At 50.7% G+C, this 57671-nt stretch carries 56 protein-coding genes and 1 other annotated feature (1 of these 57 running past the window's edge); of the genes, 43 read left to right on the top strand and 13 right to left on the bottom strand.

Going from position 1 to position 57671, the window contains the following annotated elements:
• Positions 1-1244, top strand: partial view of a DNA phosphorothioation-dependent restriction protein DptH gene (dptH, locus tag EVJ32_RS06020; protein WP_236639488.1) — the final stretch only. It extends 2794 nt beyond the left edge of the window; the window shows 1244 of its 4038 coding nt (coding positions 2795-4038); its start codon lies beyond the left edge, outside the window; it ends in the stop codon at positions 1242-1244.
• A 55-nt stretch (positions 1245-1299) separates the two neighbouring features.
• Here the strand turns inward: dptH and EVJ32_RS06015 are convergent, their stop codons facing one another.
• The 7 genes from EVJ32_RS06015 to dndD (EVJ32_RS05985) form a co-directional block, all read right to left on the bottom strand.
• Positions 1300-2418: a cysteine desulfurase family protein gene (locus EVJ32_RS06015; RefSeq protein WP_131457468.1), complete on the bottom strand. Its 1119-nt coding sequence runs from the start codon at positions 2416-2418 to the stop codon at positions 1300-1302.
• A 1-nt stretch (position 2419) separates the two neighbouring features.
• Complete coding sequence (locus EVJ32_RS06010; protein WP_131457466.1) at positions 2420-2800, bottom strand: DndE family protein; 381 nt, start codon at positions 2798-2800, stop codon at positions 2420-2422.
• Positions 2784-4808: a DNA sulfur modification protein DndD gene (gene dndD, locus EVJ32_RS06005; protein ID WP_131457464.1), complete on the bottom strand. Its 2025-nt coding sequence runs from the start codon at positions 4806-4808 to the stop codon at positions 2784-2786. The genes EVJ32_RS06010 and dndD (EVJ32_RS06005) overlap by 17 nt, the downstream gene beginning before the upstream one ends.
• Positions 4798-6453: a DNA phosphorothioation system sulfurtransferase DndC gene (dndC, locus tag EVJ32_RS06000; protein WP_131457462.1), complete on the bottom strand. Its 1656-nt coding sequence runs from the start codon at positions 6451-6453 to the stop codon at positions 4798-4800. The genes dndD (EVJ32_RS06005) and dndC overlap by 11 nt, the downstream gene beginning before the upstream one ends.
• Before the next feature lie 28 nt (positions 6454-6481).
• Positions 6482-7582: a DNA sulfur modification protein DndB gene (gene dndB / locus EVJ32_RS05995; RefSeq protein ID WP_131457460.1), complete on the bottom strand. Its 1101-nt coding sequence runs from the start codon at positions 7580-7582 to the stop codon at positions 6482-6484.
• A 156-nt stretch (positions 7583-7738) separates the two neighbouring features.
• Entirely contained in the window at positions 7739-8134 is a 396-nt protein-coding gene (locus tag EVJ32_RS05990) for a hypothetical protein (RefSeq protein ID WP_131457458.1), read from the bottom strand.
• A gap of 4 nt (positions 8135-8138) precedes the next feature.
• On the bottom strand, positions 8139-10385 hold the full coding sequence (gene dndD / locus EVJ32_RS05985; protein ID WP_131457456.1) for a DNA sulfur modification protein DndD: 2247 nt from the start codon (positions 10383-10385) through the stop codon (positions 8139-8141).
• A gap of 141 nt (positions 10386-10526) precedes the next feature.
• Here dndD (EVJ32_RS05985) and EVJ32_RS05980 point away from each other — a divergent pair, with 141 nt between their 5' ends.
• Both EVJ32_RS05980 and EVJ32_RS05975 read left to right on the top strand, forming a co-directional pair.
• A complete protein-coding gene (locus EVJ32_RS05980; protein WP_131457454.1) occupies positions 10527-10784 on the top strand; it encodes a hypothetical protein in 258 nt (85 codons plus the stop codon).
• Positions 10785-10911: 127 nt separating this feature from the next.
• Entirely contained in the window at positions 10912-12450 is a 1539-nt protein-coding gene (locus EVJ32_RS05975; protein WP_131457452.1) for a hypothetical protein, read from the top strand.
• Between the two features lie 130 nt (positions 12451-12580).
• On the opposite strand, the gene EVJ32_RS05970 is transcribed toward EVJ32_RS05975, so the two are convergent.
• The 4 genes from EVJ32_RS05970 to EVJ32_RS05955 all read right to left on the bottom strand — a co-directional run bounded on the left by EVJ32_RS05970 (position 12581) and on the right by EVJ32_RS05955 (position 14808).
• A complete protein-coding gene (locus EVJ32_RS05970) occupies positions 12581-12865 on the bottom strand; it encodes a putative quinol monooxygenase (RefSeq protein WP_070327752.1) in 285 nt (94 codons plus the stop codon).
• 15 nt (positions 12866-12880) lie between these two features.
• Entirely contained in the window at positions 12881-13519 is a 639-nt protein-coding gene (locus EVJ32_RS05965; RefSeq protein WP_070327751.1) for a nitroreductase family protein, read from the bottom strand.
• 22 nt (positions 13520-13541) lie between these two features.
• On the bottom strand, positions 13542-13952 hold the full coding sequence (locus EVJ32_RS05960; RefSeq protein ID WP_131457450.1) for a MarR family winged helix-turn-helix transcriptional regulator: 411 nt from the start codon (positions 13950-13952) through the stop codon (positions 13542-13544).
• A 106-nt stretch (positions 13953-14058) separates the two neighbouring features.
• Positions 14059-14808: a hypothetical protein gene (locus EVJ32_RS05955; protein ID WP_131457448.1), complete on the bottom strand. Its 750-nt coding sequence runs from the start codon at positions 14806-14808 to the stop codon at positions 14059-14061.
• A gap of 179 nt (positions 14809-14987) precedes the next feature.
• On the opposite strand from EVJ32_RS05955, the gene EVJ32_RS05950 reads away from it, so the two are divergent.
• From EVJ32_RS05950 to mnhG, 16 genes are all read left to right on the top strand, one after another.
• Positions 14988-15389, top strand: a complete 402-nt coding sequence (locus EVJ32_RS05950; protein ID WP_016510027.1) for a GntR family transcriptional regulator — start codon at positions 14988-14990, stop codon at positions 15387-15389.
• Positions 15364-16245, top strand: a complete 882-nt coding sequence (locus EVJ32_RS05945; RefSeq protein ID WP_070327748.1) for an ABC transporter ATP-binding protein — start codon at positions 15364-15366, stop codon at positions 16243-16245. The genes EVJ32_RS05950 and EVJ32_RS05945 overlap by 26 nt, the downstream gene beginning before the upstream one ends.
• Positions 16235-17362 (top strand): ABC transporter permease subunit, encoded by a 1128-nt coding sequence (locus tag EVJ32_RS05940; RefSeq protein WP_131457446.1) that lies wholly within the window; start codon positions 16235-16237, stop codon positions 17360-17362. The genes EVJ32_RS05945 and EVJ32_RS05940 overlap by 11 nt, the downstream gene beginning before the upstream one ends.
• Before the next feature lie 12 nt (positions 17363-17374).
• On the top strand, positions 17375-17851 hold the full coding sequence (locus tag EVJ32_RS05935; protein ID WP_131457444.1) for a DUF4825 domain-containing protein: 477 nt from the start codon (positions 17375-17377) through the stop codon (positions 17849-17851).
• Positions 17852-17987: 136 nt separating this feature from the next.
• Complete coding sequence (locus tag EVJ32_RS05930) at positions 17988-19661, top strand: AMP-binding protein (RefSeq protein ID WP_131457442.1); 1674 nt, start codon at positions 17988-17990, stop codon at positions 19659-19661.
• Positions 19662-19741: 80 nt separating this feature from the next.
• Positions 19742-20320, top strand: a complete 579-nt coding sequence (locus tag EVJ32_RS05925) for a fatty acid metabolism transcriptional regulator FadR (RefSeq protein ID WP_131457440.1) — start codon at positions 19742-19744, stop codon at positions 20318-20320.
• Between the two features lie 79 nt (positions 20321-20399).
• A complete protein-coding gene (locus tag EVJ32_RS05920) occupies positions 20400-21173 on the top strand; it encodes an electron transfer flavoprotein subunit beta/FixA family protein (RefSeq protein ID WP_070327743.1) in 774 nt (257 codons plus the stop codon).
• A 14-nt stretch (positions 21174-21187) separates the two neighbouring features.
• Complete coding sequence (locus tag EVJ32_RS05915) at positions 21188-22153, top strand: electron transfer flavoprotein subunit alpha/FixB family protein (RefSeq protein ID WP_131457438.1); 966 nt, start codon at positions 21188-21190, stop codon at positions 22151-22153.
• Positions 22154-22260: 107 nt separating this feature from the next.
• On the top strand, positions 22261-22575 hold the full coding sequence (gene trxA, locus EVJ32_RS05910; protein WP_070327741.1) for a thioredoxin: 315 nt from the start codon (positions 22261-22263) through the stop codon (positions 22573-22575).
• Positions 22576-22950: 375 nt separating this feature from the next.
• Positions 22951-25380: a Na+/H+ antiporter subunit A gene (locus EVJ32_RS05905; protein ID WP_131457436.1), complete on the top strand. Its 2430-nt coding sequence runs from the start codon at positions 22951-22953 to the stop codon at positions 25378-25380.
• Positions 25364-25801, top strand: coding sequence for a Na(+)/H(+) antiporter subunit B (locus EVJ32_RS05900; RefSeq protein WP_131457434.1), 438 nt, complete (start codon positions 25364-25366; stop codon positions 25799-25801). Before EVJ32_RS05905 ends, EVJ32_RS05900 begins: the two co-directional genes overlap by 17 nt.
• Positions 25801-26142: a Na(+)/H(+) antiporter subunit C gene (locus tag EVJ32_RS05895; protein ID WP_071399343.1), complete on the top strand. Its 342-nt coding sequence runs from the start codon at positions 25801-25803 to the stop codon at positions 26140-26142. Before EVJ32_RS05900 ends, EVJ32_RS05895 begins: the two co-directional genes overlap by 1 nt.
• A complete protein-coding gene (locus tag EVJ32_RS05890) occupies positions 26135-27616 on the top strand; it encodes a Na+/H+ antiporter subunit D (RefSeq protein WP_131457432.1) in 1482 nt (493 codons plus the stop codon). The genes EVJ32_RS05895 and EVJ32_RS05890 overlap by 8 nt, the downstream gene beginning before the upstream one ends.
• Positions 27617-27623: 7 nt before the next feature.
• Positions 27624-28109 (top strand): Na+/H+ antiporter subunit E, encoded by a 486-nt coding sequence (locus EVJ32_RS05885; RefSeq protein ID WP_131457429.1) that lies wholly within the window; start codon positions 27624-27626, stop codon positions 28107-28109.
• Positions 28106-28402 carry a Na(+)/H(+) antiporter subunit F1 gene (locus EVJ32_RS05880; protein WP_201738315.1) on the top strand — a complete coding sequence of 99 codons (297 nt, stop codon included), beginning with the start codon at positions 28106-28108 and terminating at the stop codon, positions 28400-28402. The genes EVJ32_RS05885 and EVJ32_RS05880 overlap by 4 nt, the downstream gene beginning before the upstream one ends.
• A complete protein-coding gene (gene mnhG, locus EVJ32_RS05875; RefSeq protein WP_016510023.1) occupies positions 28380-28739 on the top strand; it encodes a monovalent cation/H(+) antiporter subunit G in 360 nt (119 codons plus the stop codon). The genes EVJ32_RS05880 and mnhG overlap by 23 nt, the downstream gene beginning before the upstream one ends.
• Positions 28740-28777: 38 nt before the next feature.
• Here mnhG and EVJ32_RS05870 read toward each other — a convergent pair whose 3' ends face one another.
• Positions 28778-30091, bottom strand: coding sequence for a dihydrolipoyl dehydrogenase family protein (locus EVJ32_RS05870; protein ID WP_131457427.1), 1314 nt, complete (start codon positions 30089-30091; stop codon positions 28778-28780).
• Between the two features lie 71 nt (positions 30092-30162).
• On the opposite strand from EVJ32_RS05870, the gene uvrC reads away from it, so the two are divergent.
• Positions 30163-31947: an excinuclease ABC subunit UvrC gene (gene uvrC / locus EVJ32_RS05865; protein WP_131457425.1), complete on the top strand. Its 1785-nt coding sequence runs from the start codon at positions 30163-30165 to the stop codon at positions 31945-31947.
• Complete coding sequence (locus EVJ32_RS05860; RefSeq protein WP_131457422.1) at positions 31944-32729, top strand: aminoglycoside adenylyltransferase domain-containing protein; 786 nt, start codon at positions 31944-31946, stop codon at positions 32727-32729. The genes uvrC and EVJ32_RS05860 overlap by 4 nt, the downstream gene beginning before the upstream one ends.
• 31 nt (positions 32730-32760) lie before the next feature.
• Here EVJ32_RS05860 and EVJ32_RS05855 read toward each other — a convergent pair whose 3' ends face one another.
• On the bottom strand, positions 32761-33153 hold the full coding sequence (locus EVJ32_RS05855) for a YslB family protein (RefSeq protein ID WP_236635484.1): 393 nt from the start codon (positions 33151-33153) through the stop codon (positions 32761-32763).
• A 224-nt stretch (positions 33154-33377) separates the two neighbouring features.
• On the opposite strand from EVJ32_RS05855, the gene EVJ32_RS05850 reads away from it, so the two are divergent.
• The 22 genes from EVJ32_RS05850 (at position 33378) to EVJ32_RS05745 (ending at position 57443) form a co-directional block, all read left to right on the top strand.
• Positions 33378-33995 carry a succinate dehydrogenase cytochrome b558 subunit gene (locus EVJ32_RS05850; RefSeq protein ID WP_070327733.1) on the top strand — a complete coding sequence of 206 codons (618 nt, stop codon included), beginning with the start codon at positions 33378-33380 and terminating at the stop codon, positions 33993-33995.
• A 15-nt stretch (positions 33996-34010) separates the two neighbouring features.
• Positions 34011-35768 carry a succinate dehydrogenase flavoprotein subunit gene (sdhA, locus tag EVJ32_RS05845; protein ID WP_131457418.1) on the top strand — a complete coding sequence of 586 codons (1758 nt, stop codon included), beginning with the start codon at positions 34011-34013 and terminating at the stop codon, positions 35766-35768.
• Positions 35769-35776: 8 nt separating this feature from the next.
• Positions 35777-36565, top strand: a complete 789-nt coding sequence (gene sdhB, locus EVJ32_RS05840; RefSeq protein WP_201739228.1) for a succinate dehydrogenase iron-sulfur subunit — start codon at positions 35777-35779, stop codon at positions 36563-36565.
• Positions 36566-36574: 9 nt separating this feature from the next.
• On the top strand, positions 36575-37015 hold the full coding sequence (locus tag EVJ32_RS05835; protein WP_131457414.1) for an acyl-CoA thioesterase: 441 nt from the start codon (positions 36575-36577) through the stop codon (positions 37013-37015).
• 72 nt (positions 37016-37087) lie between these two features.
• Positions 37088-37351 (top strand): phosphocarrier protein HPr, encoded by a 264-nt coding sequence (locus EVJ32_RS05830; protein WP_021066838.1) that lies wholly within the window; start codon positions 37088-37090, stop codon positions 37349-37351.
• 118 nt (positions 37352-37469) lie between these two features.
• On the top strand, positions 37470-38276 hold the full coding sequence (gene racE / locus EVJ32_RS05825) for a glutamate racemase (protein ID WP_131457412.1): 807 nt from the start codon (positions 37470-37472) through the stop codon (positions 38274-38276).
• Complete coding sequence (gene rph / locus EVJ32_RS05820) at positions 38269-39018, top strand: ribonuclease PH (RefSeq protein ID WP_131457410.1); 750 nt, start codon at positions 38269-38271, stop codon at positions 39016-39018. Before racE ends, rph begins: the two co-directional genes overlap by 8 nt.
• On the top strand, positions 39015-39605 hold the full coding sequence (locus tag EVJ32_RS05815) for an XTP/dITP diphosphatase (protein WP_131457408.1): 591 nt from the start codon (positions 39015-39017) through the stop codon (positions 39603-39605). The genes rph and EVJ32_RS05815 overlap by 4 nt, the downstream gene beginning before the upstream one ends.
• Positions 39606-39610: 5 nt before the next feature.
• Positions 39611-40123 (top strand): metallophosphoesterase family protein, encoded by a 513-nt coding sequence (locus EVJ32_RS05810; protein WP_131457406.1) that lies wholly within the window; start codon positions 39611-39613, stop codon positions 40121-40123.
• 231 nt (positions 40124-40354) lie between these two features.
• Positions 40355-40768, top strand: a complete 414-nt coding sequence (locus EVJ32_RS05805) for a group I intron-associated PD-(D/E)XK endonuclease (protein WP_131457404.1) — start codon at positions 40355-40357, stop codon at positions 40766-40768.
• A 249-nt stretch (positions 40769-41017) separates the two neighbouring features.
• Entirely contained in the window at positions 41018-41923 is a 906-nt protein-coding gene (locus EVJ32_RS05800; RefSeq protein WP_131457402.1) for a hypothetical protein, read from the top strand.
• Positions 41924-42021: 98 nt separating this feature from the next.
• Positions 42022-43314 (top strand): trigger factor, encoded by a 1293-nt coding sequence (tig, locus tag EVJ32_RS05795; protein ID WP_070327725.1) that lies wholly within the window; start codon positions 42022-42024, stop codon positions 43312-43314.
• 210 nt (positions 43315-43524) lie between these two features.
• Positions 43525-44793, top strand: coding sequence for an ATP-dependent protease ATP-binding subunit ClpX (gene clpX, locus EVJ32_RS05790; RefSeq protein WP_016508522.1), 1269 nt, complete (start codon positions 43525-43527; stop codon positions 44791-44793).
• 72 nt (positions 44794-44865) lie between these two features.
• Positions 44866-47169: an endopeptidase La gene (gene lon, locus EVJ32_RS05785; RefSeq protein ID WP_131457400.1), complete on the top strand. Its 2304-nt coding sequence runs from the start codon at positions 44866-44868 to the stop codon at positions 47167-47169.
• Positions 47166-47762 carry a ribosome biogenesis GTP-binding protein YihA/YsxC gene (yihA, locus tag EVJ32_RS05780; protein WP_071399358.1) on the top strand — a complete coding sequence of 199 codons (597 nt, stop codon included), beginning with the start codon at positions 47166-47168 and terminating at the stop codon, positions 47760-47762. Before lon ends, yihA begins: the two co-directional genes overlap by 4 nt.
• Positions 47763-47857: 95 nt before the next feature.
• Positions 47858-49030 (top strand): AI-2E family transporter, encoded by a 1173-nt coding sequence (locus tag EVJ32_RS05775; protein ID WP_236634131.1) that lies wholly within the window; start codon positions 47858-47860, stop codon positions 49028-49030.
• Between the two features lie 182 nt (positions 49031-49212).
• Positions 49213-50556, top strand: a complete 1344-nt coding sequence (gene hemA / locus EVJ32_RS05770; RefSeq protein WP_131457398.1) for a glutamyl-tRNA reductase — start codon at positions 49213-49215, stop codon at positions 50554-50556.
• Positions 50557-50614: 58 nt separating this feature from the next.
• Positions 50615-51532, top strand: coding sequence for a hydroxymethylbilane synthase (gene hemC / locus EVJ32_RS05765; RefSeq protein ID WP_131440976.1), 918 nt, complete (start codon positions 50615-50617; stop codon positions 51530-51532).
• Entirely contained in the window at positions 51525-52190 is a 666-nt protein-coding gene (locus tag EVJ32_RS05760; protein ID WP_131457396.1) for a uroporphyrinogen-III synthase, read from the top strand. Before hemC ends, EVJ32_RS05760 begins: the two co-directional genes overlap by 8 nt.
• Positions 52187-53167 (top strand): porphobilinogen synthase, encoded by a 981-nt coding sequence (gene hemB / locus EVJ32_RS05755; RefSeq protein WP_131440973.1) that lies wholly within the window; start codon positions 52187-52189, stop codon positions 53165-53167. The genes EVJ32_RS05760 and hemB overlap by 4 nt, the downstream gene beginning before the upstream one ends.
• Positions 53164-54468 carry a glutamate-1-semialdehyde 2,1-aminomutase gene (hemL, locus tag EVJ32_RS05750; protein WP_070327715.1) on the top strand — a complete coding sequence of 435 codons (1305 nt, stop codon included), beginning with the start codon at positions 53164-53166 and terminating at the stop codon, positions 54466-54468. Before hemB ends, hemL begins: the two co-directional genes overlap by 4 nt.
• A 47-nt stretch (positions 54469-54515) precedes the next feature.
• Positions 54516-54736, top strand: a binding site (T-box leader).
• 55 nt (positions 54737-54791) lie between these two features.
• Entirely contained in the window at positions 54792-57443 is a 2652-nt protein-coding gene (locus tag EVJ32_RS05745) for a valine--tRNA ligase (RefSeq protein ID WP_131457394.1), read from the top strand.
• The last annotated feature ends 228 nt before the right edge of the window (positions 57444-57671 follow it).

Below are 57671 nucleotides of genomic sequence, written 5' to 3'. Positions count from 1 at the left end.
TTGAAGAAGATGATTTGCTCTTACGTTGTGCTAAATCATTTAATGAATTAAACGTTCATATGAAAGACAACGGCAGTAGTTCCTTCGCACACGGTCTTACGGCATTAGCTAGTATTACAGCCGCGAGAGATGGCTACAAGTTACAAAGTATCTATGAAAGTTCTCACTGGGTCACATTAATTGAACCGACAGTCGATCTAGGATACTTTTCATCTAAACAAGGAAATCCAGATAATGAATTGATCATCATTCATTATAATGACCAATCTTCTTCTTATCGGTATGATGCAATCACAGTTACGAAAAAAACAGAACAATATCAAGCGGTGATTAAAGATTATTTGAATCATGAAAAACCGGACTTGAATACAGATGAGAGTATCAAAGAAATCATCCAAACGTTCAACGTCATCAACGGTGAATGGTTACTATCTATGATTCAACAAGGTTTAAGTAATGAGACGGCTCGTAACGTTCATAAGAGTCGAGAAAAATTCAGTTTGTTGGCCGCTGTGAAATATTCGTTGGCCATGTTCACAACCGACGACATTACATGGGTTCCAATTTCCTTAGAAGAAATTTTACGAGTGGCAAAAGCAATTGGCTTAAACCATGCCAGTTCACCGTTCACCGTAAAAGCGTTAGGGAAATCAGGTAGCTATTCAGATGACTTGCTGTTGATTGGAGTTCAAGAAGTTGAAGGAAAATTAAAAATGCATTTCTATCCGATTGAAGTCAAAATCGGTAGAAATCTGAACAACGTGTTAGATAAAGCTCGAAATCAAGTCGTACGAACAAAGTCACTCTTTGACTACGAATTGGGTGTTGGAGAGACAAAAACCACGTTCTCGCAACAATATTATCGAATGTTTTTTGCTCATCTATTCTTAGCGAATGCGAAAAAGCTATTCGAAGGAAACTTGTGGAGCGAAAAAGATGACAATTACGACTTTGAAAACGAACGTCTTTCCGTTGTAGAGAAGCTGATGAAAGGCGATTATGAAATTTCGAATGAATTAACGGATTACTTCAACAAGGGCGTAGTCGTATCGTTTAAGACCGAAGAAACGATTTCGTCAGTAGAACGAGTCGAAGATGACATCCTGTTGCTTAACCTACCAGAACAATATGGAATTAGTGGCGGATCATATTCGATCGAAGAGATCCGGCAATCAATCATCGATGGGAAAAAAGATATCCCTAGAGAAGAAATGCTTCAGAAATTCAAAATTAATAAAATTTGAATTTGAAAGACCGGCTCAACTAAAAATGAGCCGGTCTTTTTTCTGTGTGATCTTCTTAAAGTTCTTTAAAAATATCTAGATCTTTTGAATCGATACTTGAAGATAAAGAGAATCGAATCGACGATCGCACTTCGTCCAATGTTAAACCGATTGCTTGTAATACATGACTCGGCTTACTTGAACTGCATGCTGACCCAGTGGAAACGGCCATGACAGGAGCCAATTGTTTCACGAGTACCTCATTGTTAATCCCAATGAATTGAACATTCACAATACCAGGTATTTTATCAGTATGGTCACTGTTGAAGCGAATATTCGATCCGAATTTTTGGGATAAAAGTTGAACCAATTGGTGTTCAAGTTTTTGCAATTTCTGAATGTTCTTAGACAAGGATGCCTGATGCATTTCAGCGGCTTTCCCCATCCCTACGATTAAAGGAACAGCTAACGTTCCGCCGCGCACGCCTTGTTCTTGGCCTCCACCGTGTATTAATGGTGTCAACTTTCTTGGAATGCCATCTTCATCTTTTTGCACATAAGCGACGCCGACACCTTTTGGACCGTTGAATTTATGCGCCGAAGCAGATAGGAAATGAACGTTCGTCAGTTCTGACAGGTTGATTTTCATCTTTCCGACGACATGTGTCGCATCCGTATGGAAGAGCGCGCCATACTGGGCAGACAGTTCAGAAGCTTTCTGAATGTCATTCAAAGACCCTAACTCATTATTTCCCCAGATGATTGAGACAAGTGAGGTAGGACGGCTCTTTAGCAGAGATTCCAATTCAGAGAAGTCAATTCTCCCGAACTGGTCAACTGACAGGTACTCCACATGGACATTTAGCTGTTCACTCAAATATTTTGCGATTTCTAAGTTAGATGAATGTTCGGCTACCGTAGTAATCACTTGATGATCCGGTAGGTAAGAACTCACACTCTTTAAAATCCAATTATTACTTTCAGTAGCTCCTGAAGTGAAATACAGCTCCAAAGAAGAACAGTTAAAGAATTTGCTTAACTGTTCTCGAGCCTGCTCGACGGCATTTTTAGAGTTCTCAGCGAGTGAGTAGTACTTGCTAGAAGGGTTCCCAAACTCTTCAAGAAAGTAGGGGAGCATCGCGTCAAGTACTTCAGGATAAACCGGGGTCGTCGAGCTGTTGTCTAGGTATAGCATGTCATCCCTCCTGTAGAGCCAATAACTCTCTTAAGAATTGATTCGTACTTCTAGAGAATTGAAAGAGTTGATAAAGCTCTTCGGCACCTCTAGAAATATGTGCGTTAAAGTAGTCGGGGAAATATTGCTCTTCCTCAATGTGTTGTTTCGCATGTTGGAGAATCATCATTTTGAACATCTCGTCGTGCTCTCCAGTTAATGTCGCACGATTGATTTCAAAATTTGAAATCGCTCGACCTTTAATACTTGCAGGAGCCAGCTTGTTCTTCAACGAAATGCCAACGGCAAAACGGGCCAATATATTTGGCGTGATATGAGTCGAGTTCGAAATCTCTTTAAAATAGAGATGGGTTTGCTCGGTTAATTTAAGACGGTAATTCATTAGTTTTCACCTGCGCGTTTTCAAATTCAAAATACGATGGAATGACTTGAGTTTCTGAGTGCTCATTATCAAATTGGAGACTGTACTCTCTAGAAATAAACGGTTTAAGTACATCGTAGTAATCCTTACTAATTTCTGAGTCTGTAGACAACACTAAGACCTGTTCACCAAAGTTAGGAAGCAAGTTTTGAAGAATGTTATAACGATGATCTCGGTCCAACCGACCTAACAATGTATCGAAAATAAATGGCATTTGGTTCTCGGAAACTTTGAAGATTGCCCAAATCAATGAAAGCAATAGGATTTGCTTCTCACCAGAAGATAAAGTTGCCACAGAGATACGCGACTGATCTTTAGATCGTAAAGTCAGTGAAAAATCTTCAGGCAAGATAGATAGCTTCTCAATATAATCCTCTTTTCGCATCAATGTTTTTAACATACGTAATGCATTCTCTTCAACATTGCGAATTACTTTGTAGCGTTGTTGAAGTCTGAAGTCTTCCAGTAGAGCTAAAGTGAGATTTGCATTTTGAGAAAGTAAGCTGGATTTTGAAGTGATTTTATCAATTTCTTGCTTCAGGAGTGCATTCTCTTCTACTAGACTTGAATAGCGAGAATGAAGTTCCTCTTCAGCATGGATGATGTTTTCAAAACGCTCTTTCAAGTGAAGGTGATTCACTTTTAATCGGTTCAACTCTTCAAATTGTTTTTCGAAATCGGCATGATTCTCTTCTCGGATGATCAGTTTTCTACGTAGGGTTTTCAGGGCCTCGATAATTTCATCATCTCTATCGATGTTCGACAATAGCTCTGAAGAAGAGTGCGAGTTAACAAGCGAGAGCATATTCTCCACTTTTGCCTTCGAACTGAATGAAGCATCATGAATGATTTCTGTTGCAGGAACCGCATTTTTCAAAGCAGAATTAAATTCAGTTTTCAACAACTCGTGTTGAACGGTACCACCCAAATTACGCGATACTTTTTTATAGAACTCATCGGTGAAGACTTTCTCTAAATCTTCTACGCTTCGAACCAATAATTCTGATTCCACTTGCTCTGCGGCTTGCTTAAGTAAGTCGTGATTAAGTGTGAAGGCATAGTACTCACTAAAGAAGTCTGAAGTAGACTGCTTTAAGTTTTGACGTTCATGTTCAAGCCTTCTAATGTCATCTTTTAACTGTGTTTCTTCTTCTTTACTAATCACGTCATGGGCACGTAGTGTTTCAGAGAATGAGGCAATCTCGGCTTCACTTGCTTCGGTTTGCTGAAGAGCTTGTGTTTTTTCAATCTGGATTTTTTGAAGTTTTTGTTCAGCTTCAATCAAGTCATTTTTAATTTCATCCAGACGTTTGGATTTATCTTTACTTAGTTTCGTTTTTGCTTCATCGCGAATTAGCGTTTCGATGGTCTCAGTTAGTAAATCAGGAATCTCCAATTTAAAGGCACTCTTCATTAAATCATCGAGATACTCCGAAAGTTTTCCTTCATTAATGATTTGGTTAATCGTTTCTCCATCAAATAATGAGACGTTGAAGAGATACAATGGGGTCCGTTCCAGAAACAATGAATAGACCTGACTCTTGTCTTTTTCTGCTAACGGGAGCGTACCTCCGTCTCTATAAATATTGAAATATTCTTTAATCGTCTTAGCATCAATTCCCCAAGAACGTTCAAAGAGATAGCGTGTAGTCGTATGATTTGTTGTCGTAGTGAACGTGATTTGGATTTTTGAAATCACCTTTTTAACGTTGTACCATTCGCGCTGATCACGGATTTCGCTATTGATTAGTTTATCAATCTCACGGAAATAGGAAGGAGTTGGCGCTTTAATCCCAAACGCTTGGCTCCCGTATAAACCTGTACGGAGTGCATTTAAAAACGTCGTTTTACCTGCGCCATTTTTTCCTCCGATTAAAACAACATTCTTATTAGAGTTTTGATTTGTAAAATCAAAAGTCTGATTCTTATATGCTCCAATATTTTTCAGGACAATCGATTCAATCTTCATAGTTCTTTAAATCTCCTTGCTCTTTGTAAAGGTTCAAATAATCCTGGCTCAATAGTCCAGCAACATCTTTATTGAATCCACGCTTAACCTTTACTCCTAGAAAATCATTTGCTGTCGTAAATAATTTTTGAACCATGTTGAAATCGAGACCATGCTTTTGAGAAAGAAGCTCTAAATCATTTGCTTGGTCACTCGTCAAAATTTGGCGATCGTCATGCTCCCAGTCTAAATCGAAACCAAACACTTCACGATAAAGGATAGGTAGTGTATCTTTCCAATCACCTTCACGAAGCCATAGACGACGAATTGCACGTAACTCATCATCTTGGATCAATTTATACTCAACAGAGTTCGGAACTTTTAAGTCGCGTTGCAAAATCAACAAATCGTGCATTAATCCAATTCTAGTGGCTAACGTGAACGGTCCAAGTCCAAGGTGTGAATACACAGATTGTCCTTCATCATTTATTTCAAAAACGACAAACTGGATATTGAATTCTTCTGGTTTACTCAAATCAATGTTATGTGTAGCAATGAACTGATTCAATTGACGTTTTGGTACTGCGAGAACGCACTCGTCCGTTAAATCTTCAATGCGGTCCACAACTTTATGAGAAGTCGCAGCGCGACCACCTTTTTTCTTTTGAGCAACATAAATACCATCTTCTTTAATTTCATGCGGCACCTCTAATAGATAGAAGGCACCATTCATCCGCTTATGCATCCGTTTAGAACGGTCGTCTCGAATAAGCACCATTTTATTACGGAATTTCAATAAAGGTTTTAGCCAATCGTGCTCACCTGTCTGAATGAACCCAGTAAGCGATTTGTCTTGATTGACGACAGTACATGTCCAACATCCAAATCGGCTGTTTCCACATGATCCGGCGCTCTCTTTAATGTTTTGGTCGACGACTAGAGGACACTCGCTGCTTGAGTCCATGTACATCTTTTGGAGTTTGTGATGATCTTCTCCCCAAGGGGCAGGGTTTTGGAGAAGGTAGCTCCAAACATCATCCAACACAAATTCTTTGATTGGTGCAAATACGTATGCGTTTGCCAATGAAGTGTGTCGCATTAGTTCGCTACCCATAATTTCATGGTCTTTAATGGATTGACCACGACTCGTACTCTCTGACGAACGAACACCTAAAACCATAATGATTTCACCGTATTTTGAAACCTTATCTTTAATGAAGCGGTTGGCAGGATCGATTTTTAGGCGATCCGTACACCATCTAAACGTTTGGTTAGGGGTAGGGTAGCCACGCCCGATAATATTCGTCCAAAAAGTCTTTTCCGTGAGCGGTTTGACTTTTTGTGTTTCAATCGGGAGATTGTATTTTAGAGCGGCTTCTTGCATCCGATGGAGCGACCCGTTAATCATCGAGACTACAAGTGGGTTTTCTACCAAGGTGTCAGATGAAATAATAAAGACTTTCTTATGCAGTTCTTCTGGTGAAAGCTCTAGCAGCGCCTCAAAAATTAGTTGCGTCGTCAATGTTGAGTCTTTTCCACCGCTGAAACCAACTACCCAAGGGCGTGTGTCATTTAGATAAACGCGCTTAATTAAATCGATGGAACGTCTTGAGACAGTGTCGCCATCATGTTGAGTAAATAAGTTACTAATAATGCCTTGTGTCATAAATCATCATCCTCTCGTGCCAAAACACTTATATAACAGTAATGTTAGATTTTTGTTGGTCGAAATCTTTTTCTTCGTTAGTAAGTTCAATGCCAAGTAATGATTTGATGCGAATAGCAGTTAAACGAATCGTATAGTTGTTCTTTAATATTCTTCCATTCTCATTAAAAGCACGACCTTTCCAATCCTTTTCATTTGATCGGCTCCAATCAATGTCTTTGAATTTTGAGAGATAGGCAACCCAAGTGTCTGGTTTCTGTTCAATTAAAGCACGGGCAACTTCTGCGGCTGCTTCGATAAATAGACCTTGACCGGCAATTGAAATCATACGTAAATCACGAGGTGAGATTTCTTTGTTAAAGACTTGTTCCCACTCATGGATACTATTGCATAGCGTTAACCAAAACGTTTTGATGTTCAATGCATCTTCTTCAGTTAAAAGTGCACCTTTTTTCTTATTAATTAATCGCTTATTCGCGTTGTAAATATGATTCAATGCCAATAATTTTGGCGAGTTTTTTGAAAGTGAAGTCTTTTCCATCTCTGTATAGCGCTTCAAGAGAGGAATCTCTTCTACGATTTCTTTTGTTAAGAGGGATAGTTGATCTCGATGGTCATATAAAATCCCGATGGATGACGTCGTATTAATCGCATGCCGATTCAAGTCTGAGAAGATTTGTTGAGAACGTTCTAATCCTTCATCGTGGAAAAACACAACTGAAATAGTCTCACTGCCTAACTCAGGCATGATTTTTAATGCCTCTTCAATGGCAGCTCGTCGATGTTGTCCATCATTAATTAAGAAACGAGAATCTAGTGCAATGGAGAGTTTACCTAAATCTTTAAAGTTTGGTTCGTCTGAAAAAGGTGTAAATTGAATTTCCCCATCAATCGATGCCGTCAAAGAAGAAAAGACATAGTCTTTTGATTGGTCTACAATATAGTTTGTGATTTCAGGAACTCGCGATTTATTTAAAATACGTTGCGAACGATATTGTGGAGGAACTTCTTCCTCATCAAATAGAAAGATTTTTGGAATCAATTTTAGTGGACACATAACCACAAAATACTCTTTTTCTGCCTGATGACCTCGCAAGGCAGGGAAATTGTAACTGAAATTAGGATCCATAACGAGTCTCCTTTGAAATATATTACGTACGTAATTTGATGAAATTACAATGTTTTAATAGATAAAGTTTATCATATGCCTCTTTTCAAAAATAGCGAACAGCTCAAGAAAATTAGAAATTTTCGAAAGAAAAATCTCAGCAGTAAATCGCTGAGATTACGCAGTAAGCAATTTGATTAAAAATTCCTCTTCAAAGATTGCATCGTCTGACTCGAGTAAGGAAGCAATATGCGCTACCCCTAACTCGATGAACTTTTTCATGTAATCGCGGATGATTTTTTCATCCACTACCTCTTCTTGCAGTTCATTGATGATGAGATGTTTTGCAAGCAGGTAGTCATTGCCATTGATGATTGATCCCATGTCCCACGCGCCAGAGCTCAAGTTTGAAGGAAGATCGGTTAAAACAGAGTAGTTTTCGATTCCATGCATCAAACTAAGCTTAACTACAAATGGTCTTGGATCTTTCGGCACGTAATGCTCTAAATGACTAATGATGTCATCGATTCTCTCTTTACTTACTTGCGACAGCTTAATTCCTTTAGAGTCCATAATCTTATCCTTTCACCAGTTCAAAATAACCTTCACGAATCAATGTATACTTCTCTTTCTGGTTATAATCCAACATAATTTGTTTAGACGTGTATTCTTTCATCAATTCCACATACTCAGAAGTAATCTCGGTATCGGTTGAAAGTATGACAACTTGTTTACTGAGATGCTTATAAAAATGTTCGACTAGGTTTTTACGATGATAACTGTCCAAACGGCCAAGCGGGGTATCAATAATCATTGGCAAGTCCAAATCAGCTGCTTTAATCATCCCCCAAATAAATGCAGACGAGATAATCTGCATCTCACCGGCTGAACGTTCCTCGACTGAAATTTCAGCGCCACGCTCATTCTCGATTCGAATCATCATCTTGTGACGATCGACGAAGGCACGACCGAACTCATCTTGTTTCCGCATGAGTGTATTAAGCATTCGATCGAATTCGCGACTAATCAAATCGATTTTCCAACCTAAAACTTTTTCTGAGTATTCGTCGATGCTTTCTTTAATTTTGCGGTACACTTCAACATCGTTTTCCAAATCAGAAGCGTTTAGGGAAGTGGATTTTGTTCCTTTTAACTTCGCTTCCAGTGAACGAATTTCTTGGATGCATTCCTGCTCTTTCTTTTTAATGTTCATATAAATACTCTTCGTTCTTCCGAGCACTTCTGTGATTTCTTGAATTTTCTTATCTTCTCCATCAACACTAATTGCCGATGGGGCTAAATCAATTTTTTGTTGTAAGGTGTCGATTGAATGTTTGATGTTGTTAGCTTTCTTAATCAGTTCAACAATCTGTTCTTTAACGGAAGAAGCATTTACGCCCATGATAAATCTGCGATCGTTCGGTGAAAGGTCGTGCCAAGTTTTTTGATCCTCTCCTGGAGTAGAGGCCTTATAATTTTCTTTTGACAACCAAATCGCTTTTCCGATTTCTTCGACTTGGTGTAATTGCTCCTCAGTCAAAGGGGGATTGATTGGTTCTGAAAGAAGCTTAGACATAAATTGATGGTAGGGCGTTAAAATTTGTTCCACTCTCTGTTGATCAGACACATACTGTTGCTCTAAGTTTAACCGCTTTTTTAAAGCATCAATTTTTTTAGAGGCAAACGAAGGAATTACTTCTTCGCTGAACTGCTTAGAAATTTGCTCCATGATTTGAGTGTGTTGTGCTGTCAAAGAACTCATGGTTGAGACAAACTTTTCTCTCGATTCATTATTTTGCATCAGTTTTTCGTTCCGAAGCTTCTTGAGTTCATCGAGTTGTTTATTGTATGTCGAGACACGAAGTTCAGCTTTGGTTCTTTTTTCTGTTAGTTCGCTCAATTGGTCTTTTAGCGCTGAAATTTTTTTGTTGTATTTTAAAAGCTCTGTGCTCTTTTGAGCAGTAGCCAATTCATTTACTTTTCGTGAATAGATTTTGTCTAGGTCGCCTTTAAGTTCGTTAAAGTAAGACATCCCATTCATTCGTCTAATTGTTGCCTTAAAATCTGCTGAATTACGTGAAGAAATGATTCGTCTAATCTCTTCACCGTCAAAAATTAAAAATTGAGAAGCTTCAAATGGGATTAATTTATCAATCGTACGATTGAAGTCGTCAACATTATGCGGACCAATTTGTTCATTCCGTTTAGCACGAGCCGCACCTATAGTCCGTTTGCTGAACGTTTTACTTTCGGATACAACTTGTTTTTTACTATTATATTGCCAAACGACTTTGATTTCGTAGTGATGACCATCACCAGGTTCAAAAACTAGTGACGCACTAGCTTCGCGTCCACCTTTTTCAAAGAAAGAGTTATTGATGGTGTTCGTAAACTGTTGTTGAAACTCGGAGTCGGTCATTCCGCGCTTTCCATATAATAAGTAACGTACTGCTTTCAAAATAGTAGTTTTCCCAGCGCCATTGAGACCACCGATTAGTATGATGTTTTTATCGTCAGAGTGCGTATCGAAATTAATTGTTTGCGAATTTAGATATGTCTTGTAATTATTTAATTGAATACGTACTAGTTTCAGGCCTGATCTTCCTGCAGTTGAAGTAGGGTGCGTCAGCGAGTTCCCTTTTTTGATCAGGTATTTAAGTTCTTCTTCTAATTCTTTTTGGCGTTTAGTTGGAGAAGTTGCTTCTCCATAGAAGTTAGCCTTTGAAGTAGTAAGAACGTTTTGAAGTAGGTTAGGAGATAGCTGATGATGAGATGAGACTTCTTCTAAAATTTCTTTCTCATTTGTATAAAACTTGTGATTCATAGTAAAATCCTTTCTGAAAAATAATATGTTATGACTATATTGTTAGTATAAAGGAAAACAACCTAAAAACCTGTAACTTTTTTAGAAAGGGTATGGATAAAAAAACCATGTTCTACTATATACTTAAAAGGAGATCATACCATGAACAAAATGCTACTTCGCAAAATCCAATTTGCTCTCCAGCATCACGGCGGAACGGCGTCATTGAAAGAGATCTACGACTACATCGAAAAGTCGTATTATCAACTCGAGCTCGATCGCTACAAAGATTGGAAGGCTCACGTCAATAAACAGATTCGCGCCCATTCGAGCGATTCAGCCAGCTTCAATGGCAAAGATGACTTGTTTTATGCCACGGGAAATAAAGGGATCTGGGGCCTTCGCCAACCGAATATCTAACCGAAAGCGGAACCATTTCAGTTGGTTCCGCTTTCAAAGTTTACAATACGTCACACCCCCTTGTCACAGAATGTTCAATCCTGTAAACTTCGAAACAGTGTGAAAAAAATGTATAAGGGGTTACTTCATGGAAATCGTTCAGCAATTATCGCAAATGCAATTACTCAACCAATTCTGGTTACTTGTGGCCTTCATCATCCCGATGGTCATTTTATCGCGGATGGTCGTGGCCGGTTCACGGTTCTCACCAATCCTCGTCATCGTCATCTTCGGCCTCGGCCTCGGCTTCGCCATGGTCGAGATGGGCATCGCGACACCGGGTCTCCCTGAGTTCCCGCTCGTCGACTTCCTGTCGCGGACGACGATCATCGCGCTCGTTGTCTCATTCTTCGTCGGTGGGCAAGAGCTTCGTAAGATCTTAAGCAAGCAAGCGCTCGAGATGAAAGACATCGTCGTCCCATCTAAAGAAGAGATGTTCCTCGGAACAGGTCGGACGCAGTTCATCTTCATCGTTCGTTCGTTCTTCTTGCTCGTCGGACTCGAAGGGTTCTTCCGCATGATGATCCAACCGGGAACGGCAGAGGGCATCACGCTCTACTACCCAATCCTCGCGTTGATCGGTCTCGCGGCATCGTTCCTCTTGATCGACCATAAGGCACAGATCGACGACAAGCACGTTTATATGAAAAAGGGCTTGATCGAGACGGCGTTACTGCTCGTCATCTTGTTCATCTCGTACGCAATCGCCATGGCCGTTCAACCGGTCATCGCCTTGCCGCAAATCTTCTTTGCGATGCTTTTGTCATCAGCACTCGGTGCCATCTTCCAAAACTGGACGTACGGACCGACCGTCCGCGCGCTCTTGTTCGCCGGGATCCCGGTCGTGTTGGCGGCCAACTTCATGGTCGGTGGTTCGCGGATCGGTGACGCCTTCGCCATTGAAGGCATGAACTCGATTCTCGTTTACGGTTTCTTCGGTCAATTGTTCTGGATGTTCGGTGGGATCGCGCTCCTCATGTGGTTCGCCCGCACGGGGCACATCCGTAACCTCGCACCAGGTATGGCCGGTTCGCTGTCGCACAGTGGTCTCACAGGTGCATGTACGGCCGGTGACTTCGGTCAAGTGGCGGCAAAACGTGCGCCGATCATGATCAACATCCCGTTCTTCGGTCACATCTTCGTGTTCTCGATCTTGGCAGTCAGTGCCGACAACGGGGCGCTTTGGATCTGGCCGACGGCGATCATTGTCTTGGTCGGTCTCGTCTTGACGGCACTCGCGCTTAAAAACTTGCGCGGTGCGAACGGCGAGGACTTCAAAGAAGTGAAGGCGCTCATGCAGTTCTCGTTCGGTTGGCAGATGATGGCCGTCTTCGGCGGTCTCGTCATCCTCAGCTTCAGCACGATCGCATTCGACTACACGACGATGGCGCAATCGTCAGCCATCTCACACTTTGGCCTCTTCGCAGCGGTCCAAGGTGGCATGTTCGGGACGGAGGCATCACTTCTCATCCCGCTCATCTTCTCGATGCCGTTCCTCGTGCATCCGATCGTGTTCTTCATGTTCGGGAAAGCACTCGACAACAACGGCGAGATGCCGCGCGTACCCGTTTACGCGATGGCGCTCATCGGTGTCGTCGGCGTATCGTTCGCCATTCTCGGTATATAATAAACAGCCGCTTCTACACATGTAGAAGCGGTTTTTGTATGCCTGCTAGTCGGATAAGGGTTGCCAATGGTCGGGATCATGCTAAAGAGTGTACAGAAAAACGGCCGACACGAGGTCGACCGTCTGCTGATTAGTTGACTTCCGTCACATGGAGCACCGGTTTCGCCGTCACGTAGTTGGCTACGTTTTGGGCGAAGGCGATCAAGTCCGGGTTTTGGTTGTGCTGCTCGAGAGCGGCTTGGTCGGCCCAGTTCTCGATCATGACGAACCGGTTCTCTGACGTCGTCGACTGATAGAGCTCATAGCCTAGGCATCCTGCTTCTTGTTTCGACGAGTCGATGAGCTTGTTGATATCGGCTAAGAAGTTTTCGAACTCTGCTTCTTTCACATCAAAAATGGCGTTGACTAAGATCATGTTGAATTCCTCCGATTATTTGAAGTTTGTGATTTTTTCAGCGTCGAGACGGACTGATTTGTAGCCTGTTTCTGCCGCTTTGCCGACCGAGAGGATCATGACCGGCACGTAGCGGTCTTTGTCGAGTCCGAACGCTTCCGCCAATTGGTCTTTCTCAAAGCCGCCGATCGGGTTCGTGTCGTAACCGTGGGCACGGGCGACGAGCATGAACTGCATCGCTGCCAAACTTGAGTCGATTTTGACGATATCGTTCATCTCTGGCTTCGACAAGTTTTTGTAGTAAGGAATAAACATTTCCAACTGTCTGTCACGGACATCTTGTGGCATTTTGCCTTCCGCTACGGCTTGATCGTAGATCTCTTCGCCGAGTTCGTAGCATTCCATGTCACCGAAGATGAGCACCATCGCGGCCGACGTATCGTTTTGAAGCGTATTGAAGCGGATCAACGGTTTCAACGTCTCTTTTGCTTCCGGGCTCTCGACGACGACGAAGCGCCACGGTTGCATGTTGACTGAAGACGGGGCCGTCGTTGCTTCTTGGATCATCTCGAGCATCTCGAGTTGTGGGATCTTGACCGTTTCGTCATAGGCGCGGATCGACTTTCTGTCGAGCATTACGTCCGTTAATGTATTGTTTTCAAATGTAGTTGTCATAGTTAATCTCCTCTTTCTCTGTTCAAATAGTATTTAGCTTTTGTAATAGAGCGGATAGCTGTTGCATCTCCGACTCCGACAATACTTTGGCGATCATGTGGTTCGTCTGGTCATGGTTTTGTTCACAGTGCTGCAACTCGCGTGCCGCCGTCTCCGTCAAGCGGACGAACACTTCGCGGTTGTTCGCGACGTTCCGTTCACGTTGGACATGGCCTTTCTCCTCGAGAATCTTCAAGTGACGGGTGATCGCCGCATTGTCGATCTTCATCTCTTGTTGGATCTCGCTTTGCGAGCAGACGCCTTTGTCGTTGACGATCATGAGCATCTCGTAGCGGGTCAGGCTGAAACCTGTCTCACGCTCGAACGATGTCGCGACGCGCTGGTCGGCGAGTTTGATTTGGTATAGCAACCGGCTCATCTCTCGTAGCTCCATTGCGTCCCACCTTTCATATTTGACTCATCAATCATTGACAAGTCAAATGTTAGCAAGTCGACCGCTGTCTGTAAAGCAAGACGACTCGAGAAAAGACACTACCGGATTAGTCAGCAGTGTCTCGCTCGATTTTCGTCCCATCAAATCGGTATTCGCTGATGAACGTCGTCTTGTCAAACCCATACAGGCGGTCGTGGCGGTTCAAGTCGTCGATCGTTTGGAGTGAATTGAACGACGGGTCGCCAGATTGGGGTGTGCGTGACACGTTCAAATAACGCTCGGTGAAGTCGTCATCCTCATTCGGTGTCCCGTCGAACGAGAAATGGATCGACTTCACGTCGTCCTCGAGCAGACGGATGACGTCGAGCACGCGCTGTTTCTGTTCAGCGGTGTCGTTCCACGCTTCGTGCAGCATGACGGAGGCGCCTAAAAACGTCTCTGGATTCAATTCGAAGATGGACGTCGGTTCAGGCTTTGTCGTCACGTCGCGCATTCGCACCGCGTCTTCCGGTACGTTCGCCCGGACTGTCTCTTCACGTGACAAGACGTTCGCGGTGACGAGTCGGTCGTGTAGCGTCGTCTCGGCTTCTTTCACCCAGTAGGCGGGCATCACATCGTCATGGATCGAGCCGTCCCCATACGTCCGCGCGGAATACGTCCCGCGAAGCGGTGTCGTCTCCAGTTTGAACGTCGCCTTGTATCCAGTCAGTTTCCAGTCCTGTGATACGTCGACATCGACACGCTCCCCGTACGTGTCATAGATGTAGTCTGTATAGCGCTCCGTCGCTTCGCTTCTCCCGTACATCGATCCGGCGACGAGCAAGCCGACTGCGCCAATTAACAACCTTTTCTTCATTTTCTGTTCACCTCTACTACAATGTACCCGAAAAGACCGAATCCCGTCTCGGTCCAAAGTCGTATTCTATTTATTCCCAATTCCCTGTAAACTGAAAATGCCCTCTAAGAACTATTGCTATTACGTGTACTAATACATATAATACACTTATACCACGTTTACAAGAGAGGGTGTGACCCATGTTATATAAGATCGATATGAAAAGTGCGGAACCTTTATATGAACAAATCGTCAATCAGACGAAAGCGCTCGTTATCCGCGGCATCTTGCGACCGGGCGACAAAGTCATGTCGGTCCGTGAGCTCGCGACGGACCTCGTCATCAATCCGAACACCGTCAGCAAGGCGTATCAAGAGCTCGAGCGGCTCGGTTTGCTCGAGATGCATCGCGGGCGCGGGACGTTCGTCTCGATGGACTGGGTTGACCAAGACGCGTCACGAGCGCCGGTCGTCGCAGCCATCCAAAAGCTCGCCATCGACTGCCATTACGCAAACGTTTCGCTTAAAGAAGCGATGACGCTATTTGAGACAGAGTATAAGAAAGTAGGGGAGAACCATGCTGACAGTACAGCAACTGAGTAAGAGAATCGACCGCCAAACCGTGCTCGATGCGATCGACTTCTCGGTCAGACCAGGAGAGATCATCGCCCTCGTCGGTCGTAACGGGGCCGGCAAGACGACACTCCTCCGGACGATGGTCGGCATCATCCGACCGGACACCGGGGACGTCCGCTACGGGCCATCGAGCATTTTTGAGAAAGCTGAATTGAAGCGGGACGTCATCTTCGTTCCAGATTCAGCCGACGCGCTCAAACATTACACCGTCAACGAGGCGATGGATTTATACGCCTCGATCTATCCGTCGTTCGACCGGGCGGCGTTCACCGAGACGCTCACGCGCTACAACATCGGTAATAAAAAGATCCGTCAGTTGTCTAAAGGGCAGAAAGCGATGGTGACGCTGTCGCTCGCCTTCGCCGTCAAAGCGAGCTATTACCTGCTTGACGAACCGACCGATGGACTCGATGTCGTCGCCAAGGCCGACGTCTTGAAACTGATGATCGCCCAAGTCGAGGCACGCAACTGCTCAATCATCGTCTCGAGCCACCAGCTGCACGAGCTCGAGCGGATCGCCGACCGCATCATCATGATCGAGAAGGGACGGGTCAAAGCGATCATGTCGCTTGAAGAGGCTCGTGAGTCGAGCGTCAAGCTGCAAGTCGTCTTCAACGACCAAGTACCGGTCGAACTGCTCGAACGAAAAGATATCGAAATCATCAACGTGACAGGACGCGTCGTCTTGTTCATGGCGAAAGAACGGACGCAAGAGCTCGACACGTTCGTCGACGCCCACGACCCGATGCTCGTCGAAGAGATTCCGATGTCGCTCGAAGACATTTTCCGGGTCCAATTAGGAGGTGAGGCAAGTGTCATTTAACGTGTTGTTGAAAAAAGATTGGAAACAAGTGTCGTTGTTGTGGATTTTGCTCGTCTTCCTTGGGATTGTCGCGTACACGCTCCCGGTGTGGACACAAATGCAGTCGTTCGATGAACAAGTTCAGGACATTCAAATGAATCCGGACGAGTATGCCGAGTGGTTTAATGGTGATGCGTCGAACGCATCAGTTGAAGAGTTGTTCAACCCGCAATCTAGTTACTGGATTGGCGATTTACAGACACTCATCCCGTATGGTGGAGTCATCTTTCTCTATATCATCTTCGGCTTCTTGATGGCGTCTGTCTTGATTGGCAGTGAACGCAACAGCCAAATGTCTGACTTTGCGATGTCCCTCCCGTTCAACCGGAACCAGTTGTACATATCGAAATGGTTGATTGGGGCGAGCGGCATCGTCGTCTCGACACTCCTTGGTGGACCGCTCATGCTTTGGATGATCCATGCGTCACGCTATTCGTTCTTGATTGAAGGACATTCGTTGAAAGTCGCAGCGCTCGTTGGTTTTATGCTATTGACCGGAATTGCTGTTTTCTCGTTGGCGTTATGGATGGGTTCGTTTGGCGGGGAGGCAATCTCGCAAGTTCTCTGGTCGATCGTCGCACTATTGTTCCCTGTCGGCATCTTATTGCTGATTCAAGGATCGGTCATATCGTTCACTCAAAATACAGAGCGCGTATATAGTGTATTCGAACGTGCGATTGAAAGTGTGTTCTTGCGCGTGATTTCACCGCTTGCGAATATATTTAACGTCGACACGTATAACTTATATACAGACAACAGCGTGTGGCAAGAGTTCCTAGCCGTTGCTCCATTAAGCGTACTTGCTTTTATTGTCCTATCGTTTGGACTCGGACTCCTTACATTCAACCGGGCCCCGCAAGAGAACAACGGCCGCTTCTTCATGTTCTCGAACTGGCTCTGGTTCGTTCACCTGATGATGGTGCTTTGTTTCGCCATGCTTGGTGGGATTATTTTAGCGAATATCGCGTATTCGACGAACAGCATCCTTTACGTCATCGGCTTCTTGATCGGCGGCTTCCTCGCCCACTTGCTCGCCAAACGCCTGCTTTATCGCTTCAACCTGCAACTCAAATCTTAAGGAGGACGTATCATGAAACGGTTCGGTCTGTTAGTCGTCGCATTACTGTTTGTACTTTCTGGGTGTAGTGATCCCTCGAAGCGGCCCCCGAGTGCCTTTCAATACGAGGGCACATACGTCGGCGATATCAACGCCGTCGTCGGCATCGCCAAGACGTTGCCGATGCACGACTGCTATAAGTCGATCGAGCTACAGACGAAAAAACGTCCCTATGGCTTGACCGTCCGTTATCATGATCCGGAGATTGAGCGCATCGAGCAGGAACGGCTCGCCATCCGTAACGCGGCGACGTATTTCACGCTCGTACAAAATACGGAGATCGTCCGTTTCGCGTTCCCGAACCGGACGTACGCGTTCTCTCGCCCCGAGATGGAGGCGTGGCTCGGGATCGACTTCTCGATGATCGAGAAAGAAGAAGAGTTGATTGCCCGATTGGATGAAAAAATTGGGAATGAAGAGCAAGCTGAAGCGTACTTCAGACGCGTCTAAAGTGTATGGATTTTTGAATCCATGCACTTTTTTTCGATATTTTCTGAAAAGTATCGGGTAAAGGGTAGATGAAAGCGTTTTCTTAGCATTATAATGGAATTAACTGAATGACTATTCATTCTAAGGAGGAGAATCAATGGAAAAACCGTGGTTACAAGATTATCCAGCTGACATGCCTGAAACGATCGACTACGAGGTGAAGCCACTCTATGAGGCACTCAGCCGCGCCGCTAAAGATTTCCCGGACCGGACCGCCGTCTCGTTTATCGGCAAGGATTTGACGTTTGCCCAAATCGATGATGCGGCCCACCGTTTGGCGACGATGTTGCAGTCGAGAGGGTTGCAAAAAGGGGACCGGGTCAGCCTGATGCTCCCGAACTGCCCACAGTACGTCATCTCGTTCTACGCCGTCCTGTATGCCGGTGGGACCGTCGTCCAGACGAATCCGCTCTACACCGAGCACGAGCTTGAAAACTTGATCACCGATTCCGGCGCGAAGATCGTCATCACGCTCGATCTCCTCTATCCGAAGTCGCTCCGGGTGAAAGAAAAGACGGACATTCAAACGATCATCACGACGAGTATCGCCGACTACCTGCCATTCCCGAAAAATAAGCTGTACCCGATCAAAGTGAAACGTGAGCACAATATCGTCATCGATACGACGGGTTCGGTCGCGTTCAAGGATTTCAAAAACTTCGGACCGGTCAAGCCGATCGAGATCGACCCGAAACAAGACGTCGCCGTGCTCCAATACACGGGCGGGACGACCGGGCTGCCGAAAGGCGTCATGCTGACGCATTTCAACTTGACGGCGAACGTCGACCAAATTTCGAACTTCTTCTATAAATATAACCGCGGTGATGAGAAGCGCGTCTTGAGCGTCGTCCCGTTCTTCCACGTCTACGGCATGACGTGCTGCCTCAACTTCGGGGTGGCGAACGGGTATGAACTCATTCTCGTGCCGCGCTTTGACGTCACCGACGTCTTGAAGACGATCAACAAGAAGAAACCACACTTCTTCCCAGGAGCCCCGACGATGTATGTCGGCATCTTGAACGACCCGAAACTGAAAAAGTATGACTTGTCGTCGATCGAGGCATGTATTTCAGGATCGGCACCACTCCCGGTCGAAGTACAAGAACAGTTCGAAGACGTGACGGGCGGGCGCATCGTCGAAGGATACGGGTTGTCCGAGACGTCACCGGTGACGCACGCTAACTTCTTGTGGGATAAACGCATCGTCGGCTCGATTGGGGTGCCGTTATCCGATACTTCTGCTAAAATTGTAAAGGCAGACGGCGAGACATTGGCCGAAGTCGGTGAGATCGGCGAAGTGTTCCTGAATGGACCGCAAGTCATGAAAGGCTACTGGCAAAAACCAGAAGAGACGGCGGCCGTCTTGAAAGATGGATGGCTCGCGACCGGTGACCTCGGCTATATGGGCGAGGACGGGTTCTTCTATATCGTCGACCGGAAGAAAGACATGATCATCGCCGGAGGCTTCAACGTCTACCCGCGCGAGATCGAAGAAGTGCTGTACGAACATCCGGCCGTCAAGGAAGCGGTCTGTATCGGTGTCCCGGACCCGTACCGCGGTGAGACGGTCAAAGCGTTCATCGTCACGCGGGACGGGGTGAATGTGACCGAAGACGAGCTCGACAAGCATTGCCGTGAGAAGCTCGCGGCGTATAAAGTACCAAAGCTGTATGAATTCCGTGACGAGTTGCCGAAGACGTTCGTTGGTAAGATCCTGCGCCGCGTCCTCGTCGACGAAGAGAAGGCGAAACAAGTGAAACAAAGCAGTTGACACCTCTCTTTGACATGATAGAATAATAAATGAATGAACCATCATTCATTTTTCTGCAGCAATAAGGAGCATGGGTGTCTATGAAAAAGAATGTATCAAAAAGTGACCGCATTATCGATGCGGCAGTGAAAGTGATCGCGGACCATGGTTATCACGGTGCAAAGGTGACAGCCATCGCCAAAGAGGCTGGTGTCGCGGACGGAACGATTTATTTGTACTTCAAAAACAAGGAGCATCTATTGATCGAGCTGTTCCAGACGAAGATGGGCCTGTTCATCGACTACTCGAAGCAACAGATCGAGCAGGAGACGACGGCAGGCGACAAGCTGTACCAGTTGATCGAGTCGCATCTCAAGCAGCTGTCGGTCGACTACGACCTCGCCGTCGTGACGCAAATCGAGCTCAGACAGTCGAACTTGGCGCTCCGCCAAAAGATCAGTGAAGTGTTGAAGCCGTATTTGAACTTGATCGATGCGGTCGTCAAGCACGGTATCGAGACCGGGGAGTTTGACCAGGACCTCGACTACCGGCTGGCGCGACAAATGATTTTCGGCACGATCGATGAAGTGGTCACGAGTTGGATGGCGAGCGGCTTCAAGTACGACTTAATGTCGACGTTACCGAGAGTACACCATATGTTAAAAAAAGGGCTTGCTTAACCGTAAGCCCTCTCGTTAGCTCAAAAAATGAATGCTGATTCATGAATGATGGGACGAACAACCTGAAGGGGGAACTGACATGAATATTTTTGTGTTGCTAAAACGTACGTTCGATACAGAGGAAGCGATCCAACTTGAGAACGGGGAGATCCAAGAAGACGGTGCCGAGTTCATCATCAACCCATATGACGAGTATGCGGTCGAGGAAGCGATCCGCAAGCGTGACGATCTCGGGGGAGAAGTCACGGTCGTGACGGTCGGACCGGACGACGCGGACAAAGAACTACGGACAGCGCTCGCGATGGGTGTGGACAGAGCGGTCCGCATCTCGATCGAGGATGACGTCGAGGACGCAGATCACGTGACAATCTCGAAAGTGCTCGCCGCATATTTGAAAGACCAAGCACCAGACCTCATCTTCGCCGGTAACGTCGCCATCGACGGCGGTAGCGGACAAGTGGCGCCGCGCGTCGCCGAGCTGCTCGACATGAACTATGTGACGACGATCACGAAGCTCGACATCAACGGCACGACGGCGACGGTCACGCGTGACGTCGAGGGGGACACGGAAGTGATCGAAGTCAACCTGCCGCTCCTCGTGACGGCGCAACAAGGCTTGAACGAACCGCGCTATCCGAGCCTTCCCGGTATCATGAAAGCGAAGAAGAAGCCGCTCGAAGAACTCGATCTCTCAGACATCGACCTCGACGAAGACGAGATCGGCGCGAAGATCGAGACGATCAAACGGTTCTTGCCGGAAGAGAAGAAAGCGGGACGTATTCTTGAAGGGGACACGTCGACACAAGTGAGCGAGCTCGTTCAACTACTTCGCACGGAAGCCAAAGTCATTTAAGGGGGACATCACATATGAAAGCTTTAGTACTCGCAGAAGCGCGCGAAGGCGCGTTACGGAACGTATCATTTGAAGCGATCGCCGCGGCGAAGCAACTGACGGACGACGTGACGGCGGTCGTCATTGGGGATAACGTCAAAGCACTCGCGACTGAACTCGGGGAGCACGGCGCAGCGCGCGTCCTCGTCATCGAAGACGAGCGACTCAAACATTACACGCCGGACGGTTACGGCCAAGTACTCCGCCAAATCATCGACCAAGAAGGACCGGATATGATTGTCCTCGGCCACACAGCACTCGGAAAAGACATCGCACCGAAACTCGCGGCCCGTCTTGACGCCGGCCTCATCAGTGACGTCGTCTCGATCGAAGGCTCGGGACGAGACGCCGAGTTCGTCCGTCCGATCTACTCGGGTAAAGCGTTCGAGAAAGTGAAGTTCAAAGATTCGGTCATGTTCTTCACGATTCGTCCGAACAACATCGACGCACTTCCACGTCAAGCGGGGGCGAGCGTGTCGGTCGAGACGCCGGCCGTCGAATTGAAAGATCTCGCCATGATCGTCAAAGAAGTCGTCCGTAAGGCGACCGGAAAAGTCGATCTCGCGGAAGCGAAAGTCATCGTCGCCGGAGGACGCGGCGTCAAGAGCGAGGACGGTTTTAAACCGCTCGAAGAGCTCGCTGAACTGCTCGGTGGCGCTGTCGGTGCTTCACGTGGAGCATGTGACGCGGACTACTGCGACTACGCACTCCAAATCGGTCAGACGGGTAAAGTCGTCACGCCGGACTTGTATATCGCCTGCGGAATCTCCGGGGCAATCCAACACTTGGCCGGGATGAGCAACGCAAAAGTCATCGTCGCCATCAACAAGGACCCGGAAGCGAGCATCTTCAGCGTAGCCGACTACGGCATCGTCGGCGACTTGTTCGACGTCGTGCCGCTCTTGACTGAAGAGTTCCGAAAACACCTCGTCAATAGCTGATGGGCATAACGTTTGGGGAAAGTTACCCTCCGTGGTATACTCTGAACATGAAATGCAAGAGAGTTCTTAATTGAACTGTCTCATCTTACTGGGGAGGTATTTACCAAATGGCTATTAAACACGCAACGACTCAAACGTTCGAACAAGAAGTGAAAGAGGGCGTCGTCCTCGTCGATTTTTGGGCAGCATGGTGTGGACCGTGCCGCATGATCGCACCGGTTCTTGAAGAACTCGATCAAGAGATGGGCGACCAAGTCCAAATCGTTAAACTCGATGTTGACGAGAACCCAGAAGTAGCGGGCGCTTTCCAAATCCAAAGCATCCCGACACTCATGATGTTCAAAGACGGACAACCTGTCTCGAAAACAATGGGCTTCCAACCAAAAGAAGCGCTTAAAGAGTTTATCGCGTCAGCAAAATAATAAACGTACAGCCGATCGGGAGACCGATCGGCTGTTTTTTGTTGGCTTCGTTCGGGAACAAGGAGTTTAGTGAGTGAGCAAAGAATTAGTTAGGTTAAGGGTTACCATCGATTCGGGAGCGGCAACACGTTCGACATTCGGCTTAATAGAGCTTACATATGCAATCCAAACCCAATTTTTTTTAGTCGTTTTTTGTCGACTCCCTTCATATTTAACAGTTCAGTTTTTTTTAACCATGGCTAGAAAAGCGAGAAGCTTTTATCATGGAAACAGCCTGAAAATTTAAGCTATACTCATGAGGAAGACGTGATGGCGTCAAATGAACTTAATATTTGATGTCATCGTTGTAAGACTCTGTTCGAAGGAGGAATTTTCTTGTCGGTGTTACATTTAGCTATCTTGTTGCCGCTCCTCGCGGCACCGTTCATCCCGTTTTTGTTTCGGGCGTTGAAACGGATCCATACGGGCTGGTTCGTACTGGTCGTCCCGGTGCTCCTGTTCGTCTACTTCTTCCGCTTCATCGGAATCACGAGTGCGGGAGACGTCGTGAGCGAAACGGTCGAGTGGATGCCGTCGCTCGGGATCAACTTTACCGCTTACGTGGACGGGCTTGGACTACTGTTTGCCCTCCTTATTACAGGGATCGGGGCGCTCGTCGTCCTGTATTCGATTTACTACTTGAACAAAGATAAAGAGTCGCTCGGTCACTTTTATGTGTACCTGCTTCTCTTCATGGGTGCGATGCTCGGTGTCGTCCTCTCGGATAACATGGTCGTCATGTACATGTTCTGGGAACTCACATCGATTTCGTCGTTCCTGTTGATCGGGTATTGGTATGAGAAAGAACGCTCTCGCTACGGGGCACGCAAGTCGATGCTGATCACCGTGTTCGGTGGTCTGTCAATGCTCGGCGGGATCGTCATCTTGGAGTCGATCGTCGGATCGTTCAGCATCCGCGACATGGTCGCAAATCAGGCGCTTATCGCCGAAAGTCCGTTCTTCGTCGCCGCCATGATTTTGATTTTGCTTGGGGCGTTCACGAAGTCGGCGCAATTCCCGTTCCACATCTGGTTGCCGGACGCGATGGAAGCACCGACCCCGGTCAGTGCGTACTTGCACTCGGCGACGATGGTCAAGGCCGGGCTCTACTTGGTCGCCCGGATGAGTCCGGTGTTCCAAGAATCATCGCTCTGGCTATGGATCATCGTCTCGGTCGGGACGTTCACGTTGTTCTGGGGAGCCTTCAACGCCGTCAAACAGACGGACTTGAAAGGGATACTCGCGTTCTCGACGGTCAGTCAGCTCGGTCTCATCATGTCGCTGCTCGGCCTTGGCGCCGCGGCGCTTCATTACGACGGGATCGACGACAACATCTTCATGGTCGCGACGATCGCGGCCATCTTCCACTTGATCAACCACGCCACGTTCAAAGGATCGTTGTTCATGATGGTCGGGATCGTCGACCACGAGACGGGCACACGTGACATCCGTAAGCTCGGCGGTCTCATGACCGTCATGCCGATCACGTTCACAATCGCCGTCATCGGCTCGTTGTCGATGGCAGGGTTACCGCCATTCAACGGCTTCCTCAGTAAAGAGATGTTCTTGAAGGCGACGACGAAAGTGTTCTCGATGGACTTCTTCGCGCTCGACACGATCGGGATCTTGATCCCTGTCGTCGCGTTCATCGCGAGCGTGTTCACGTTCATCTATAGCTTGATCATCTTTACACGGACGTTCATGGGGAAAGCCAAGTTCGACGAATTGCCGAAACAGCCGCACGAGGCACCAATCGGGATGCTCATCCCGCCGGCCATTTTAGCCATCCTCGTCGTCGTCCTCGGCTTCGTTCCGAACGTGTTGTCGAACTCGCTCATCAAGCCTGCCGTCGAGTCGATCTATCCGACGCTCGTCGCGAGCGGGCAAGAGGTCAAAGTCGACATCTACTTCTGGCACGGACCGACTCCAGAGCTATTTATGACGCTCGGGATTATCGCCCTCGGGACGCTCATGTTCTTCATGATCAACAAGTGGATGGGGATCTACAACCATATCCCGAACCGGCTGACGCTGAACGGCATGTACGACGGGTCGCTCGTCTGGTCGAACAAAGCGGCTTATCGCTTTAAAGACAACTACATGACCGGCTTCATCCGGTCCTACTTGATCTACATCTTCCTGTTCTTATCAGGGATGCTGTTGTTCTCGATGTACTGGTTCGACTTGTTCAACTTCTCGTTCGGCGAGATGGAGGCTGTCGCGCCGTATGAATATGTGCTCGGGGCGGTCATCATTTTGGCGGCGCTCGCGATTCTGTTCATGGGTTCACGCCTGCCATCGATCATCTTGCTCGGTGTCATCGGCTATTCGGTCGCCTTGTTCTTCGTGTTCTTCGGTGCACCGGACCTCGCTTTGACGCAGCTCGTCATCGAGACGGTATCGGTCGCCTTGTTCTTGCTCGTGTTCTACCACATGCCGGAGATCAGCAGAAAAGAAGTTCGCGTCAAATTTAAAGTGGAGAACGCGATCGTGTCGGTCATCGTTGGGGTGACGGTCATGTTGCTCAGCTTCATGGCACTGTCGAACCGATCGGTGTCTTCGATCTCTGAGTATTATAAAGAGAACGTCTACGACTTAGCAGCCGGAAAGAACATGGTCAACGTCGTCCTTGTCGACTTCCGGGGCTTTGATACGCTGTTCGAGATCGTCGTCCTCGCCGTTGCGGCAATCGGGATCTATACGATGATCAAATTTAGAACGACAGAACGCACGAAAGGAGCACGTGAACATGAATCGGAAAAATGATCAAGTGAATGACGTCATCTTACAGACGGCCGCGGTGATCATCTTCTTCATCATCATCATGTTTTCAATCAACCTATTCTTCGCCGGGCACTATTCGCCAGGCGGCGGGTTTGTCGGTGGATTGATGACGGCTGCTGCTCTCGTGTTGTTACTGCTCGCGTTCGACTCGAAGACGCTTGCGAACGTCTTACCGTTCGATTATCGAATGATGACGGCGCTCGGTCTCGCAATCTCGATCGTGACCTCACTCCATAGCATCTTTTGGGATCGTCCGTTCCTGACACATGCTTATGACAAGTTTGATTTGCCGCTCCTTGGTGAACAGACGCTTCACACGGCCATCGCTTTTGACTTAGGCGTCTACCTTGTGGTCATCGGTGTGACGATGACGATCATTCAAACGATTGGAGAGAGTGAATAATGGAAATCTTCGTTAGCATCATCATCGGGGTACTGACGATGAGCGCGGTCTACATGATTCTCTCAAAGAGTTTGTTGCGCATCATCATCGGTACCGGCCTGCTCAGTCACGCAGCCCACTTGCTCGTCTTGACGATGGGTGGACTGAAGACGGGAGCGGCACCTGTCCTCGTCGACGGGGTTACGGAATATACTGACCCGCTACCGCAAGCACTCGTCTTGACGGCGATCGTCATCAGCTTCGGTGTGACGGCGTTCTTCTTGGTACTCGCTTATCGGACGTACCAGGAGTTGACCACGGATAATATTGAGGAAATGAAAGGAACGGAATCGAATGATTAACTTACCGATCTTTCCGATTGTCATCCCTACACTTGCAGCGATCATCCTGATGTTCGCACCGAAACAGGTACGCCTACAACGTGTGATGGCACTCGGGGCTTTACTTGTCACGTTCGCGGTATCGGTGTTGCTCGTCTTCACCGTATCGCGAGACGGCATCTTGACCGTCAACCTCGGGAATTGGCCCGCACCGTTCGGGATCACGCTCGTCTCAGATATGTTGGCGGCGCTTCTCGTCACAACATCGACGTTGATCGTGTTCTTCATCGTCTGGTTTGCGACGCATTACTTCTCGGACGCTTATGAATCGAACTATGTGTACGTCGCGATGTTATTTTTACTCGTCGGTGTCAACGGCGCCTTCACGACGGGCGATATTTTCAACTTGTTCGTCTTCTTTGAAGTCTTCCTCATCTCTTCGTACGTCTTGATCGTACTCGGTGGGAAAGGCGTCCAGTTGCGCGAGTCGATCAAATACTTGCTCGTGAACGTCATCGCGTCGGCGCTGTTCGTCATGGCCGTCGCACTTCTTTACGGCGTCGTCGGGACGCTCAGTCTCGCTGACTTGGCCCAGAAGATCCCGCTCGTCGAAAATCAAAACGTCATCACCGTCATCGGTGTCTTATTCGTCATCGTCTTCGGTATGAAAGGGGCGCTCGTCCCGTTGCACTACTGGCTGCCTGGATCGTACGTCGTTGCCCCGACGCCGATCCTCGCCATGTTCGGTGCCTTGCTCACGAAAGTCGGCGTCTATTCGATCTTACGGACGTACACGCTCTTGTTCGACACAGGGTCGTTCATGCAGACGTTCTTGATCGCGCTCGCCGTGCTGACGATCGTCATCGGGATGATCGGGGCGATCGCCTATAACGATGTGAAGTTGATCATCATCTACAACATCATGATCGCGGTCGGCGTCATCCTTTACGGGATCGCCCTCAATACGCAGACGTCGCTCGAAGGGGCGCTCTACTATTTGATGCACGACATGCTCATCAAGGCCGCCTTGTTCATGCTCGTCGGGATGATGATCGGGATCACCGGTTCCGGTCAACTTCGCGACATGGGTGGATTGATCACCCGGTTCCCGCTGTTCGGATGGACGTTCTTCATCGCCGCGTTGTCACTCGCCGGCATTCCCCCGCTCAGTGGCTTCTTCGGTAAATTGTTGATCGTTCAAGGCGGGGTGGCCGACGGCGACTTGTTCGGCCCGCTTCTCATCTTGCTGTCGAGCTTGTTCGTTCTGTTCTCGGTCATTAAGATTTTCCTCTATGGCTTCTGGGGAGAAGAGAGACGCGTCTATGACGGTCCGCTCGTCCCGTATATGAACCGACTCATCGTGCCGACGTTGTTACTCGTCGCAGTGGCCGTCGCGTACGGATTCGGGGCCGAGGCGATGCATCCGTTTATTACCCAGGCAATCGAACCGCTCGTCGACCCGGAAATCTACATCGATGCCGTGATTAAGGAGTGATTTAGACATGGCTTACCAACTACTCATCAACTTTTTCTTGGCGTTCATCTGGATGTTCTTCACCGGTACGTTCACGACGAGCGGGTTTCTCGTCGGTTACTTGCTCGGGTTGCTCGTCATCTTCATGATGCGGCGGTTCTTCAAATCTGAAGGTACGGGCTTTTACTTCACACGTGTGATCAAGCTGTTCAAGCTGTTCTTGATTTTCGCACGTGAGCTCGTCATGGCGAACTTCGAGGTGTTACGTCTCGTCTTGAGCCCGAAATTGAAGATTCAACCTGGTATCTTCCGATATGAAACGTCACTGCGCACGGGTTGGAAAATCAGCCTGTTGTCGATGCTGATCTCGCTCACACCAGGGACGCTCGTCGTCCAAGTCTCGAAAGATAATAAAATACTTTATATCCACGCACTCAACATGCCGGATAAAGAGGCGCTCAAACGCGACATCTACAATAACTTTGAATCAACCATTAAGGAGGCGACGGAATGAGCATATTAGATATTTTAATTTACATTGCGCTCGCCATTCTCTTGCTTGCCATGCTCGGCATGTTGTATCGGGTCATCAAAGGGCCGACGACCGCTGACCGTGTCATCGCGCTCGATTCGATCGGGATTGCGTTGATTTCGGTCGTTGCGCTGTTGTCGATCTTGCTCGACACGACGATATTCTTCGAGGTCATTCTTTTGCTCAGCATCCTCGCCTTCATCGGTACGGTGGCGTTCTCGAAATTCTTAGAGAGAGGGGAGATCATTCATCATGACCGCGACAACGATCTTTGATATATTGACCGGCGTTTTCACGATCATCGGAGTGTTCTTCACGGTCGTTGCGGCGATCGGCCTCATCCGTTTGCCGGACGTCTATTCACGGACGCACGCGGCATCGAAGTCGGCGACGCTCGGCGTCATGTTCGTCTTGTTCGCGGCGGTGCTCCACGTCTGGGTCGACCAACGTATCTTCGACGCACGTCTCTTGCTCGGCTTGTTCTTCGTCTTGTTGACCGCGCCGGTCGGCGGACACTTGCTCGCCCGGGCGGCTCACGCTAAAGGCGTCCCGCTCTGGGAGAAGTCGTTACAGGACGCGCTCAAAGAAGATAAGGAAAAAGGGATCGAATGACGAAAGGCTCTTCCATACGACATGGAAGAGCCTTTTTTTTACATCAAGTGCGTCAAATCAGAGGCGGACGTCGGATAGGCGAACTCTAAGTGCTTAACGTGTTGATGGCTGATATTGTTTTGTATAATGAACGAGAACAAGTTGATAAGCTCGGGCGCGTGTTGCCCGATCAAGTGAGCGCCGATAACGTGACCGTCTTTGCTGAGCAAGACGCGCGAGAAGGCGGTCGCGTCATTGACCCGTTCATACGTAAGAAAGTGGGATATGTCATTATCTCTGCATTCATAGTCGATCCCGAGCGATTTCGCCTCGTCGACCGTCAGACCGACTTTGGCGATTGGCGGCGTCGTGAACACGACCGTCGGGGCCGGACGCTCCGGCAACGGACGTGTGTTGTTCCGCAACAGGTTAAGGGCGGCGATCCGTCCTTCTTGCCCGGCAAACGGGGTGAGCGCCGGGTTCGGACTTTTGGCGACGTCGCCGGCCGCATAGACGTTCGCGTTCGTCGTCTGTAAATAGTCGTTGACGGTGATCCCGTCCTTGTCCGCCTCGATGCCGGCCGCATCCAACCGCAGCCGCTCGATGCTCGGGATACGCCCCGTGGCGTTAAGGACGAGTCCTTCTAGGGTAGAGTCATCTGATAATGTCAAGATGTTCCCGTCGAGCTTGACGGGCTCGAGCCCGAACCGGACGTCGACGCCGATGTGGACCGTCTCATCGATGAGCCGCTTCACAATTTTTCGGTCGAACTGTTTAAGCGCCCGCGACCGGATGAGGAGCGTGACAGCGCTGCCGAACCGGCGGAGAATGTGCGCGAACTCGAACGCGATGTATCCGGCACCGACGATGGTGATCCGCTCGGGCAAGTCCTCGAGGTCGAACACGTCGTCGCTCGTGATGGCGTCTTCACCGCCTGGGATGTCGAGCGGGCGCGGGAGTTGGCCGGTCGCGATCAAAAACTGATGCGCCGAGATCTCATGGCCTTCGATGACGATCGAGTCTTCATCGATAAAGTGGGGCTCGCCCTCGTATAAGTCGATGTCATCTTCTTTCCACTTGTGCATCTTCGTCGTCGGGATGGCGAAGCGGTATTCATCGACACGTCGCTTGAAGGCGTGCCAGTCGAGCGTGATGTCTCCTTTGACGCCGAGCGGTTTCATGCGTTCGACTTTGGCGATGAGTTCCGCCCCTTCCGCGAGCATCTTTTTCGGATCGCACCCGCGTTGTGGGCACGTCCCGCCGAACGTCCAATTCTCGACGATGGCAATCCGTTTACCGGCGTCGCGTAAAATGTTCGCGGCTTGACTCGCTGCCGGACCGCTGCCGATGATGATTACGTCATATCGTTTCATCAAAAACCCTCCCTCTGAGACTTCATCAATTTTTTCCCGTCTTGGAGGAAGCTAAACTGAGGTGATAAAATTTGAGTCAAACTGACCACATTAAACATAAATTGGCGCTGCTCCCGGACGAACCGGGCTGTTACTTGCATAAGAACGAGTATGGCGAGATCGTCTACGTTGGGAAAGCGAAAAACTTAAAGAATCGCGTCCGCTCTTATTTTACTGGGGCACACGATATTAAAACGATGCGTCTCGTCGCCGAAATCCGTGACTTTGAATATATCGTCACGGCGAGCGAGCTCGAGGCACTCTTGCTCGAGATGACGCTCATTAAAAAACACGACCCGAAATACAACATCCGGTTGAAAGACGACAAATCGTATCCGTATATTAAAGTCACGAACGAGCCGTTCCCGCGGCTGCTCACGACACGTAAGTTGAAACGGGACGGCGGCCATTACTTCGGGCCATACCCGAACGCCTACGCCGCCAACGAGACGAAACGGTTGCTCGACAAGCTGTATCCGCTCCGGAAATGTCAGCCGATGCCACGGAAGCTCTGTCTGTACTACCACATCGGCCAATGTCTCGGTCCTTGTGAACTTGCTGTCGACACCGACGAGCAGAAGTCGATCGTCCAAGAGATCCGCCGTTTCTTGAACGGGGAGACGAGCGAGACGCTCGCCAAGCTCCAAGTCGATATGCACCAGGCGGCCGAGGATATGCAGTTCGAGCGGGCGGCCGAGCTCCGCGATCAGATCCGGGCCGTCGAATCGATCATGAACAAACAGAACATGATCACGGCCGACCCGACGGCGCGCGACGTCTTCGGCTATACGCTCGACCGGGGCTGGATGTGCGTCCAAGTGTTCTATATGCGCGGCGGCAAGATGATCGAACGCGACGTCTCGTTGTTCCCGCTCCACGGGGAACCGTCAGAAGAACTCGAGAGCTTCATCGTCCAGTTCTATGAGCAGAACGTGTTGCCGAAAGAAGTGCTCGTCCCAGAGATTGTCCGGATCGACTTGTTAGTCGAGGCGCTCGGGACGAAAGTGATGCAACCGAAACGCGGGGCGAAACGACAGTTGCTCGAGCTCGCGACGAAGAACGCGGGCATCGCCTTGAACGAGAAGTTCGAACTGCTCGCGCGTGATGAAGAGCGGACATTGCTCGCGATGCGTGAGCTCGGTGAGGCGATCGGTATCCCGAACTTGTCGCGCGTTGACATCATCGATAACGCCAACATCCAAGGGGCTGACGCCGTCTCGGCGCTCGTCGTCTTCGAGGACGGCAAGCCGCTCAAGAAAGAATATCGGAAGTACAAGATCCGGACCGTCCAAGGACCGGACGATTACGAGACGATGCGTGAAGTCGTCCGCCGCCGTTTCCGACGGCTGTTGACCGAGGAGAAACGTCTGCCGGATCTTTTATTGATCGATGGGGGACTCGGCCAGTTAAACGCCGCCCTTGACGTGTTGCAGAACGAGTTCGGCCTCGATTTGCCGGTCGGCTCGCTGAAGAAGGATGACCGCCACCGGACGAGCCAGCTTCTGTTCGGCGAAGGCGGCGATGTCGTCGAATTGAACTCGCGGTCAAGCGCGTTCTATCTGCTCCAGCGGATGCAAGACGAGGTTCACCGCTTCGCCATCACGTTCCACCGCAGCTTGCGGACGAAGAAGATGACGCAGTCGGTACTCGACGATATCCCGGGTGTCGGACCGAAGCGGCGTCAGCAACTGATCCGTCATTTCGGGTCGATGAAACAGATCCGCCTCGCCTCGCTCGAACAGTTGAAAGAAGCGGGGTTACCTGAGAAGCTCGCCGAGATCGTGCTCGAGCATGTGCACGAGGAGACGGACGAATGAGAGAGAGTGTGTCGCAAGCGATTCCTGCAATCGCCCGTCCTGTCGTCGCGGCATTCATTAAACGCGTGCACAAGATCGTATTTCCCCTTGAGCACCTGTATTTACATGGGTCCATCGCGATGGGAGGGTTTCATCCGGAACATAGTGATCTTGATTTTTTGATTGTCACAAGCCGTCCGCTGTCTCCTGAGGAGAAGCTGGCACTGACGCGTCTTTGTCTCGTGACATCAAACGAGCCATATCCAATCGAGCTGAGCGTACTCACGGTTCGTGATTTGACCGCCTGGCGACATCCGAGTCCATTCGATTTTCACTATAGCGAAGGATGGCGTACGCGCTTCGAGTCGGCGCTTCGGAACCGGGGCGTGGCGATGCTCCAATCAGGGATGACCGACCCAGACTTGGCGGCTCATGTGCGAGTCACATGTGAAAGAGGTCTCGTCCTCTATGGCGAAGCGCTCAAGGATGTGATTGTCGGCTTCAAGGAAGCAGATTATATGGACGCTCTTATGTGCGATGCAAACGACTGTCTCGACTCGATTCATGACACGCCGGTGTATAGCGTGCTCAATCTTACCCGCGTTTTGGCATACTGCTCAGATCGCCTCGTGTTATCGAAACAGGAAGCACTCGACTGGGCGAGCCACAGGAAGTTTCCGTCAGATTATGTCCAGACACTCAAGAAAGCTTCGGTGTCTTATGCGGGTGGTGAAATCTACTTTTCCGCAAACGAGTTGGATGCGTTCCGCGAATTTGCACACCGGAAACTCCAAGCTATATGAAGAAGAGCCGATGCGGTCGCATCGGCTCTTCTTATTCGTACGTATCTTTTCGGTCTAACTGGACGGTGATGTGGACGGTCTGACGCCCCGGATCGGCATAGCCTTCGGCGACGCATTGGAAACGACCGGCAATCTGTTCGGCCAAAAAACCAGCCTCGAGCTGGTAATATCCGTTCGCTTTCTCTTGGGTCGCAGGCGGCGGAGTGAGTTCAAACACGAACTTGCTCTCTTTTTCTTTCACGAGCGTCAACTGCCCCCAACCGGCTTCCGAAAAGAACGCGGTCAGTTCTTCATTCGGCATCGTCGGGAATTTGCGGGCGACCCGTTTCCCGGACCAATAGATGACTTGGGCGTAATCGTCTCCAAGCAAATCTGTCAACACATAGTCGCGAAGCAGTTCGATCGCGAAAGTGGGTTGGCTCATCGTTTCCATTTTTCTTCCATCACTCCAATCTCTCTATACTATTATAACGACCAATTTGGATTTGGTCACCGGGTATTTTCTAAAAGAATGTGGGACAAATCGGCTAGGTTATCTTGTCATACAAATTTCACAAGAGTAGAATAGGAGACATAAAGCTATATTTACATTTGAAAACGCTTTTATTTACAAAACGAGCCAAGGGCTCGTGAAAAGGGGGAACTAGAATGGCAGCGCGTCGTGACTATTTCAGTCGTAAAGTCCATTCGCTACTTGGGGTCATTCCAATCGGTCTGTTTTTGATCGTCCATTTGTCGGTCAACTACTATATCGTCGATGGGGTGGAGTCGTTCAACAAGGCAGCAAAATTTATGGAGAGCTTACCGTACTTGTACTTCCTTGAAGTGACAATCATTGCTTTGCCGATGATTTTCCACGGTGTGTACGGCGTGTATTACGCCTTCCTCGGTTCGGTCAACACGAACCGATACTCGTACGCGCGGAACTGGATGTACATGATTCAACGCTTCACGGGTGTATTCCTCGTCATCTTCATCGCGTGGCACGTTTGGGAAACGCGCTTGGCGAAGTTGCGTGGCGTCGAGGTCAATGCGGAGATGATGCAAAACATCGTCGACAACCCGCTCATGCTCATCTTCTACATAGTCGGGATCCTCTCGGCTACGTTCCACTTCGCGAACGGTCTCTGGTCGTTTGCCATCACGTGGGGAATCACACAGTCGCCGCGTTCACAACACTTCATGAGCTACGTCTCTGGAGCTGTGTTCTTGGCACTATCTTTTGTCGGCATCCGTTCAATCTTGACGTTCGCGGGCATCTTGTAATAGGGGGAAATGTATATGGCAAATCAAAGTTTGATCGTCATCGGTGGCGGTCTGGCTGGACTCATGGCGACAATCAAGTCGGCAGAGATGGGTGTTCCGGTTAAACTATTCTCGCTTGTACCGGTCAAGCGTTCACATTCAGTTTGTGCTCAAGGTGGTATCAACGGAGCCGTCAACACGAAAGGGGAAGGGGATTCTACTTGGCAACACTTCGATGACACGGTTTACGGCGGGGACTTCCTTGCCAACCAACTGCCAGTCCAAAAGATGGCGGAAGCGGCACCGAAAATCATCCACATGTTCGACCGGATGGGCGTCATGTTCAACCGGACGCCGGAAGGTCTGCTCGACTTCCGCCGCTTCGGGGGCACGCTCTATCATCGGACGGCTTACGCCGGCGCGACGACAGGGCAACAGCTCTTGTACGCGCTAGACGAACAAGTCCGTCGCTTCGAGGCGCAAGGTCTCGTCGAGAAATATGAGGGCTGGGAGTTTCTCCGTGCCATCGTCGACGAAACGGGTATTTGCCGCGGTGCGGTCTGTCAGGATTTACGCTCGATGGAAATTAAAGCGTTCCCATCGGATGCGGTCATCCTCGCGACAGGCGGCCCAGGTGTCATCTTCGGCAAATCGACGAACTCGGTCATCAACACAGGGCAAGCGGCCGGAGCGGTTTACCGCCAAGGTGCCGTCTACGCCAACGGGGAGTTCATCCAAATCCACCCGACGGCGATCCCAGGGGACGACAAGCTTCGGCTCATGAGTGAGTCGGCGCGTGGAGAAGGCGGACGTGTTTGGACATACAAAGACGGAAAACCTTGGTACTTCCTTGAAGAGAAGTATCCGGACTACGGAAACCTCGTACCGCGTGACATCGCGACACGTGAGATTTTCGAAGTCTGCGTCAACCAAAAGCTCGGCGTCAACGGCGAGAACATGGTCTATCTCGATTTGTCGCATAAAGATTCGAAAGAACTCGACATCAAGCTCGGCGGTATTCTTGAAATTTATGAGAAGTTCGTCGGCGACGATCCGCGTAAAGTACCGATGAAGATCTTCCCGGCCGTTCACTACTCGATGGGTGGACTATGGGTCGACTACGATCAAATGACGAACATCCCAGGGCTGTTCGCAGCCGGCGAGTGTGACTATTCGATGCACGGGGCGAACCGTCTCGGCGCGAACTCACTCTTGTCTGCCGTTTACGGCGGAATGGAGGCCGGTCCTGCGGCGGTCAACTATATGCGCGGTCTTGACCAAGCGACCGAGAGCGTGCCAGAAGCGCTCTTCAACTTCAACGAACGTGAAGAAATCGAGCGGTTCAATGACATTCTCGCGATGGAAGGTACGGAGAACGCCTACCAGATTCACCGGGAACTCGGCGAACTCATGACCGACAACGTCACGGTCGTTCGTTACAACGATAAGCTCGAAGCGACAGACTTGAAGCTACGCGAGCTACGCGAACGCTTCAACAACATCTCAGCGACCGATACGGCGCGCTGGAGCAACCAAGGTGCCTCGTTCATCCGTCAACTCGACCACATGCTCGACCTCGCGCGCGTCATCACGCTCGGCGCCCTTAAACGCGACGAGAGCCGTGGCGCTCATTACAAACCGGACTTCCCGGAACGGAATGACGAGTTGTTCATGAAGACGACGATGGCACGTTACAACGAAGGGGAAGTCGATATCTCGTTTGAAGAGATCGACGTTTCGTTAATCCCGCCACGTAAACGGGATTACTCGAAGAAAGGGGCGAAGACGAAATGACGACGCCGATGCAGTCTGAGCATAAAGATATTCGTTTTATCATCGAACGCCAGGACGGTCCGGATCAAGCGGCCTACTCGGAAGAGTTCTCGGTCCCATATCGTCCGAACATGAACGTCATCTCGGCGCTCATGGAGATCCGCCGCAACCCGGTCAACGCTGAAGGCAACAAGACGACACCGATCACCTGGGACATGAACTGTCTTGAGGAAGTGTGCGGCGCTTGTTCGATGATCATCAACGGCAAGCCGCGCCAGTCGTGTACGGCGCTCGTCGATAAACTCGAGCAGCCGATCCGCCTTGCTCCGATGAAGACGTTCCCGGTCATCCGTGATCTTCAAGTCGACCGTCAGCGCATGTTCGACGCTTTGAAAAAAGTGAAGGCGTGGGTACCGATCGATGGCACGTACGACCTCGGTCCAGGACCACGGATGCCAGAGAACAAACGTCAATGGGCGTATGAACTATCGAAATGTATGACGTGCGGTGTCTGCCTTGAGGCTTGCCCGAACGTCAACGACAAGTCGAACTTCATCGGCCCGGCCGCACTCTCACAAGTCCGTCTCTTCAACTCGCATCCGACCGGCGCTTTCCACGCGGAAGAACGTCTCGAAGCGCTAATGGAAGACGGAGGCATCATGCAGTGCGGAAACGCACAAAACTGTGTCGAGGTTTGTCCGAAAGGCATTCCGCTCACGACGTCAATCGCCGCGATGAACCGTCAGACGACGCTTCACTCGTTCAAACAGTTCTTCGGCAGCGACAAAGGTCGTACCGGTTCTGCGGTCGAGGCGTAACGTTTGCCGATGTCAAAGTATTTTCGGGAACCCGGTTGGGAAACGCGTGTCAGGTCAGGAATCGAGCTCGACGTCAAAGTCCGCTTTTCGGAGTGCGACCCGTACGGCCATATGAATAACACGATCCCGTTCATCTATTTTGAGGATGCGCGGATTGAGCTGCTCGAAGCGACAGGATTTTCCTTGAAAGACGGCTTCGTCGTCGTGGCGGACGCCCAGTGCGATTACGTCCGACAAGTGATGCCGCGGCAACTGTTGAAAGTGTATGCCAATGTCTTGACGGTCGGAAACACTTCATGTGATATTCATTACGGCGCATATGATGGAGATCAACTCATGTTCGCGGGCCGTACGAGCCTCGTGCATTTGTCAAAAGCCGGTCGCCCGGCCGAATGGACTCCAGAATATAAAAATCGCTTGCAGAATTTTTGCGAATCCGCTATCATTTGATAATGAGTTCACAAACAAAAATTTCTGCCGGTTCGCCTGCAGAATTCAGATTTGAAGGGAGACTATCACGTCATGGAAAAAACATTCACAGTCGTTGCTGATTCAGGAATCCACGCTCGTCCAGCTACTCAGTTGGTCAACACAGCTTCTAAGTTCCAATCAGATATCAACCTTGAGTACAACGGTAAGACAGTTAACTTGAAGTCGATCATGGGTGTACTTTCACTCGGAATCGCTAAAGATTCAACAATCAAGATCACTGCAGCAGGAGACGATGCAGAAGAAGCGGTTAACACGCTTTCTGACATGCTCACTAGCGAAGGTCTTGCTCAGTAATTCGGGCAACGGACGAGGCGGCCAATCGGCTACCTCGTCTTTTTTTGTTTGTCATGACACCGTTTCTTTTTTGGATACGGCTTTTTTGGTAAGATAGATGGGAATGGAAGTGATATTCATGAAACGAGCGATTGGAGTACTCGATTCAGGTGTTGGCGGTTTGACCGTGGTCAAAGAACTGATCCGCCAGCTGCCGAAAGAAGAAATCATCTATATCGGCGACACGGAGCGCTGTCCGTATGGGCCGCGCCCGCACGATGAGATTGAAGCATATACGTGGGAATTGATTGAATTCCTATTAGAGAAAGACGTCAAGATGATCGTCATCGCCTGCAACACGGCGACGGCCGTCGTCTTGAAAGAAGCGCGCAAACGCCTCAACATCCCGGTCATCGGTGTCATCGACCCGGGCGCCCGGGCTGCCGTCAAAGGCACGCGCAACAAACATATCGGTGTTATCGGCACGAAGATGACGGTCGAAAGCAATTCGTACGAGACGGCGCTCCGTCACGTCGCGGGCGAGATTGATGTCTATTCGCTCGCTTGCCCGCCGTTCGTCCCGCTCGTCGAAGCGGGCCAACTGAGCGGCGAACGCGTCCGGTCGATCGTCGCCGAGACGATCCTGCCGCTCCAAGCTTCGGAGATGGACACGCTCATCCTCGGGTGCACCCATTATCCGTTGCTTGCGCCGGTCATCCAAGACGTCGTCGGACCCGATGTCCATTTGATTTCGTCAGGTGATGAGACGGCGCTCGAAGTGGCGGCGATCCTTGATTTTAAAGAACTTGAGAACGATTTGGATACCGTCCCGACGCATCAGTTTTATGCGACCGGGGATGTCGCCATCTTCAACCGATTGGCGACAGAGTGGCTTGGCCAACCCGTGAAAGCGGAGAAAGTAGAGGTGTCTGGTGTCGATGCGTAACGAAAGACAACATGATGAACTGCGGACCGTTGAGATCATTCCGCACGTGAACAAACATGCCGAAGGCTCGGTCTTGATCTCGATCGGGGACACGAAAGTGATCTGTACGGCGACGGTCGAAGAACGCGTCCCGAACTTCCTGCGTGGGAAGAAACAGGGCTGGATCAACGCGGAGTACGCGATGCTGCCACGGGCGACGGGTAACCGGACCGTCCGGGAATCCGTTCGCGGTAAGCAGACAGGACGGACGATGGAGATTCAACGGTTGATTTCGCGTTCACTCCGTTCGGTTGTCGATTTGAACAGACTCGGCGAACGGACGATCTGGATCGATTGTGACGTCATCCAAGCAGATGGCGGCACACGGACAGCGTCGATCACAGGGGGTTTTTGTGCGCTCGTGCTCGCGGTCGACGCGCTCATCCGTCAAGGCAAGCTCGGCGACACGCCGATCAAAGAAGGCGTCGCCGCCATCTCGGTCGGTCGGACGAACGAGCTGTTGCTCGACTTGAACTATGAAGAAGATGCGGCGGCCGAAGTTGACATGAACGTCGTCATGACGGCGAGCGGACGCTTCGTCGAAGTGCAAGGCACGGGTGAAGAAGCGACGTTCACGCTGCAAGAAATGAATGAGATGCTACAGATGGCCCAAGGTGGGATCGAGACGCTGTTCAAAGCAGCAGAAGACGCGCTCGGTGCCTCATGGTGGTATGTCGGGGAACAAATGGAGGAAACGATATGAAACTGATTGTCGCGACACGCAACAAAGGGAAAGTGGTTGAAATCGAAGGGATGCTCACGCCGCTCGGCTTTGAAGTCGAGTCGCTCTTGGACTATCCGGATGCACCGGAAACGGATGAGACGGGCACGACGTTCGAAGCGAACGCCGAACTGAAAGCGACCGAGGCGGCCCGTTACTTTGGGCACGCCGTCCTCGCCGACGACTCGGGGCTTGAAGTCGATGCGCTCGACGGTGCCCCAGGCGTCTATTCGGCCCGCTTCGCCGGTCCTGAGAAGTCGGACGCGGCGAACAACGCGCTCCTGCTCGAGAAGTTGAACGGGGCGAACGACCGCTCGGCCCGCTTCGTCTGCGCACTCTGCCTCGCCAAACCGACAGGCGAGACGTTGACGGTGCGCGGGGCAATCGAAGGCACGATCGGCTATGCGCCCCACGGGGAAAATGGATTCGGGTACGACCCGCTCTTTATCGTCCCGTCGCTCCATAAGACGGCAGCAGAGCTCGAGCGTGACGAAAAGGCGGCGGTCAGTCACCGCGGTCAGGCGTTAAGAAAACTAGAGGCAGAAATCATTCCATTTATGAAAGGTTGAGGTGTATGCGTTTTCTCGTAGTCAGTGACAGTCACGGATTGACAGACGAACTATCGACTATCTTTACTCGGCATGAAACTGAGATTGAGGACGCGTTTCATTGCGGCGACTCCCAGCTCGCGCTCGTCGACGAGCACTTGTTGCCGTATCGGACCGTCCGCGGGAACTGTGACTTCGGGGGCGACTTGCCGCTCGAACGGGTCGAAGAGACACCTGAAGGTACGGTTTTAATCGTCCACGGCCATCACCATGACGTGAAGTTCGATTTGAACCGGTTGCGTTATCGGGCCGAGGAAATCGGGGCGAACGTCGTCTTGTACGGTCACTCGCACGTAGCCGGGGCCGTCATCGAAGACGGGGTGCTCTACGTGAACCCGGGCTCGATCCGGATGCCGCGCGGACGCTCGGACAAGACGTACGCGTTGATCGACCTTGACGCCGGTCAGGCAGCGGTCCGGTTTTACCGGTCGGAGGACGGGACGCACGTCGAAGATTTAGACTTGTCCGGACAACTTTGAACAAAACAGAAAGAACCAATTGACAGCAAAGCATTTTTCTATTATAGTTTTCTTGTCAATGTCCCAATAGCTCAGCTGGATAGAGCAACGCCCTTCAAGACAAATAGGAGCCTTTATAGGGAAACAGAAACCTATAGAGTGGACGACACTATATCGGTGAAGCCTTAACAGATCATGCTGATGGTAATACCGAGGAAACTTACGATCTCTTCTGAAGGAGTAGTGATACTTATGTATCATCACACGAAGAACAAAGGAGATTTAGGCGTTTTAAAGGCTCAAGCAGATTTATGTGAGAAAGGTTATATGATTTTAACTCCTCTTACGGAACATTCCTCGTTTGATTTAGTTGCCTATAAAGGCAATGTTTTCAAACGGGTACAAGTTAAGTATCGAGCGTTAAATTCAAAAGGTGTGTTAGAAGTAAGATTCAGCTCATCTTATAGTACGGCAAACGGAGTAATGACAAACATCGTAGATAAGCGAGAAATTGATGTCTATTGTGTCTATTGTCCTCAAACAGATGCCTGTTACTATTTTGACCCGTCTCTATTCAACAAATCAATTGCTTTGAGGGTAGAAACACCAAAGAATAATCAAAAGCAGAATGTATTGTTCGCTTGTGATTATCGTGAGGTTCCGTAGAGACTACACGTGTCGCACCTGAAATGGTGAAGATATAGTCCAGACTACAAACAACATGCGTTGGTGGCGAAAGCCATGGTGGTAAGCTAAGGCGTCGGTCGGGGGTTCGAATCCCTCTTGGGACACTTCCATTTAAAATAGAGATAGCCTCCACGGAGGTTGTCTCTTTTTTCGTTTTCCGGGGTATTGATTGACAACGCAGCAATTCCTAAGGAAGATGGAGATGGATGGAAGAAAGGGTGTGTGAAGATGGAAAAAGAGCGGGAGTACCCGTTTCCAGGGAACTGGTCGCGGCTGCAGAAGATGATTCAAGAAGCGGACGCGGCCGGGGAGCGGCAACGGGTCGAGCCGATCCTATGGGATTGGTACGCGGCCGTCAAAGGCGATCAGTTTATTTTCATGGAAATTTTTCAATGTTTGATGGAGCGTCCGGAAGAGCCGGAAACGCTTGAAAAACTCGAAGAACTCGTCACGACGCAGATTCATGAGGCAGAAGAACCGGCAGCCGGCGGGCTTCAAATTGCCCAGTACTACATCATGCGTGACCAACCTTTCGAGGCGGCACACTGGATCCATCAATATTTAGAGTGGCAAGACAAGGCCGATCAAGTGAACACCCAAGCTTACCAAGTGCTCCAAGTACTTAAGATGACCGAGTTTCCGGCGGCCATCGCCAAACTGAAACGGACGGTTCATCGTGGCAGTGTCGGGGAACAGATTGAACTGCTCGAGCACGTCCATTTCAATATCGATGACGTACTCGACAACGTATTGAAGGGACTGCTCCTTGAAGATCGCCCGAAATTGATGAAGCTGATCGTGCTCGAAAAAGCGTTCGAAGAACTGTCCGTCATCGAATGGGTCGACCTCGAAACGCATCATCGGCTGACGCAGGCAGAGGCACAGGTGAAGATGGACGAATGGGAGCATGTGGTCCACGATTTGCAGAAGGCCGTCAAAGGCGACGAAATCGCGACGCAACTGCTCATGAACTACATGTATACGCACTATCCGTTCACACCGGGTGAGGCATCTGAAATCGAAACAGCCGTCGTGAGAGCGAAAGCAGCGATCCTGAACGATGAAGGAACAGACGGGCTCGCGGCTGAAATTTTAGAGGCGGATATCCGTTTCACGCAAGCGTTTCTAGACTAAATCCTTGTGTGCAGTCACTGGATTTATGCTATAATACTGATTGTTGTACATTTTTGTACGGTATAGAAGAATAAACGAATTTGTTGGAGGGACTTAGCATGACAGCAAAATGGGAAAAAACATCAGGTAGCCAAGGCGTACTCACGTACGAAGCACCTGCAGAAGCATTCAATAAAGCAGTCGACGCAGCATTTAAAGATGTCGTCAAAAACTTGAACGTACCTGGCTTCCGTAAAGGGAAATTGCCACGTCCAATGTTCAACAAAATGTACGGAGAAGAAGCACTCTTCCAAGATGCGCTTGATATCCTCTACCGTGACACAATCCAATCTGCAGTCGAAGAAGCTGGTTTCGAACCAATGGCTCTCGAAAACATCGACGTTGATGGCACGCTCGAAAAAGGTCAGCCGGTTACTTTCAAAGTAACATTCGTGGTTGAACCAGAAGCTGAGCTCGGCGACTACAAAGGTCTCGAGTACGATGCTGTAGAAACGAACGTCACAGACGAAGAAGTCGCAGCAGAACTTGACGCCCTCAAAGAGCAAGGCGCAGAACTTGCTGTTAAAGAAGGCGCAGTCGAAAACGGCGATACAGCTGTCTTTGATTTCGCAGGTTTCGCTGAAGGCGAGCAATTCGAAGGTGGCACGGCTGAAAACTACACACTTGAAATCGGTTCAGGTCAATTCATTCCTGGATTCGAAGAGCAAATGGTAGGCATGACTGCTGGTGAAGAAAAAGACATCGAAGTAACATTCCCTGAAGAGTACCACGCTGACAACTTGGCGGGTAAACCAGCGACGTTCAAAGTCAAACTTCACGAAGTAAAAGCGAAGCAAGTTCCTGAGCTCGACGACGAGTTCGCAAAAGACATCGACGAGTCAGTAGCATCACTCGACGAGTTGAAAGCGAAAATTCGTGAGCGCTTAGAAGCTGCGAAGCAACAAGAAGCTGATGGCACGATGCGCGACCAACTCGTTGAGCAAGCAACTGCTAACGCGACAATCGACGTACCTGCAATCCTCATCGACCAAGAAGTAGACCGCATGGTTCAAGAGTTCGGTACTCGTGTATCTTCACAAGGCATCGACCTCAACATGTACTTCGAACTCACTGGCACAACAGAAGAAGCTATGCGTGAAGAGATGAAAGAGCAAGCTGAAGAGCGCGTTAAAGCTCGTCTCGTCTTGAAAGCAATCGCTGAAAAAGAAGCGATCGAAGTAACTGATGAAGATGCTGAGAAAGAACTCGAAGAAATGTCTAAACTCTACAACATCGCACCGGACCAACTCCGTACGATGCTCGCACCGCAAGGCGGAATCGAGACACTTAAAGGTGACCTCAAATTCCGTAAGGCGATCGACATCCTCGTTGAAACTGGTAAAGCGAAGTAATTAGATGAGAGGAGGGCGACTGCCACGCAGTCGTCCTTTTTTCTGTAATGACACTTTGTATGTGTTAATCTTTGATGTCGCTATATGTTCATGCTACAATTATTGCAACGCAGAGATGTAAATGTTTTTTCGTGAGTGCTTTGCACCTGAAAATACAAATAGGCGATTTATCGCACTTACATCCATTTTCATTCAGAAGGGGTGTACCGAATGTTCAAATTTAACGAGGAAAAGGGACAACTTAAATGCTCGTTTTGCGGGAAATCGCAAGAACAAGTCCGTAAACTAGTCGCCGGTCCTGGCGTATACATTTGTGACGAATGTATTGAACTTTGCAATGAAATCGTTGAGGAAGAGCTCGGTGTCGAAGAAGAAGTCGAATTCAAAGACATTCCAAAACCACAAGAGATCCGTAACGTCCTTGACGAGTATGTCATCGGCCAAGACCGGGCGAAACGTGCGCTTTCGGTAGCTGTCTATAACCACTATAAACGCATCAACGCCGGTGGCCGTTCTGATGATGTCGAACTTTCGAAGTCGAACATCGTCATGATCGGACCAACTGGTAGCGGTAAAACGCTTCTCGCTCAGACGATGGCTCGCGTCTTGAACGTCCCGTTCGCAATCGCGGATGCGACGAGCTTGACGGAAGCCGGTTACGTCGGGGAAGACGTCGAGAACATCTTGCTCAAGCTGATCCAATCGGCTGACTACGATGTCGAGAAGGCTGAAAAAGGGATTATCTATATCGATGAAATCGATAAGATTGCCCGCAAGTCGGAAAACCCATCGATCACGCGTGACGTGTCTGGTGAAGGGGTCCAACAAGCCTTGCTCAAGATTCTTGAAGGGACGACTGCGAGCGTACCGCCACAAGGTGGACGGAAGCATCCGCATCAAGAGTTTATCCAAATCGATACGACGAACATTCTCTTCATCGTCGGCGGCGCATTCGCCGGCATCGAAGCGGTCGTCAAACGCCGCATCGGGAAGAAAGTCATCGGTTTCGGGAACGAACAAGAAAATCGCGAGATGACGCAAGAAGACTTGCTCGCCCGCGCATTGCCGGAAGACCTTCAAAAATTCGGCTTGATCCCTGAATTTATCGGACGTCTACCGGTCATGGCGACGCTCATGACACTCGACGAGTCAGCGCTCGTCGAAATCTTGACGAAGCCGAAAAACGCGCTCGTCCGTCAGTACGTGAAGATGCTCGAACTCGACGATGTCGAACTCACGTTCACAGACGAGTCGTTGATTGAAATTGCCAAACTTGCGATCAAACGTAAGACAGGTGCACGTGGTCTCCGCTCGATTATCGAAGAAATGATGCTCGATGTGATGTTCACCGTCCCATCGCGTGACGATATCGAGAAAGTCATCATTACAGACGAAACGATTACGGGTCTTGCCGGTCCGAAATATGTTCTTCGTGATGGTACTGTCGAACAGACAGGGGACAACCAAGAAACAGCTTAAAGTTCTTAACGAAAAAGGCTCAAACACTCGGCACAACCGAGTTTTGGGCCTTTTTGCACAGGAGGCGTTGTAATGGAACAATTACCAATTCTTCCTTTGCGTGGAGTTGTCGTTTATCCGCTGATCGGAGTGACGATCGACGTCGGGCGACCGCTCTCATTACGAGCACTCCTTGCCGCAAAGGAACACGAGACAGACTTGATTGTCGTCACACAAAAAGAGACAGGCAAAGAATCACCTGAACCGGAAGACCTTTACGCGATCGGGACGCGGGTCCACATCGCCAAGATGAGCGAACTGTCGAACGATACGGTACGGGTCCGCCTCGTCGGGAAAGAACGCGTCAAAATCAACGCCGTCGAAGCGACGAAAGACGGCTGGTTTGCTGACGTCGACTCGCTCGAACTCGTTGAAGGGGAAGAAGTCGAGCGGACGGCACTCGTGCGGCTCTTGAAAGAACAGTTCGGCAAACTCGTCGGGACAATCAAAGGCTTGTCACCGGACGAGCGTCGTCGGTTTGAGATGTATGAGCGGCTCGAATCGCTCACTGACTACATCTCATCGAAACTCGATGTCGATGTCGACATTCGCCAAGCGATGCTTGAAGAACCAGACGCGGTCAAACGCGGGCTCGAACTGCTCGAGATCATGACGCACGAAGTCGAGATCATCGAGCTCGAACAAGAACTGCGTGAACGGACGAAGAAGACGATTGAACAAGCGCAAAAAGAGTACTACTTACGTGAACAGATGAAGACGATTCAACAAGAACTCGGGGACCAGTCGCAAGAGTCGGAACCGAACCGTCTCCTCGAGAAGCTCGAGGCGCTCGACTTGCCGGAAACGACACGGAAGAACGTCATGCGGGAAGCGGAGCGGTTGAATGTCGTCCCGGCGACGTCACCTGAGTACGCCGTCATTCGCAACTACCTCGATTGGATCGTCTCACTGCCGTGGGGAATTGAGACCGAAGATAAATTGGACGTCAAACATGCGGCCGGCGTCCTCGACGACGACCATTACGGGCTCGAGTCGGTCAAAGAGCGAATCCTCGAATACTTGGCGGTCCGTCAATTGACGAACTCGCTGCGTGGACCGATCCTTTGTCTCTCCGGACCTCCCGGGGTCGGGAAGACGTCGCTCGCCCGCTCGATCGCTTCGGCGCTCGAACGTAACTTCGTCCGCGTTTCGCTCGGCGGGGTGCGTGACGAGGCCGAGATTCGCGGTCACCGCCGGACGTATATCGGCGCGATGCCAGGCCGGATCATCCGTGGCTTGAAGCAAGCTGAAAGTAAGAACCCGGTGTTCTTGCTCGATGAGATCGACAAGATGGCGTCGGACTTCCGGGGTGACCCGGCTTCGGCCATGCTCGAAGTGCTCGACCCGGAACAGAACGTCTCGTTCTCGGACCATTACATCGAGGAGCCGTTCGACTTGTCGAACGTGCTGTTCATCGCGACGGCGAACGACGTCTCGCAAATTCCGGCCCCGCTCCTCGACCGGATGGAACTCATTCAAATCGGCGGCTACACGGAGCTCGAAAAAGTAGAGATCGCGAAACGCCACTTGATTCCGAAACAATATAAAGAACACGGCTTGAAAAAGAGCCAGCTCACGATTAAAGAAGACGCGCTCTATGAAGTCGTCCGCCGCTATACACGCGAGGCGGGCGTCCGCAACCTTGAGCGCGTCATCGGATCGCTTTGCCGGAAAGCGGCGAAACAGATTGCGATCGGCGAGAAGAAACGTGTCACGGTGTCACTTAAAGGCTTAAGCGACTACCTCGGGAAACCGAAGTATCGTTACGGTAAAGGCGAGACGGAAGACTCGATCGGAGCGGTCACGGGCCTCGCCTACACGGCGTTCGGTGGCGATACGCTCACGATCGAAGTCGCGCTCGCACCGGGCAAAGGCAAGCTGCAGTTGACGGGGAAACTCGGCGACGTCATGCAGGAGTCGGCACAGACGGCGTACAGTTACGTCCGCTCGAACGCGGAACGGTTCGGGATCGACCCGACGTTCTACGAGCGGCAAGACGTGCACATCCACGTCCCGGAAGGTGCCGTCCCGAAAGACGGGCCATCCGCCGGGATCACGATCGCGACGGCGCTCATCTCGGCCTTGACCGGGAAGAAAGTTCGGCGTGATATCGGGATGACCGGAGAGATCACGCTCCGCGGCCGTGTCCTGCCGATCGGCGGCTTGAAAGAAAAAGCGCTCGCCGCACATCGGGCCGGACTCACGACCATCATCATCCCGAAAGACAATGAACGTGACATCGATGACATTCAAGACACCGTCCGTGAAAAACTGACGTTCGTCCCGGTCACGATGCTCGATCAAGTATTAGAAGTAGCATTTGGAGGAAAACAATGAAAATCAATAAAGCAGAATTTATTACGAGTGCCGTGGCACCGGACCACTATCCGGTCCACGAGTTGCCAGAAGTCGCACTCGCCGGCCGTTCGAACGTCGGAAAATCGTCATTCATCAACAAGATCTGTCAGCGTAAAGCACTCGCCCGGACATCATCAAAACCGGGGAAGACGCAGACGCTGAACTTCTTCAACATCAATGACGAGATCATGTTCGTCGACGTCCCGGGCTACGGGTATGCCAAAGTTTCGAAGACCGAGCGTGAGAAGTGGGGCGTCATGATGGAGCAATACTTGACGTCGCAAAGCGCACTCAAAGGTGTCGTCCTCTTGGTCGATATCCGACACGAGCCGTCGGGTGATGACGTGACGATGTACAATTTCTTGAAACATTATGAGATTCCGGTTATCGTCGTCGCGACGAAACTCGATAAAATCAAGAAAGCGCAGCGCCAAAAACATGAGGCGGCTGTGAAACGGAAGCTTCAATTCGAATCGACTGACCGATTCGTCTCTTTCTCGGCCGAAACGGCGGAAGGAAAAGACGAAGCGTGGAAAGCCATCTACGATTTGTTGACGGACGACGAGGGATAACCCCCTCGTCTTTTTGTTTTTAGGGTTACGTGAACGGGCAAGTATCGTATAATTGTCATACTGTATAGCAATACATTAATGAACGAGGTGGAAAGATGCAGAAAATGTTTGAAAGCAAATGGTATCGCTTCTTATTTTGGACGTTGACGATTTTCTTAGTGATCTTGGTCGGGACAGAGATCTCATTCGTGTTCGAACCGATCCAAGTCATATTGGCGCTCGTCACGGTACCGCTTATTATTTCAGGACTTTTCTTTTATTTTCTCGTTGGAGTCGTCGATTATTTAGAACGACGGTCCGGGAAACGTGGCATGTCAGTCGCAATCACGCTAACATCGCTTATCCTGATCATCACGCTCGTTTTCAGTATTCTCGGGCCCGTGCTCGTCGAACAAGTGACCGATCTCGTCAACGCGATGCCGAGCATCGCCAAAGAGTTGCAGCAACAAGCGTTCTCAGTGCGTGACTCGCTCATGCAAAACGAGTTCCTGTCGCGCTTCATGGCGGAGAACGATGACATGTTCACCGATTTGACCAACAATGTCACCACATACCTCGGTGATATTTTTGGCAATATCGCTTCTTCATTCGGCCAAGTCATCGGATTCATTACATCAGCTGTCATCACGATCGTCGTCATTCCATTCATGTTGCTCTATATGCTGCTTGACGGAAAGCATTTGCCGGACTCGATCGTCAAGCTGCTCCCGTCGAGCTATGAGAAAGAGACACGTAAAATTTTGAATGACATGCATACGACCGTTAAAAACTACGTGCACGCCCAACTGATCGTCGCGTTCTTCGTTGGGATCACGTCGCTCATCGGTCTTTGGATCGTCGGTGTCGACTACGCCATCTTGCTCGCACTCTTCATGATGGTGACGAACATCATCCCGTACGTCGGACCGTTCCTCGGGGCGGCACCGGCCGTCGTCGTCGCCTTCATCCAAGATCCGATCAAAGTGCTCTGGGTCATCCTTGTCATCATCATCGTCCAACAGATCGAGGCGAACGTCATCTCGCCGCTCATTCAAGGGAAGACGCTCAAAGTGCATCCGCTCACGATCATCATCGTCTTGCTCGTGGCCGGTAACTTGGCTGGGATCATCGGGATGTTGATCGCGGTTCCGACGTATGCGGTGGCGAAAGTCGTCGTCAAAAACATCGTCCGCATCTATAAATTGAAGGAGCGACAACATTACCTCGAGTCGGAAGAAGAAGACAAGCCGGAAAGTACGATTATCACAGATTCATCGTCACTAAAATGACGAAACAAGTAGAAATGGCCAATTTGACCGTTTCTACTTTTTTTCGTCACAAAAAGTTCTTAAATTATTTCACGAAAATCGAACAGAAGATTATAGTTCCTAAATAAAAATTGTTATAATGTACGATAGAGACGTAAAAAAAGACAACCGCCACTGTGATTTTAGATGAGGGGAAGAGGTACATGCATATTGTCGTCGTTGGACTAAATAACAAGACAGCCCCTGTCGCGATTCGGGAGCAGTTCTCGTTTGGGGAGCAAGAAATCGTGGACGCGATGATTGCGCTCCGCGAAGAGAAAAGCATTTTTGAATCGGTTATTTTGTCGACCTGTAACCGTACCGAGCTATACGTCGTCACAGACCAGCTCCATACGGGTCGTTATTATACAAAACGTTTTTTAGCGAACTGGTTTGATTTAGAGATGGATCAGTTCACACCATACTTGTCGATCCGTGAAGGCGAGGAAGCGATTCGTCACTTGTTCCGTGTCACGTCGGGTCTCGACTCGATGATCATCGGGGAAACGCAGATTTTAGGACAAGTCAAGTCAAGCTTCTTCCGCGCCCAAGAGAACGGGACGACGGGGACGGTGTTTAATAAATTGTTCAAAGAAGCCGTGACGCTCGCCAAACGGGCCCATACTGACACGCAAATTGGGGAAATGTCGGTATCGGTCAGCTCGGCTGCGGTCGCGCTCGCGCAAGAGATGTACACGTGCCTCGATGACAAACAAGTCGTCGTCGTCGGTGCAGGTGAGACGGGTGAGCTGACAACGCTCAACTTGTTCGAAGCCGGCGCCAAACAAATTGCCGTCTTCAACCGGACTGAAAGTAAAGCGAAAGCGGTCGCTGCCAAGTTCAAAGGCCGGGCCCACTCGATCCGCGAGATTGCCTGTGGACTGCTCGATGCCGATATTTTGATCAGCTCGACCGGCGCCAAAGAAGCCGTTATCGCGTATGATGACGTTGCCGCAGCGCAATTGCTGCGTCGGGAACGACCACTTCTTCTCATTGACATTGCCGTGCCGCGAGATATCGATCCAGCGGTCCGGTCGCTTCCGGGCGTCCATTTGTTTGATGTCGATGACTTGAACGGGATCGTCAATAAAAACTTGGCAGCCCGTCTCGTCGAGGCAGAAAAGATTGAAGTGAAGATTGATGAGGCGATCCAAGAGTTCCAAGCATGGCTCGTCACGCTCGGTGTCGTGCCGATCATGAACGAGTTGCGCTCACGTGCGCTCACCGTCCAAGAAGAGACGATGGAAAGTCTTGAGCGCAAGCTCGACCATCTGTCGGACCGGGACAAGAAAGTCATCGGCAAGCACATGAAGTCGATCATCAATCAGATGCTTCGTGAACCGATCGACTACATTAAAGACGCGGCCGCTCAACCGGACGCGAACACGCGCATCGCCCAGTTCGTCGAAGCGTTCGCCCTAGACGTCGACGTTCCGGCTGCGGATACAGAACCGGAAGAGCTAGAAGCGATGGCGGCTAAAGCACCACTTCGCGCATTGATGCGCTAATACAAACCAAAAAGGCGGCGGATCTCGTCGCCTTTTTCTATGAAGGGGACTAAACATTATGCGTAAAATTATCGTCGGCTCACGCCGCTCGCAACTCGCGATGACACAGACGAAATGGGTCATCGAACAATTGAAGCAAGCCGGGGCCCAGAACGAGTTCGAGATCAAAGAAATCGTGACGAAAGGTGACCAAATCGTCGACGTCCAACTGTCGAAAGTCGGTGGGAAAGGCTTGTTCGTCAAAGAAATCCAACAGCAGATGCTCGCCGGTGACATCGATTTCGCCGTCCACAGCATGAAAGACGTGCCGGCCGAACTGCCGGAAGACCTCTTTATCAGCTGTATGCCAAAACGTGTCGACGCGCGTGACGTCTTGATTTGCGAGAACGGCTATACGCTCGAGACGTTGCCGCAAGGCGCGGTCATCGGGACGAGCTCGCTCCGTCGCGGTGCACAGATGCTCGCGGCCCGTCCGGACTTCGAGATCCAATGGATTCGTGGCAACATCGACACGCGCTTGAAAAAACTCGATACCGAGAACTTCAACGCCATCTTGCTCGCGAAAGCGGGACTTGAACGTATGGGTTGGACCGACCGCGTCAAGTTCGAAGCGCTCGACGCCGACATGATGGTACCGGCCGTCGGACAAGGTGTACTCGCGATCGAGAGCCGGAAAGACGACGCCGAAGTGACGCAGATTTTACAGCTCCTTCACGATGACGTGACGGCGAAAGCTGCCACAGCGGAGCGGACGTTCTTGAAGGCGATCGAAGGCAGCTGCCACGTACCGGTTGGCGGTTACGCGACGGTCGACGGGGACACGGTCACGCTCACCGGCTTGATCGCCTCGGTCGACGGCAAAGACGTGCTCCGTGTGACGAAAACGTCAACGGACGAAGTCGCGCTCGGTCAAGACGTCGCTGACGACTTGCTCGGACGCGGCGGACGCGAGATCCTCGCCTCGGTCAATGTGTGACGTCTGGTACACAGGGACAAAACGACTGACCGCTTCGCAACGGGCCTTGCTCGACGCGAGCGGTCTTTCCGTTCATCACGTCCCGATGATCGAGACACGCTTGACCGGGCATCCGATGCCTACGGTTCAGTTCGACTGGCTCGTCGTCACGAGTCAAACGGCCGTCCCGGCGCTCTATGCCGTGTCGCGTGACGTCCGTGTCGCCGCCGTCGGCGAGAAGACCCGGGACGCGCTCGAGGCAGAAGGATTCACCGTTTCGCTCATGCCGGAGACGTATACAGGCGAGGCGTTGTTCCGCGAGTTGGCGAACGTCGTCGGTGAGGACGATGTCGTCTTGTTCGCCCGTGGAGATTTGGCGAATACCGAGCATATGCGACAATTGCCGCATGTGTACGACTGGGTCGTCTATGAGACGGTCGAGAAAGCACTCACGGCCGATCAAGCGGCCGCGCTCGAACATGTCGAGGCGCTGCTCGTGCTCAGTCCGTCCGCCGTCCACGCGCTCACGCCTTACCTCGAGCGGTTCCACGGGACGTGGTACGCCATTGGTGAAGTGACCGAACGGGCCGTCCGAGAAGTTTCGACGTTACCGGTCCGAGTGCCTGAGTGTTATACTATGGATGCATTAATACAGTGTGTAGGGGGAGATTTTTCATGAACCAATTCGACCGTCACCGTCGTCTGCGCTCGTCGAAGTCGATGCGTGCACTCGTACGTGAAAACCATGTTCGGAAAGAAGATTTAATTTATCCGCTCTTCGTCGTCGAAGGGACAAATATTAAACGCGAAGTCAGCTCGATGCCTGGCGTCTTCAACTTCTCGCTCGATCGTCTCGAAGACGAGATCCGTGAGCTCGTTGACCTCGGGCTCGAGTCCGTCCTCTTGTTCGGCGTACCTGAGCATAAAGACCCGGAAGGCACGGAAGCGTACCACGACCACGGCATCGTCCAAGAAGCGATCCGCAAAGTGAAAGAGTGGGCACCACAGCTCACGGTCATCGCCGACACGTGCCTCTGTGAATATACGTCGACGGGCCACTGTGGCATCGTGAAGAACGGTGACGTCGATAACGACGCGTCACTACCGCTTCACGTCCAGACGGCGATCACGCAAGCGCAAGCGGGCGCAGACATCATCGCGCCGAGCTCGATGATGGACGGCTTTGTCGCCGCCATCCGCGAAGGGCTCGACCAAAACGGTTACAGCCACATCCCGATCATGAGCTACGGCGTCAAATACGCATCGGCGTACTACGGCCCGTTCCGTGACGCGGCGCAGTCGGCGCCTGGTGAAGGCGACCGCAAAGGCTATCAGATGGACCCGGCCAACCGTCGTGAGGCGTTCCGGGAATCACAGTCGGACGTCGAGCAAGGTGCCGACTTCATGATCGTCAAACCGGCGCTCGCGTTCATGGACATCATCCGCGACATGCGCGACTCGCTCGATATGCCGATCGTGGCGTATAACGTGAGCGGGGAGTATGCGATGATTAAAGCGGCGTCGATGAACGACTGGATCGATGAACAACGCATCGTCATGGAGACGATGGTCGGTTTCAAACGGGCCGGTGCCGACTTGATCGTCACGTATTTCGCAAAAGACGTCTGTCGCTATTTGGAAGGAGAATTCGCATGACATACAAGCAAACTCGCTCAGAAGCAGCGTTCAAACAAGCACTCCCACTCATGCCGGGCGGGGTCAACAGCCCGGTCCGTGCCTATAAATCGGTCGGGATGACGCCGATCTTCGCCGAACGCGGTGAAGGTTCACGCGTCTACGACATCGACGGCAACGAGTACATCGACTACGTCCTCTCATGGGGACCACTCATTCTCGGTCACCGCGACCCGGTCGTCATGAAAGCGATCCAAGATCAGGCTGAAAAAGGCTGGACGTTCGGGACACCGACGGAGCTCGAGACGAAGATGGCCGAGCTCGTCATCGACCGCGTCCCATCGATCGAGATGGTCCGCATGGTCAACTCCGGTACGGAAGCGACGATGGCGGCTCTCCGCCTCGCCCGCGGCTATACGGGCAAGACGAAGATCTTGAAGTTTGAAGGCTGCTACCACGGCCACGGGGACTCGCTCCTCATCAAGGCCGGATCAGGTGTCGCGACACTCGGTCTCCCGGACTCACCGGGCGTCCCGAAAGACTTGGCGAGCCACACGCTCACCGTCCCATACAACGACCTCGACGCGCTTCGCATCGCGTTCGAGAAGCACGGCGACGACATCGCCGGCGTCATCGTCGAGCCGGCTGCCGGCAACATGGGCTTCGTCCCGCCGCAGCCAGGATTCCTCGAAGGACTGCGTGAGATCACGGAACAAAACGGTGCGCTCCTCATCTTTGACGAGGTCATGACCGGCTTCCGCGTCGGTTACAATTGCGCCCAAGGTTACTTCGGCGTGACGCCTGATCTTACGTGCCTCGGCAAAGTCATCGGCGGTGGCCTTCCGGTCGGCGCATACGGCGGCAAACGGGAGATCATGGAACACATCGCACCGCAAGGGCCGATCTACCAAGCAGGGACGCTTTCAGGCAACCCGCTCGCGATGATCGCCGGCTACACGACACTGTCGCAACTCAAGCCTGAGCACTACGAGGAGTTCGAGCGCAAAGCCGACCGTCTCGCGGCTGGCTTCACGGCAGCGGCCGAGAAATATAACATCCCGCACGACACGAACCGGGCCGGCTCGATGTTCGGCTTCTTCTTCACGAACGAGAAAGTGACGAACTTCGAGAAGGCGAAAACGTCGAACCTCGACATGTTCCGCTCGTACTATCAGAAGATGGCGGCGCGTGGCGTGTTCTTGCCACCGTCACAGTTTGAAGGCTTGTTCTTGTCGACTGTGCATACGGACGAGGATATCGACGCGACGCTCGCCGCGGTCGATGCGACGTTCAAAGAGCTGCAACAAGAGTTTTCACTGTAATCTTGACTGAAACGTCTTCAATCGCTACAATTGTTTAACAGATACGTTTAAAAGCTATGATGAGGAATAGTACGCAACAACACTCCTTTCTAGAGACGCGGCCGCTTGGTGCAAGGTCGCGAGGGAAGTGTGCGGAAGTCGCCTCGGAGCTGACCTTGTGAATCAAGTAGGAAGGTCCGGTCCATCGACCGTTATTCGATTTTGAGGGCGCCACGTGTTGGCGAACTAAGGTGGTACCGCGGAAGATACGGCTTCTTTCGTCCTTAGCGTTAAGGACGAGAGTAGCCGTTTTTTGTGTAGACAGATAGAGGAGGATTGGCACAATGACCAACGAAACAAACGAAATCAGCATGCCGACGAAGTACGACCCGAGTGCGACGGAAGCGAAATGGTACGACTATTGGATGGAGAACAACGTGTTCAAGGCAGACGAGGACGACTCGAAACAGCCTTACACGATCGTCATCCCGCCACCGAACGTCACAGGGAAACTTCACCTCGGACACGCGTGGGATACGACGCTCCAAGATCTACTCACGCGCTTGAAGCGCATGCAAGGCTATGACGTCCTCTGGCTCCCAGGGATGGACCACGCCGGTATCGCGACACAGGCGAAAGTTGAACAGAAGCTCCGTGAGGACGGCATCATGCGTTACGACCTCGGACGCGAGAAGTTCCTCGAGAAGACGTGGGAATGGAAAGACGAGTACGCCGACACGATCCGTGCCCAGTGGTCAAAACTCGGCCTCGGTCTCGACTACTCGCGTGAACGGTTCACACTCGACGCGGGACTGTCGAAAGCGGTCCAGGAAGTCTTCGTCCGCTTGTATGAAAAAGGCTTGATCTACCGCGGCGAATATATCGTCAACTGGGACCCGGCGCAAAAGACGGCCGTCTCAGACATCGAAGTCATCTATCAAGAAGTCGAAGGCGCGTTCTACCATATGAAATATCCGCTCGCTGACGGCTCAGGCCACATCGAGATCGCGACGACACGTCCCGAGACGATGCTCGGCGATACGGCCGTCGCCGTCAACCCGAAAGACGAGCGCTACGCGCACCTCGTCGGGAAGACGATCATGCTCCCGGTCATGAACCGTGAGATCCCGATCGTCGCGGACGACTATGTCGACGTCGAGTTCGGTACCGGTTGCGTGAAGATCACGCCGGCGCACGACCCGAACGATTTTGAGATCGGGAACCGTCACGAGCTTCCGCGCATCCTCATCATGGACGAGTCGGGGACGATGAACGAGAATGCTGGCAAGTACGAAGGGCTCGACCGCTTCGACTGCCGTAAGCAGCTCGTCAAAGACTTAGAAGCAGACGGCACGCTCGTCAAAATCGAGCCGCACACGCACTCGGTCGGTCACTCGGAACGTTCAGGCGCGGTCATCGAGCCTTACTTGTCGAAGCAATGGTTCGTCGATATGGAGCCACTCGCGAAAGCGGCGCTCGCAGCGCAAGGCAACGACGAGACGAAAGTCAACTTCGTCCCAGAGCGGTTCGAAGGCACGTACCTCCGCTGGATGGAAAACATCCGCGACTGGTGCATCAGCCGTCAACTTTGGTGGGGCCACCGCATCCCGGCTTGGTACCATAACGAGACAGGCGAAGTGTATGTAGGCAAAGAAGCGCCGGCTGACAGCGAGAACTGGCATCAAGACGAAGACGTGCTCGACACGTGGTTCTCGTCAGCGCTCTGGCCGTTCTCGACGATGGGCTGGCCGGACACGGATTCAGCAGACTTCAAACGCTACTTCCCGACGAGCGCGCTCGTCACGGGTTACGACATCATCTTCTTCTGGGTATCGCGGATGATCTTCCAATCGCTCGAATTCACGGGCAAGCAGCCGTTCAACGACGTGCTCATCCACGGTCTGATCCGTGACTCGGAAGGCCGCAAGATGTCGAAATCGCTCGGTAACGGCGTCGACCCGATGGAAGTCATCGACCAGTACGGTGCCGATTCGCTCCGCTGGTTCCTGCTCACGGGCTCGACACCGGGGAACGACCTGCGCTTCTACTGGGAGAAAATCGAATCGACATGGAACTTCGCGAACAAGATTTGGAACGCGAGCCGCTTCGCCCTCATGAACATGGATGGGATGAAGTTTGAAGACATCGACCTCTCAGGTGAGAAGACGCTCGCCGACAAGTGGATCCTCACGCGCTTGAACGATACGGTCGACCAAGTGACGCGCCTCGTCGACAAGTACGAGTTCGGTGAAGCCGGTCGTTACTTGTACAACTTCATCTGGGAAGAGTTCTGTAACTGGTACATCGAGATGGCGAAACTCACGCTCTACGGTGAGGACGAAGCGGCGAAAGCGACGACACGTTCGGTGCTCGCGCATACGCTCGACTCGATCATGCGTCTCATGCACCCGTTCATGCCGTTCTTGACAGAGGAAATTTGGCAGCACTTGCCGCACGAAGGCGACTCGATCGTCCGTGCGAGCTATCCGACGCGTCGTGACGACCTCCACTATGCGGAGTCGGTACCGGCGTTCGAAGCGGTCATGAACGTCATCCGTTCGGTTCGTAACATCCGTTCGGAAGTGAACGCACCGATGTCGAAACCAATCCAACTGTTCATCGCGACGAGTGACGACACGACGCAAAGCTACTTGAGCGAAAACGAAGCGACAATCGGCAAGTTCACGAACGCGACAGAACTCGAAATCGGTCGTGGCTTGACGGCACCGGACAAATCGATGTCAGCGATCATGACGGGCGCGGAGCTGTTCATCCCGCTCGCCGACTTGATCAACTTCGAAGAAGAGATCGCCCGTCTTGAGAAAGAAGTGGCGAAGTACGAGAAAGAAGTCGAACGCGTGCAGAAGAAACTCGGTAACCCCGGTTTCACCGGCAAAGCACCGGCTCACGTCATCGACGAAGAGAAAGCGAAAGAAAAAGACTACCTCGACAAGCGTGACGCCGTGCGTGCGCGTCTTGAAGAGTTGCGTAAGTAAGACATCAACCTTCTTTGGAGAATTTGTTCTCCGAGGAAGGTTTTTTTGTGGTTTGGGAGAATTTTGGCATCTAAACGAGAAGAACCCCCGACGTCACGAACTGATATGCTCCCCAATAGGTAGACAGATGAAATAACAAATCTGTTTATCTGATTGGGGAGTGTTTTTTTATGGCGAGAAGTCGACATTCGATCGAACAAAAACTGAGTGCGCTGCGTATGATGGACG

It is taken from the genome of Exiguobacterium sp. SH5S4, assembly GCF_004337045.1.
Lineage (GTDB): Bacteria > Bacillota > Bacilli > Exiguobacteriales > Exiguobacteriaceae > Exiguobacterium > Exiguobacterium aurantiacum_A.
The sequence above is the reverse complement of the archived record's forward strand: the minus strand, read 5'-3'. Positions and strand labels throughout refer to the sequence as shown.

Coding starts and splice junctions, on each gene's coding strand:
- EVJ32_RS05980 (WP_131457454.1), top strand. CDS start 10,527: ATGAACAAAATGCTACTTCGCAAAATCCAATTTGCTCTCCAGCATCAC.
- yihA (WP_071399358.1), top strand. CDS start 47,166: ATGAAAATCAATAAAGCAGAATTTATTACGAGTGCCGTGGCACCGGAC.
- EVJ32_RS05760 (WP_131457396.1), top strand. CDS start 51,525: ATGTGTGACGTCTGGTACACAGGGACAAAACGACTGACCGCTTCGCAA.
- rph (WP_131457410.1), top strand. CDS start 38,269: ATGCGTAACGAAAGACAACATGATGAACTGCGGACCGTTGAGATCATT.
- dndD (WP_131457456.1), bottom strand. CDS start 10,385: ATGAATCACAAGTTTTATACAAATGAGAAAGAAATTTTAGAAGAAGTC.
- EVJ32_RS05890 (WP_131457432.1), top strand. CDS start 26,135: ATGATTAACTTACCGATCTTTCCGATTGTCATCCCTACACTTGCAGCG.
- EVJ32_RS05955 (WP_131457448.1), bottom strand. CDS start 14,808: ATGAAGAAAAGGTTGTTAATTGGCGCAGTCGGCTTGCTCGTCGCCGGA.
- hemL (WP_070327715.1), top strand. CDS start 53,164: ATGACATACAAGCAAACTCGCTCAGAAGCAGCGTTCAAACAAGCACTC.
- EVJ32_RS06015 (WP_131457468.1), bottom strand. CDS start 2,418: ATGCTATACCTAGACAACAGCTCGACGACCCCGGTTTATCCTGAAGTA.
- EVJ32_RS05895 (WP_071399343.1), top strand. CDS start 25,801: ATGGAAATCTTCGTTAGCATCATCATCGGGGTACTGACGATGAGCGCG.
- mnhG (WP_016510023.1), top strand. CDS start 28,380: ATGACCGCGACAACGATCTTTGATATATTGACCGGCGTTTTCACGATC.
- EVJ32_RS05830 (WP_021066838.1), top strand. CDS start 37,088: ATGGAAAAAACATTCACAGTCGTTGCTGATTCAGGAATCCACGCTCGT.
- EVJ32_RS06010 (WP_131457466.1), bottom strand. CDS start 2,800: ATGAATTACCGTCTTAAATTAACCGAGCAAACCCATCTCTATTTTAAA.
- racE (WP_131457412.1), top strand. CDS start 37,470: ATGAAACGAGCGATTGGAGTACTCGATTCAGGTGTTGGCGGTTTGACC.
- EVJ32_RS05915 (WP_131457438.1), top strand. CDS start 21,188: ATGAAAGCTTTAGTACTCGCAGAAGCGCGCGAAGGCGCGTTACGGAAC.
- EVJ32_RS05900 (WP_131457434.1), top strand. CDS start 25,364: ATGAATCGGAAAAATGATCAAGTGAATGACGTCATCTTACAGACGGCC.
- EVJ32_RS05885 (WP_131457429.1), top strand. CDS start 27,624: ATGGCTTACCAACTACTCATCAACTTTTTCTTGGCGTTCATCTGGATG.
- EVJ32_RS05880 (WP_201738315.1), top strand. CDS start 28,106: ATGAGCATATTAGATATTTTAATTTACATTGCGCTCGCCATTCTCTTG.
- sdhB (WP_201739228.1), top strand. CDS start 35,777: ATGCAGTCTGAGCATAAAGATATTCGTTTTATCATCGAACGCCAGGAC.
- clpX (WP_016508522.1), top strand. CDS start 43,525: ATGTTCAAATTTAACGAGGAAAAGGGACAACTTAAATGCTCGTTTTGC.
- tig (WP_070327725.1), top strand. CDS start 42,022: ATGACAGCAAAATGGGAAAAAACATCAGGTAGCCAAGGCGTACTCACG.
- dndD (WP_131457464.1), bottom strand. CDS start 4,808: ATGAAGATTGAATCGATTGTCCTGAAAAATATTGGAGCATATAAGAAT.
- EVJ32_RS05860 (WP_131457422.1), top strand. CDS start 31,944: ATGAGAGAGAGTGTGTCGCAAGCGATTCCTGCAATCGCCCGTCCTGTC.
- EVJ32_RS05850 (WP_070327733.1), top strand. CDS start 33,378: ATGGCAGCGCGTCGTGACTATTTCAGTCGTAAAGTCCATTCGCTACTT.
- EVJ32_RS05805 (WP_131457404.1), top strand. CDS start 40,355: ATGTATCATCACACGAAGAACAAAGGAGATTTAGGCGTTTTAAAGGCT.
- EVJ32_RS05815 (WP_131457408.1), top strand. CDS start 39,015: ATGAAACTGATTGTCGCGACACGCAACAAAGGGAAAGTGGTTGAAATC.
- EVJ32_RS05775 (WP_236634131.1), top strand. CDS start 47,858: ATGCAGAAAATGTTTGAAAGCAAATGGTATCGCTTCTTATTTTGGACG.
- EVJ32_RS05990 (WP_131457458.1), bottom strand. CDS start 8,134: ATGGACTCTAAAGGAATTAAGCTGTCGCAAGTAAGTAAAGAGAGAATC.
- EVJ32_RS05835 (WP_131457414.1), top strand. CDS start 36,575: ATGTCAAAGTATTTTCGGGAACCCGGTTGGGAAACGCGTGTCAGGTCA.
- EVJ32_RS05950 (WP_016510027.1), top strand. CDS start 14,988: ATGTTATATAAGATCGATATGAAAAGTGCGGAACCTTTATATGAACAA.
- EVJ32_RS05870 (WP_131457427.1), bottom strand. CDS start 30,091: ATGAAACGATATGACGTAATCATCATCGGCAGCGGTCCGGCAGCGAGT.
- EVJ32_RS05945 (WP_070327748.1), top strand. CDS start 15,364: ATGCTGACAGTACAGCAACTGAGTAAGAGAATCGACCGCCAAACCGTG.
- hemA (WP_131457398.1), top strand. CDS start 49,213: ATGCATATTGTCGTCGTTGGACTAAATAACAAGACAGCCCCTGTCGCG.
- trxA (WP_070327741.1), top strand. CDS start 22,261: ATGGCTATTAAACACGCAACGACTCAAACGTTCGAACAAGAAGTGAAA.
- lon (WP_131457400.1), top strand. CDS start 44,866: ATGGAACAATTACCAATTCTTCCTTTGCGTGGAGTTGTCGTTTATCCG.
- EVJ32_RS05930 (WP_131457442.1), top strand. CDS start 17,988: ATGGAAAAACCGTGGTTACAAGATTATCCAGCTGACATGCCTGAAACG.
- EVJ32_RS05960 (WP_131457450.1), bottom strand. CDS start 13,952: ATGGAGCTACGAGAGATGAGCCGGTTGCTATACCAAATCAAACTCGCC.
- hemB (WP_131440973.1), top strand. CDS start 52,187: ATGAACCAATTCGACCGTCACCGTCGTCTGCGCTCGTCGAAGTCGATG.
- EVJ32_RS05935 (WP_131457444.1), top strand. CDS start 17,375: ATGAAACGGTTCGGTCTGTTAGTCGTCGCATTACTGTTTGTACTTTCT.
- EVJ32_RS05810 (WP_131457406.1), top strand. CDS start 39,611: ATGCGTTTTCTCGTAGTCAGTGACAGTCACGGATTGACAGACGAACTA.
- EVJ32_RS05970 (WP_070327752.1), bottom strand. CDS start 12,865: ATGATCTTAGTCAACGCCATTTTTGATGTGAAAGAAGCAGAGTTCGAA.
- EVJ32_RS05920 (WP_070327743.1), top strand. CDS start 20,400: ATGAATATTTTTGTGTTGCTAAAACGTACGTTCGATACAGAGGAAGCG.
- EVJ32_RS05925 (WP_131457440.1), top strand. CDS start 19,742: ATGAAAAAGAATGTATCAAAAAGTGACCGCATTATCGATGCGGCAGTG.
- EVJ32_RS05975 (WP_131457452.1), top strand. CDS start 10,912: ATGGAAATCGTTCAGCAATTATCGCAAATGCAATTACTCAACCAATTC.
- dndB (WP_131457460.1), bottom strand. CDS start 7,582: ATGGATCCTAATTTCAGTTACAATTTCCCTGCCTTGCGAGGTCATCAG.
- EVJ32_RS05855 (WP_236635484.1), bottom strand. CDS start 33,153: ATGAGCCAACCCACTTTCGCGATCGAACTGCTTCGCGACTATGTGTTG.
- EVJ32_RS05965 (WP_070327751.1), bottom strand. CDS start 13,519: ATGACAACTACATTTGAAAACAATACATTAACGGACGTAATGCTCGAC.
- EVJ32_RS05800 (WP_131457402.1), top strand. CDS start 41,018: ATGGAAAAAGAGCGGGAGTACCCGTTTCCAGGGAACTGGTCGCGGCTG.
- hemC (WP_131440976.1), top strand. CDS start 50,615: ATGCGTAAAATTATCGTCGGCTCACGCCGCTCGCAACTCGCGATGACA.
- sdhA (WP_131457418.1), top strand. CDS start 34,011: ATGGCAAATCAAAGTTTGATCGTCATCGGTGGCGGTCTGGCTGGACTC.
- dndC (WP_131457462.1), bottom strand. CDS start 6,453: ATGACACAAGGCATTATTAGTAACTTATTTACTCAACATGATGGCGAC.
- EVJ32_RS05745 (WP_131457394.1), top strand. CDS start 54,792: ATGACCAACGAAACAAACGAAATCAGCATGCCGACGAAGTACGACCCG.